Origin of the sequence: Hymenobacter tibetensis, assembly GCF_022827545.1 — a bacterium.
Lineage (GTDB): Bacteria > Bacteroidota > Bacteroidia > Cytophagales > Hymenobacteraceae > Hymenobacter > Hymenobacter tibetensis.
This window is the reverse complement of sequence record NZ_CP094672.1, coordinates 57,672-115,342: the sequence shown is the minus strand read 5'-3', so window position 1 is coordinate 115,342 and position 57,671 is coordinate 57,672. Positions and strand designations below refer to the sequence as shown.

Here is a 57,671-nt window from a genome sequence, read left to right as displayed (position 1 = left end):
AGGAGTTCCCCCAGCTTCTCCTGATTGTTCAAAACACGAGCCTTTGTTCCTGCCGTTCGCATCGAATGAATCGCTCTTGCTGGCTTGCGCCCTTCCTCGCGTATTGGCTACCTTACCAGCCTCACCCTAGTCTGTAATTCCCCCTTTTATGTATCGCCTTCACTCTCAACTGGCCGCTACGGCCTGGAGCTTTCCCCGACAGGGACTACGCCCGCCATCGAATGAAGGGCCGCGTATGGCCATTACTAGCATCATTTCGCTTACTCCAGCCCTTGGGGAAGATGTCGCTGTGAGGTCATTTGCCCTCTTTCCCTGTTCGAAAGAAGAGGTGAGGGGATAATCTAGCTTACTCTATTCTCATCACTTTGAAACAAGGAGCCTTATTTAAGGGAGTGTCCGAGAAGTTGATTTACGTTAGGTGACGATTCAAACTCTCGGTTCTGCCAGATAGCAATGCCATATAAAGGACTCGGTACAAAAGGGGGTGATAAGGTTTGTAATTCAATTTTCTGAAGTCATCTCACGCATTTCCTAAGCAATACTTGAGGCAAAGCGAGAAAGGACCACTTCCTCGCTTTAAATCACCGTCATCTTTTTGATAACCATGAAAAACCGAAAAATTTTATCCCTTGTCGTACTACTATTGGTATCAGTCAATTGTGCTTTAGGACAAGAGTTGAAACTTAATAGTCTAGAGTATTTCGAAACGCAAGGCGTCAATGTCCTGGTGTATAACAACCTTTTCAACGGAGGTTTCAACGATGAGAAGAACGCCGGGATAGAACTGATTCACCATGGCGTCAGAACAGTGCAAGGTGGCGCGGTGAGACTGTCCAACACACCAGAGCAGTGGGATCTTGTTCCTAAAATATCAGACCGAAAAGTAAACCGTGCCTCGAAAACCGTTGAGGCTGCGCTGAGGTATGAAGAGTACAATTTCGACTCGCGCGTAGTGGTTACGGCAAAAGGTAAGGGCGTTGAAATAGCCGTTTACTTGGATAAACCGGTTCCTAAAGCTCTGGAAGGAAGTGCCGGCTTTAATCTCGAGTTTTTACCTTCTCAATATTGGCAGAAGGCCTATCTGATGGATGGGCGGTACAACCGGTTCCCGCGCTATGTAGTAGGGAACAACGTTACGCGGCCGAACAGTGAAAAACCAAAGCAATACAAGGGGTACAAAACGGCCGACGACCGAGGAACTGGCCGATATATTGATCCGCTTCCTCTGGAAACCGGCCGTACGTTCTTGCTGGCACCTGACGACCCTGCACGACTGGTGAAAATCACTTCGCCGGAGGCCGATCTTATGCTTTTCGACGGGCGCATGCTGGCCCAAAATGGCTGGTTTGTAGTGCGCAGTTTGCTACCGGCAGGGAAAACAGGCAAGGTGTTGACTTGGACAATCGAACCAAACGCTATTCCTAATTGGCTACGAGAACCAAATATTGGTTTCTCTCAAGTGGGCTATCTGCCTTCGCAACCAAAAGTGGCGGTTATTGAACTCGACAAAAAAGACAAACCACAGGCAAATTCAACTTTATATAAAATCGGCGACGACGGCCAAGCTACCAAAGTATTTAGCGGCCGTATCACACCTTGGGGTAATTATTATAAATACAACTATGTGAAATTCGATTTCTCTTCTGTTAAAACTCCCGGTATATATTATATCCAGTACGGCAATGTTAAAACAAACAATTTCTTAATACAGAACAACGTCTACGACAAGATAACGGATGCCACTAGTGACGTATGGATCCCGATACACATGGATCATATGTCGGTAAATGAGGCGTACAGAATGTGGCATGGCGAGCCCTTCAAAGAAGGGTATCGCCAAGCTCCACCTAACACCGACCACTTCGACCTTCATGCGCAAGGGCCAACCACCGATACCAAATACAAAGCCCTCGAATTGATTCCTGGGTTGAACGTGGGTGGTTTCTTTGATGCGGGGGATTTTGATATTGAAACCGGGTCGAATATTAGCGTAGTGCAAAACTTCGTCCGGACGTGGGAGTCATTTAAGCCAGTACGCGACCAGACCTTTGTCGACCAGAAGCAACGCTATGTTGATCTTCACCGACCTGATGGAACGCCAGACGTCTTGCAGTTTATCGAGCACGGAACCCTGAACCTGGTAGCTCAGGCAGAGATTGTTGGCCACATGACCCAAACGCTCTCCAACTCGGTGCTTGACAATTACCACCATCTCGGTGACGCAGCTTCCTTAACAGATGGCCTTCCATATAATCCCAAACTAGGCCCTTACGAAGTAGCCAATGACGGACGATCAAGTGGCGTTAAAGATGACTTGTGGGCATTTACAAGCCGTAATCCCAGCCTCGACCTCGATGCAGCAACCATGTTTGCTGCTGCAAGCCGGGCGCTCAAGGGATACAACGATGACCTTTCAGCCAGGGCATTGAAACAGTCCAAAAGACTGTTGAAAGAATCAACCGAACTACTTGCCAGCCGGCCGCAAGATAGTTTAGGCAGGCGCGCACGAGCCGATATTGCCACGAATCTTCAGTTGTATGTCTCCACTGGTGAGAAACAATACGTTGATAGATTCCAACAATTGTTGTGGCCAGCCCTCGACCGTAATGTTAATATCTTCCTTCTGACGGCCTTAGATGCGGTACCGCATCTGGATGCAGCCTTCAAAGAAAAGCTACGGCCCTACGTTGTAAAGTACAACACGTATTTGAGCGGGCTTGAAAAGGACAACCCTTACGGCGTACCTATCGGTCTTGGCAACTGGGCGGGTAGCGGAGACGTGACGAACTTTGGTACGACCATCTGCTTTGCTAGCAAATATTTCCCCGAAATCATCGACGAGAGTCACGCATATAAGGCAGCCAACTGGTTATATGGCTGCCATCCGTACCATAATTTTTCGTTGGTGGCAACGGTGGGGGCTACTCGCCCCAAAGCAGTCTTTTACGGCAACAACCGGGCTGACTTCTCCTTTATTCCGGGCAATGTTGCGCCAGGCTTATTGTTCAGAAAACCGGACCACTTCGAAAACTATGACGACTGGCCATTTTTCTGGGGACAAAATGAGGGAACGATTGGCGGCAATACCCAATATTTAATTTTTGGCTCGGCCTTTAAAAACTTGGTGAAATAAACAGAATGTAGAGCTAGCTAGTGAGTAGCTACTGCTTGAACCTGTTCGCAGGTTAGCGCAAGGAATAAGCTCATTGATTTGATGCTTATTCCTTGCGCTTTTTTTGCGCTCTGCAAAAAGTCGAAACCGATTCTGTGAACAGTGGGTGTTGTCAAACAATCAGGTAAAACCTCCGACTCGACCGGTAAGCACTATTCGTGTGCTTCATCGTTACCAGGGATTTAAGTCCAACCCCATCTCTTGGCCGAAAGATAGGTGCCCTACGCTGGGGCTAGCTCCTCGTTGACTAGGATCTGGGAAGGATTTGTGAAGTACAACGTATCATCCTGGTGCTCGTAGGGGGGCATATTCACCTAGTGTCGGCCGCTGGTGTGCTAGACAAAAAACAGCAGATAATAATCCTTACGGTGCGGCAGCATCATGTAGGGCACGTGCATACGCTCCTTGTGCAAGCGCACCAGGTTAAACGAACGGTTGCCAGTGGCCTCGTCAGGCTGGAACTGATGAACAGGAAGGGCAAGCGGACGAGTAAGCGGATACACAACTCGAAATTACCGCTTTCGCCGGGTAGTATCTGGTGTGCGTCTCACCTAGTTAGAGTCTTCCTGCATCAACTGCTTAAACTCGTCGGTGGTTGGGTGTGAGCTCTTTCGAGTTCGATAAGGACTGATAAGATTTACTTATCGTTCCTTACATTAGCCAGACGAAAAGCAACTACTTTTCGCTCCGTTACTCCTTATATATATGGCCACCAAATCCCAACTCTCTGTTGCTTCATCGACGACGGCCGTTCAGGTACCGGCGCATCTTGTGGAGTCGACCTCACGGTATGTTGAGTCAGGGCTGCGCGGAGCAGCTAATACGGTGCGTGCTTATGCTGGCGACTGGAAGCGCTTCACTACCTGGTGCCAGTTGCATCAACTAGCGTCCTTGCCGACACCGGTGGAAGCGTTAGCAGGATTCTTAACGGAACTGGCCGACACGGGAAAAAAGTTTGCAACTATTGAACGGCATGCGGCCGCTATCAAAAAGGCGCATGAGTTGGCTGGTCTAGAATCGCCGACGGCCGATAAGAAAACCAAGGTGTTGCTTAAAGGCATTGCCCGTGAAATCAAGACGCGGCAAAAGCAGGCACCGGCGTTTACCCTCGACAACTTCAAGCGCACCATCAGAAGCATTGACGTGAGCGTGCCCGCTGGCTTGCGGAACCGAGCTTTGTTGCTGTTGGGTTTTACAGGGGCGTTTCGACGTTCGGAACTGGAAGCTCTCAACATTGAGGACCTGGCTTTTGACGAGGACGGATTGGTGGTAACCTTGCAACAAAGCAAAACCAACCAGTTGGGGCAAGCCGAGGAAAAGGCAATCTTTTACTCCCCCGATTCGGCGCTTTGCCCCATACGTTCCTTACAAGCCTGGCTCAAGGTGCTTAGTCGCACGGAAGGTCCGGTGTTCGTGTCGATGCGCAAAAACAACCAGCTGACTACGCGGCGCATGACCACGAAATACACCAACCTGATTGTGCAACAGTATTTAGGAAGTCAGTTTACGGCTCACTCCCTGCGCGCTTCGTTCGTGACGGTATCCAAGCTTAACGGCGCCGACGATAGCAAAGTGATGAACCAGACCAAGCATAAGACATCGGCCATGATTCGCCGGTATACTCGACTCGACAACGTGCGCCAGCATAATTCGGCAAAAGAACTAGGGCTGTAAAGTGTAGCCGTATTTACGCTAAGCCAATAGAGGTAGGTTGCGTGATGGTTGTGCAGATAAGTGAATGTCGGGAACCGTACTTGCCCGACGTGTTTAGGGTATGCGTGACAGGAAAAGACACGCATACGGCGTATGTTCCTATCAACCTTTTTCCCGAGGTGCATCTACAACCGCCCCGCTGGCCCAGTTTCACTTGGCAGGCAGACAAAATGCAAAACGAACTTAGCCATGAACGTTAAAGTAGCGCACTGCCTATATGGCCTTATGTTTTTAGTACTAGGCTGTCGCTCGGCCCAACTGCCCAAGGACATCACAGTGTATCAGTCGAAAGTGCTTACAATCAAGCAGGTCTCTCCGCATGTATATCAGCACGTTTCCTTGCTGCAAACCAACACATTTGGTCGAGTAGAGTGCAATGGCATTGTTGTGGTTGACGAAGGGGAAGCCATAGTATTCGATACGCCAGCAAATGATAGTTCCTCTGTTGAGCTATTGGCATTTACTGAGACCCAGCTGAAAGCGAAAGTTAAAGTGGTTGTTCCCACTCATTTTCATGCCGACTGCCTGGGAAGCTTGGCTGTGTTTCATACCAAGGGTATTCCTTCTGTGGCTCACAACCCAACCATTCAACTCGCCGCGGCAAACAAGGTGACTTTACCGCAACAAGGCTTCACGGATCGGTTGGAATTGAAGGTTGGCCGTAAAAAGGTTGTGGCTCACTTTTTAGGCGAGGGACATACCAAAGACAACATCGTAGCTTACTTTCCCGAAGAGCAAGTCCTGTTCGGAGGCTGCCTGATCAAAGAAATGGGAGCCAGCAAAGGAAACCTGGAAGATGCCAACGTTCAGGCGTGGCCGCAGACCGTAACCAAACTCAAACAGACCTACCCCAAAACCAAAGTGCTGATACCCGGCCATGGCCAAGCCGGGGGCATGGAACTGAGCGACTACACCATTCAGCTTTTCAAGTAGAAGTAGTGTGCTTCCGCAGCCATTAGGCGCTGGCTATAGCTACTCATTAGGTCATGGAAGGCAACTAGTTGCTTATCAAGCAGCAAAGCCGTTTGAAATGCCTATGGTAGAGTGTATAGGTATAAAGTCAAGTGCTTGCGGGGAGATGAGTAGCAGCTTTCAATTCAAACAGAGAAGCCTAGCCAGCCGCTGGCTGACTAGGCTTCGTTACTAACCAGCGTAGAACTGGGTGGTAGAGCAGCTTATTGCGCAGCCAGAATCTGCTGGGCAATGTCGGTGTGTTGGTCGTCGGCCTGTTTGGCTTCTTGTACCGATGCTTTCAGCTCTTGCTCAGTTTGGGTGAAACCAGCTGAAGCCGCGTACGAGGCTACCGTGCCGAAGGATGCAATCCAGTAGTGCAAAGCCAATTGACCGCTGGCAATGATGCCTAGGTCACGTACGGCATCGGTTGTAGCTTTTGCCCGAATCTGCTTGCTCACTTCATAGTGGGCTTCCAGGATTTCGTTGTTTTGTTTCTCTCCACCGCCCACTTCGGCAATTGCCCGCTCGATGCGGCTGGCCCATTCTTTGGCCGTTTGGTTGCCTTGCTCAAGCGCCTGCTTAAGGGCTGGATGCGTGGCATCGTTGAGGATTTCGTCGGTTGCTTTCGCGGCCACTTGGCTACCGGCTTGCTGCGCGGCTAAGCCATCTTGAATGAGTTGTTTGAGGTCGTTGGTATCCATGACAGAATAAACAATAGAGTGCGTAGCAAGATCTTCTCGCCTGACTAACTCAACGTCTATTTATCCATTTCGTTGAAGCTACCATGGTGTTGAGAAAACAGGGTTTTTGTTTGATACTAGGTGCTAATTATCAATATTTTACACTCGTGTGCCTTTCTTGCGAATCAGATATGCTGGTTTCACAATGGTCTGCTTTCACAGAATTAGTGCAATAACAACGCGTGTTTGAAAATACGGCTATAATTCAATTCAACGTGTAGACGTATCAGCCTCATAACCAGCTATAACCTGGTTTTTTGAATCCAAGATTCGTTACATGCCTGCCTGTTCAGGTTGCACTCCCTGCTCTCTAACTTTAACACCACCACGGCTTCGCCTCACAAACACCACCACTTGTGCCCGCCAACAACACGTAGCGTGAAACGGCTAGCAGCTCTGGCCGCTTCCCTCCTACCGGAAAAGACAACATATTGTACATTTCACTAGTGAGCTGACCTACTTCATGCCAGCCCCCTGGCTCCTTCTTGCCTGTAGGAAGCGGGAATGCAATGCACATACCTGCTTCCGCAACGCGGCGCTATGTTGATGCGACGATTGTAGTGGTATGCTTTGTGAAAGTCTTATCCTACATCTACTGCTGCACGTTGCGAATCCCGTAGACTGGGCCGGCGCTGTTGTTAGGCTTGGCTTGAAAAGTCACTTTCACGTGCTGCTTGTCTTTGGTTAGTGCTGGCGGAATGGAATACGAAATGTCGTAGAAGCGGCTCTCCTTGTACTTGTTCAAGTCTTCGGTGGCAATCTTTTCGCCATCAACCAGCACGTCGAATACGCGGCCGCGGTTGTCCATGCCCCAGTAGGTGAGCAGCAACGTGTTAGCTTTGGCGGGGGCTACTTTCAAGGTGAAAGCCATCATGCCGCCCTCGTTGACCATGCGCCACTTGCGGCCGTGCTCCTCGCCGGTTTCGGCCTTTTCACTGATGATGAAGCTATGGTCGCGTTCGGGCTGCATTTCGCCTACGCGCAATATGTCAACTGTTTGGGCTTCCAATTCCTGTTGCTTTTTACGAGCAGCTTCGTACACGCGCTGCTGAGTGGCCCACTTTTCGGGCGTGAACACATCCCAGTACACGGTGTAATATTCGTTGCCGGTTTGGTTGAAAGGAATCAGCGGAACGTCGTGAGGTACTCCCAAGCCAGCCGTTTGGAAACGGAGTTGCTTGGCATCCACCGGCTTCACCCAGTCGTTGGCGCTGTTGTTGGTTGTCACGAGGACGGGTACGCCGGTCACTGGTTCCGGTTCGGTGGTGCCTAACACGCCGGCCAGCAAGGTGGGGCCATAGAATACGGCGCGGCGGTCGGGGTTGTCAGGTAGAGCTTCGGTGTAGAAATCGGCGGGCAGGGTAAGCTCCACCCGGTCGTTGTTTTTCCACTTGCGGTCGAGCACCAAGTACCCTTCTGCATCGGGAGCTACGGCCACCGCCTTGCCGTTTACGCGTACCTGTGGGTTCTTGGTCCACTGGGGCCGGCGCAGGCGCAGCTTGAAGCTGCTGGGCTTAACGGCTGCCACCGTGAACGTGACGTGGGTGTTGGCGGGCAGCTGGCTGTCTTGGCGTAGTGTCACGCCTTTTTCCTGCCAATTCAGCTCTGAGGGCATAAATAGGTTGACATATACGCTGCCGTCCTGACCCTGGAAATAAATGTTTTCGGCATATTTCACGTGGTTTTCCATGCCGGAGCCCACGCAACAAGTGAACGTGTTGAACTCGTCGCTGTAGGTTTTGCGGCCTCCCATTCGCAGCGGCACGAAGTAGGTGGTCATACCGGTTTCGTGGTGCTGCGAGGCGAGAATGTGGTTGTAGAGGCCTCTCTCGTAGTAGTCCATAAACTTGGCTGAAGGGTGCTGGGCAAACAGATGCTGCGTCAGTTTCAGCATGTTGTAGGTGTTGCACGTTTCGGTGGTGTTTTCGCTGAGCTTGTCGTTGAGCTTGCCAGGCTCCCCCAGGTATTCGTAATTGCTGTTGCCACCGGTGGCGTAAGAGTGGTTGTCGGTTACAGTTTGCCAGAAAAACTCGGCAATGGCGGCGTCCTTTTTGTCGCCGGTCAGCTCGTAGCGGCGGGCGCTGGCAATGGCTTTCGGAATTTGGGTATTGGAGTGCTTGCCGGGCAATATATCGGTGCGGGCGGCCAGCGGGTCGAGAATGCGCTTGTCGTAGAAGCGGTACGACAAGTCAAGGTACTTCTTCTGGCCACTCAGGGCGTAGGTATTAGCTAGGGTCTCGGCCATGCCGCCGTATTCACACACCATCATCTCCTGCATCTTAGCTTCGTCGAGGCCTTTGATGGTGTTGCCGGTCCAATCGGCAATGCCTTGGTTGATGATGAGGGCCGTTTCGTTGTCGCCGTATAAGTAGGCATCAAGCAAGCCCGCCATGATTTTGTGCACCGTATACCACGGCGACCAAGCTCCGTTCAGGTCGAAGCCACGGGAGCGGATATTGCCGCTCGCCACTTCTGCCCACAACTGGTCTTCTTTGGGAATGGCACCCACGTAGCCGGTTTTGCGGGCCTTCTGGCACTCGTCGAGTTGCGCTACCATGTAGTCTACCCGCCGTTTGAACTCGATGTTACCGGTGGAAGCATAAGCCAACGCGCACGCCGACAGGTAATGCCCCAGCGTGTGCCCGGCCAGCCCCGTCGATTCCCAACCTCCATAGCGCTTGCCTTTGGCTTGTAGGCCGCTGTGTTCCCGGAAATCGGCTAGTAACCGGTCGGGCTCTATCTTGAGCAGGTACTTGGTATCCGCTTGCTCGGCTACTTTGAACGGGCTATCGAGCAGCTTCACCTGCTGCAACTCGAAGGCATAGGCTTGCAGCGGTGTTTTGGGGTGCACCTTCATCCGTGCATCGTGGGGAGTAGGCAGGTAAGTCTGAGCGTGAGCAGCACTACCCAAAGCACCAAGCAACACGGGCAGCAACCAAGAGTGTTTCAACAAAGTCATAGCGGAAGAAGACAGGAACGAGACGTAGAATAGAATCGGAAAGGTAGGTCGGCGTTGTACAAGCCATAGCGCCTAGCAGCACCATTTGGCTTCGTCGGTAGCCATCTAGTAAGAAGGTTTTGCCTAGCTACTTCACCGTCCGCCAGTTGGCAAGGAAATCAAGCTGGTGAAATTTCACCTTAAAGCCAATTTCAAATGGCAATTCATCCTATGAGCCTATTTCTATGCCACTCAACTTAAGCAGCTGTGGCATGATCGGGGTGATGTTAGCAAGCCAGTAAGTACTGCTGCGACACATCTTCATTGCTTGCATCAGCACTACTGCTATACAACTTCCACAGTAGTTGCCCGCATCCTCGACTACGTGCTTCACTGCTTCTACTACCCCCTCCTCCCCTACCCGCTTAGTGGCAGCTGCTTTTAACCTAGCAGTAGAACATTCCTCAACGCATTCTTAACCAAGGTCTTTGTAAATCATTAGCGTATTGCGCCGGCTGGTTCTGCCAAGCATCCTAGTGCAACACAGTAATATGATATTACATAGTTTACTGGTATTACTCAGTAACACCGGTAAACTATGTAATATCATGTTACGCGGTAATACTATAAACATTGATGTATGCAGGAACACAAGTAACATCAGGTTCATTGATAACTTCCGTAACCTTCGTAATATTGAGCATGGCTAAAATTATCGCACTCACCAACCAAAAAGGTGGAGTTGGTAAGACCACCTCCACCGTAAATATTGGCGCCGGCCTTGCTCGGGCAGGCCACAAAGTGGTTATGATCGACTTAGATCCGCAAATCAACCTGACCCGGGGTTTGCGAGTTGATCATTCCGAGAACAACATCTATGGTGCCTTGCTAGGTGAATACCAATTTCGGGCTCAGCCCCTGCGCGAGAACCTTGCCGTCGTTCCCGGAGCCCCTGCCCTTTCCAGCTTCGACAAAGTCAAAGGCGATGAGCTGGATCGAGAGTTCATTCTTAAAGACATCATCACTCCAATCCGCAGCAAATGCGACTTTATCCTGCTGGATTGTCCGCCGGCGCTCGGCCTGGTTACTCTTAACGCTTATGCCTGTGCTGATTCTTTGCTGATTCCGTTGGAAGCGCAGCTTTACGCCACTGACGGCCTGGAAAAGGTGCTCGAACTAGTGAGCCGGGTGCAGCGCCGCCTGAATCCAGAATTGAAAATTGATGGCATTTTCTTCACTCGATTCGATGGACGCAAAATTCTTCGCCGCGAAACGGCCGAAACGATACGGGAGAAGTACCCAGAGTTGGTTTTGCAAAGTTTTATTCGCGAAACCATTGGTCTAGGCGAGGCGCCACACTTAGGGCAAGACATCTTCACCTATGCACCCAACAGCTCTGGGGCCCAGGACTACCGTCAGCTTATCGAAGAAATTCTCACTCGCTAATCTCCTACCCATGGCTAAGTCATTCAAACAGCTTTCCACTGATACTACTCAGTCTGCGAAGCCCACTTCCGAAAAAGATATTCTCGATTTTTTGGAGCAGGATTGGTTGACACCTGCCTCTCCAGCAGCACCAACCAGCCAAGCGGCTACCAGTGAAAGCCAGGAGAAGATCAGTAAGTCTGGTCAACGGAAAACAAGCAACAATACAGGTAAGCCCAGCAACCTAAGTAATACGAATAACACGAGTAACACAAGTAACTCTACGGCGGATGTGCCTCGGCAATCATCTGAGGCTGAAGAGATACATGGCAAAGGTCAACGAAGAGTAGACGCTAAGGAAGGCAAGCCCAACTCGGCGAAAAAAGCTTCGGTTGATAAACCAATAGCTGCAGTTACCGATGTTGTAGATGCTACTGAGGTTACTACTGTTACTAATGTTACTCCTGAACATGATGTTGATGTTCGGCAGACTTTTGTGTTAAGTCAACAGTATCTAGAAGGCTTGAAAAACTATGTGCACACCAAGCGTATGAGTGGGCAATACGACTTCACGCAGAAGCAAGCGCTACATCAGGCCCTAGACTTGCTGTTTGCAACTGCCCAGATAGAAGAGCGGCCATTACAGATTCGGCAAAAAGAGGAAGTGCGGCGCCAGCAGATTCGCAAAGGCAAACTCAAGTAGAATAGGGGACGCATTATGACTGTATGCTAGCTAAGTGGTACACTCAGTACCGTAGCAGTTCGACGCGAGCAGGGTGGGGGAGAAGGCCAGCCAGCAGACAACCTTTTGCTACACGTATCATCTTCTGCCTACCGGCCACCCTGCACCAGCGTAACTCAGGCTGCTTACCGCTTTTTACTTGGCAAGTAATGCGGCCACCTACGCTCCCAGCGCAACAGCCGATTAGGTTCTTCCCCACTCTTGCAGACGGCGCTATTTCACCTTTACTCCGGGCGCCACGGGCACAGTCTCGACTAGGTCAAGGGATTTCACCATTTTCGCGGTGCCGGTCTTGTACGCAAGAAAATAGGGTGTTTTCAAATGTGCCTGGTAAGCTGCCTCGCTCGCATAGATTTCCAGAATCGTGATGTGCGTGGGGTCGTTCTTTTCTGCTACGGCGTACAAAGTGAGCACGCCGGGCTCGACGCGCAAGGGCGTTTCGATGCCTACTTTCAGCGCTGCTTTATAGTTCTCTAGTTGAGTTGGGTAGATTTCGAGTTTGGCTAACCGCACAAGCTGTTTGTTGGTCAGGGCCACAGCACTACTGCCCGTTACGAGAGTAAGTATCCCAACGGTAAGAAAGAGGAACAGGCTCCAGAGGCCTGTATGGGGTTTTAGGATTCTCATACTGGGGTAGTAATACTTGGTGTGTTACTGAATACAGTTACCAAGATGGTACCGCTAGCACTTGCTTCTTCAGGTGGCAAAGTGTGCCTCTACAACAGAAATTAAAGCCAGACTATCCGTCTATCAGCAACGAAACGAGTTCGAGCTAGTAATGTGAAGGTATAGCTGGTATTCCGGTTGAATCCACTTCGGGCGAAACACCGATACTTCTTAGCTCTTGTTTCGTGCTTGTGTCAAAAGTACATCGAGCACTTAAAATCTAGAAAGTCAAGCATAAAAAAGTATAAAAATCCGCGTTTTTGAAGCGCTAATAGACTTTTTTGGACCTTTAACGTTGCTGTTTTCTGCTACAAAAAAGACGTTTAAAAAAAATGCAACTAGTCTTTTTTTTTATACTAACCTTATAAGAGTATTATAGGGGCTGTATCTATCTGATTGTGAGAGAGTAGGAAGGACCATCTGCTACAAAAAAGACGTTTGCTGCTACAAAAAAGACGTGGTACTGCTACACAAAAGCCGTATTGCTGCTACACAAAAGCCGTTATCCGCCTCTATCTGCTACAAAAAAGACGTTGCCCTAACAACCACAAAACATGCACCCTAAAGGTATCTGCTACAAAAAAGACGTTCTATTTCTTGACATGATATCCTTACTTTCGGCTTTATCTGCTACAAGAAAGACGTTTCATTCACAGCTATCTGCTACAAAAAAGACGTTGCTTTTTCTCATCTGCTACAAAAAAGACGCTACCCTTCTATGGACATAATCCCTCCTGAAAAGCGAGTTGCGCAGCATAATGCGCTCATCAACGCTCGTTTTAGCTTCGTGCCGTTGCAGATGCGTCTGTTTGTAGCCCTGCTCTCGCGCATAGATTTCGATGACGTAGATTTCAAGGAACACTTTATTCCGCTTGAAGAGTTGGTTTTTGACCGACGAGGAGGCTCAGCCTACGAGCAAGTGGACGAGATGTGTAAGGGCTTGACCTCCTTTACATTATACATAGAGGAGCTAGAAGAGAAAACCCGCAAGCGCCGCCGTAAGCCCAGCTATACCTACATTCCGTTGATGGCAGAAGCCGGCTACCGCGCCGACTTAGGAGGTGTTGTGGCCAGCTTCAACCCGAAGATTATGCCTTACCTGTTGCAGTTGCGGGAAAGTGGCAACTTCACCACGGCCGATATTCAGCAGGTTCTCAAACTTAAGAGTCCCCAATCACTGCGAATCTATTGGTTGTTAAAGGAGTACGCTGGCTTTGGACGCCGTACGATTAGCGTAGAAGATTTACGTTTCATCTTGGGTATTGAAGAGCACGAATATCCTCGGTTCTCCAACTTCAAAGCCCGCGTATTGGACAAAGCCCAGAGTGAAATAGCTGAAACTGATATTCCTTTCACCTATGAGTTGGAGCGGGAAGGCAAGACCGTGGCCCGGATCAAGTTTTTGTTCGAGCAATTAGCTGCATCTGCTACAAAAAAGACGTTGCCAGGAGCAGCAGAATGGTCCGAGGCCTTGCTCCAAATCGGGGTGAGCCAGCGCAGCATCACTACCATTGCCCATCAACTGGAAAACGACGAATACGATGTAGGCTACATCGCCTTCGTCGTTCGGATTGTGGAAACTCAGTTTCGGAAAGGTAAAATCAAAAAGCCAGCTGGTGCTATCTACAAAGCGCTGGTAGAGAAATACTTGCTGGAAGATTATATAGCCACTACTAAGCCCCGCCAACGCCCTAAGAAAGAACTGGCCCCCGCCAGCGAAAACCACCCAACGGCCGCCTTCAAACTCAGTGAAGTGCAGCAGATGTACGACAACCCTGGCCCTTACGCTCAGCGGCAGAAGCGGGCGGCTACCTTCGACGAGCATCTTCAACAAGTGTATTTCAAGGATGGCTTTGTGGTCGAAGAACGGGAAGGAGAAGCCTGGCTCGTCAAGCAAGCGTAGCACCATCCCAGTTCAACCATCCGCTGTGGCTTTAAGTGATAAAGGCACGCGCTGAGTACAAGGTCCTAAAAACAAGAGGCGCAACCATACTGAAGCAAGAGGTGCTAGTATAATCGGGAACTCGTGAAACAATCTCTCTACACTCGTTCAATGATAACGGCGTATCCCTGGCCGACACCGATGCACATCGTCACGAGGGCGTAGCGTTTTTGTTGCTTATGCAGCTCCAAGACGGCCGTATTCAGGATGCGGGCCCCACTCATGCCGAGAGGATGTCCCAAGGCAATAGCGCCGCCATTGGGGTTGATGCGCGGGTCGTTGTCCTCTAGGCCTAAGCCTCGCACGCAGGCTAAAGCTTGGGCCGCAAACGCCTCGTTGAACTCAATCAAGTCGATGTCGTGGAGCGTCAGGCCAGCTTTCTTCAAAGCCAGCTGGCTGGCTGGCACCGGCCCAATGCCCATGATGCGCGGTTCTACGCCAGCCACGCCCATAGCCACAAACCGGGCCCGTGGCGTGAGGTTGTGGTGTTTGAGGCCTTCCTCGGAAGCTAACAGCAAGGCCGCTGCCCCATCGTTGAGGCCCGAGGAATTGCCAGCTGTGACTGTACCGGTTTTGCGGAAGGCGGGCCGCAACGCTGCCAGCCCCTCCAGGGTGGTGTTGGCCTTGATGAACTCGTCTTGTGCAAACAGTACCGACTCGCCTTTACGCTGCAGAATTGGAACGGGCACAATTTCCTCGGCAAAACGGCCCGAGTCGCGGGCACGGGCAGCACGCTGGTGGGAGTCGTAGGCAAACTGGTCTTGGTCGGCACGGCTGATCTGGTCACGCTCGGCTAAATTTTCGGCGGTTTCGCCCATGGCGTCAGTACCGTACAGCTCTTCCATCCGAGGGTTGATGAAGCGCCAGCCGAAACTGGAATCAGCCATCTGTGAGTCGCGGCCAAAAGCGGTACTGGCCTTGGACACAACGAAGGGGCCACGGGTCATGTTTTCTACGCCCCCAGCCACAAATAAGTCGCCGTCGTTGCACTGAATGGCGCGGGCCGCGGCCATGCTCGCCGACAGGCCCGAGGCGCAAAGGCGGTTCACGGTTTCGCCGGGCACCGTGTAGGGTAAGCCCGCCAGCAGCAGGGCCATACGAGCCACGTTGCGGTTGTCTTCGCCGGCTTGGTTGGCGCAGCCGAGCAACACGTCGGCAACACCGGCGGGGTCGGCGGTGGGATTGCGCCGTAGGAGTTCGCGGATAACCAGCGCCGCCATATCATCAGGGCGTACGGTGGCTAAGGTGCCACCAAAGTTGCCGATCGGGGTGCGGATACCGTCAACGATAAATGCGTCTTTCATTGAATTCCTACGTGTTTTCTTGGTTTAGTAAGTTAGTTTTTGGGTTGCTCTTCAGTGGGCTTGCCTCCGCTTTTGAGCTTTTTCATAAACTCGCTGAAGGCCGGGCGCATCTCTGCAAATAGCGCATGGTCGCGGTTGTTGAGCATCACTTCACTGAACAGCTTCAGCCCAATGGCAAATTCGGTGGCCTGGCTGGGCTTAGCAAATAGGTTGCGCGCTTGCAACCGTTCAATAATCTGAAAAATGTCGTCGTGGTTATCGAATTCCACCTCCAGCGGTGGGTGAGTAGGTTGGTCGGTAGCGGCAGGGGCCATGTGTTCGAGGCGCAGGCGGTAGTGGTGGGCGCGTTTAGCCATGGGTGGTTTTAGTAGGGTGGTAGGTGGCCTTCGGCAAGCACGGGCGGACCGTAAGAACCACTCAACCCCCAATAATCAACAATTAATCGAAACACGTTCCCGTTGCTTCTCTTCGAACCAGGGATTGGCTTGCACCCGCACGTCTTCCAAAACAATGCGTGGCAGCCATTCAACGAGAGCTAGCAAGCCAGCTAGTTGGGTCGCCGTGGGCTCCGCTGCACGTCTTTACTGCCCCATTAGGTTTGCCACACAGCCGTTAGACGGGCATACACCTGTTCCTCGCCCAAAGGTCTGGTTTCCATCTGCTTCACTATCGAGGGGTTTACCTTTCCCATTGCCATAGGTGACGCGTAGCGTACAAACCGAAGCATCTACAGCGACAGTCTATAACAGCTTGAAAGTAAAGAGCCCCTCAACGGAGGGGCTTTTTACTTCTCAGTGTCGCTTTGGTGCTATTGGGCAGGCAGCAAGTAGCTCACTTGCGCCTGCAGGCTTCGGTTCCGGGCGTGCTGCACTCGTTCTGGCCCATAAATGGCATCAACTACTACGGATGGCTGGCGTAACTTGGTAAGGCCTGCTGCATAGCGGACTTCCACCTGCCACCGGGCCCCGATTTCGCGCCCTATCCCGAGCACATAGCCTGCTTCACCGCGATTGTAATCCTGCTTGTTGCGCACGGTTCTAGCCGCCCCATCTGGCAAGACAGGATCAACCGGTCCAACAACCACGTTGACCTGGTCGCGGATGGTGCGCTTCTCTGCAACAAGGTAGCTGAGCTGCGGACCGGCTACGGCAAACCAGGCCCCTTGGTGTGGCCGGACAAGCAACGCCAAGCTGCCGTAGTGCAAGCGGCTGCGCACGGTGCGGATATAGTCGATGGTGGTGAAGGTTACGCCCTCGGCGCGGTTGCTGTATCGCAGTTCGGAACCCCGCTGTTCATACAGCAATTCAGACTGCAAATCTACGTGCTGGTTCAAGGGCCGCTGTAGGAGCAACCCTCCTGTGGCACCAAACTGGTAGTCGGAGCGTGGGAGCGACGCGCCAGCGTACGTGCTAGCGTTTAGGCCTGCTTTGATGCCCAGGCGTGGGTGCTGCGCTGAGAGGGAGCCCGTCGTCAGCAAGACAAACGAGAAAAGGGCAATTGGGCGACGCATTTGGAAGGAAGCTATAGCGGAAAACAAACGCAACAGAGGCCTTGCGGTAGCAAGCAGATTGTACTGCCGCTACCGCAAGGCGTGAGCTCTAACAAATGGAATGGTATAGGCTTAGTGCTTCAACAGGCGTACCCGGCTGCTGCCCTGTGGCGAATTCATCAGGAAGAAGTAGCTGCCAACGGCCAGTTTTTCCATGGGAATAGTGGCCGAGGTGGCTCCCACTTTGGCTTGGCCCTGCCATACCGAGCGGCCTAGCGCGTCCCGGAGTTCGAGGCTGGTTGCCTCACGCAAGGCACTAAATTCGGCTAGCACAGTACCCGTTGTGGGGACGGGGCCCACTTTCAGGGTTGGGTCGGCGTTCTTTTTAACGGCTAGAATTTGGTCGTTGAGAACGAAAGCGAAGTCAACTGTCACGTCTGGAGCTGTGTCTGGGTTGCCACCGTCTATCACCGCCGTGTAGGCATCCGAAGTAGGATTGAACTGCAACGCATTGGCCCCCAGCGTTTGCCGAAGCCCCGGAACGGTAACGGGCACGTAGAAGTGCGTCAGCGTACCCGAGGTAGTTGAGGTCCATTCCACCCAGTACGTACCAGGGCCGAGCGTTAAGGCCGGCGCAATAGCTGCCTTCACTTGCCAAATACGTCGCGTTACGCCTGGTACACTAGGCGTGGGGTAAAGAGAATTGAAGATCCGATAACTTTTGGCGTCGGTGGCAGTCTGCAAACGGTTGGTGGTCAAGTCGCCAAACACGACGGTTGAGCCAGCTGCGCCGGGCCGACCTCTCCAAACGCGAACGTAGAGCTCCGTAAAGGGCGAGGTTGTGCCCGTGTAGCCGCTCTGATATGCGAACACCGAAACATCACGCAGCGTCAGCGACTGACCAGATGCTACGGTGAAGTCATCGGCCAGTGTAAAGCCCGATGCTTTGGTGGCCGTGTAGCCGGCATTCGTATTTGAGGCTGTGGTTACGCCGGCATCGTTTTGCACCTCGCTCCACGTGTAGCCGGCGGGAGCCGCTGCCCCGCTTTTAGAGGTCGCGCCAGTGGTAAAGTTCCCGTTGTTGTAGGTCTGGGCCTGGAGTGGAGCGGTACCGACAACACCAAGCAGGAACAGGAGGGGGGGTAAGAGTGTTTTCATAAGTTATTGGTTGTGAGTAGTGTGAGCTGTAAGGAAAAGAACAACGACTGCATATCCAAACAAAAAATCACAATAAATCCATAACAGATTATTCACCAGTAACCCGCATCGTTCAGTTAGGCGGTCTGTTGGCACACACTTGCCACCCGACAAAAGACAAACTGTAGGCTCTTCGAAGCACTATGGGCGCCCATTGCAAGCAGGCATAATGCAGGGCCAATTTCTCCCGGCAACCTGAAGCCGACGGCCCATCTTGGCCTCAGAAACAAAGCACCTAACTCCAGTTGGAAAGTTATTAGGAGCGTGTACATACGCTTGCTGTTCAAGCTTTGGGGGGTGGTCTAGACGCAGTGCCGCCCGCTGGCGGGGGCCAGCGGGCGGACGGTACGGGGACGGCAGTCGGGACGGGCGCTAGTTGAGCACGGCGGTCTGCGACTTGAGGATCTGCCGGGCCACGGCCAGGTTGGTGTCGCGCGCGTTGACGGCCAGGTAGATGAACTTGTCGCCCGTGGGCGAGAGCTTGATCACGTGCAGCTGGTCGGTGAGCGTGAGCAGGATGTCCTGCACGGTTTGGTTGAGCTTGAGGGCCTGGATGGCTTTGAGCTTCTGCTTGACCACTTCCGTGTTGTAGGCGGCGGCCGTGTCGATGTCGAAGTCGGCGATGTTGGAGTGCGAGGCCAGGGCCATGCCGGTTTCGGTTTCAACGACGGCCACGGCTAGCAGCGTGGGCAGAGCGTCGAGGATGTCTTTGACGGCTTGTTTGGGGGAGGACATAAGGCGAAGAGGAAAAGAGAGGAAAGTAAGAAAGAAGAAAACAGAGAACCAGCAGAACAGACGCAGTAAGGAGTAACCTGCCGAAGCCCGGGGCCCGGTGCGCGAACGGCGAGGGCGGTGGGGCGGGGCGGGCTGCACTTTACGAAGGCGAAGTACGGGTGCGGGAGGTATGCAGTGGCAAAGTTTTAGACGAAAGCAATACTATGCCCTCTGAATGCGGGCAAATTGCGGCTCAGGCACGCGCCCCGTACAACGCATAGCACGGCGCAGCACAGCCCCGCCCCGCCAGCACCAGGCTGGCCCGACACCTTCGTAAGATTATCTAAAACAGGATTAAAGTCAGGTAGGTCGGCACAGCTCTAGCGCATAGCAGGCTAGCTGGTTTCAACACCGCTAATGAGGACTATCTTAAGAGCTATTTGCTAGCTCAATCCTGGGGTTTAGCGAGGAAGAAAGTCTTTTTCAAAGGACGGGCGAGAGCCGGCTTTTGCTTCTGCATAAAGGCTGCCTACATGGTAACACTTCAACTAGGAGAGAGCACCTCACAACAGGCATACTTTTCCTTGCCAAGAAGTATCCTAGCGCCCTAGAAAACAGAAAGGCAAGGCGTACGCCTTGCCTGAATGATAAATCAAACAGTTGAAAATTCGGCTACTCATCCAGTCCTCAAAGCTGTAATCAGATTTGCTGGAGTTAAGGCCGAAATATTACTGCTAATCTTCCGTGGCTTAGCCACGCTGCATATGGTGGCTGCTTATGGGTAAGTAGATAATTCCACCTAGAAGCCAGGGAAGCTGTTTAACAAGCGTGCCTCCACGCAACACGGCATAATACGCAAGGCGACTTCCTAAGTGAAGTGGCTGTCAGTTCGCTTCGCCTGCTCAGTTCTCGACAAACCATCTGTTCCAGCCTCAGAAGGGTCTGACGTTGGGGTGAACCCCTACCAGAATCTGTTGGTACACACCACTTGGGTCTTTTTCTTTAAACGCAACCCGAGTAACACCTCATGGCTGCCCCCATGGTAGCCGGCTAACTCAGACAAACCGACATCGTAGGAATAGCCCAACGTTAGCTGCTCGTAGCTGAGGCCTACCATCCCCACGAACGAGTCGAAAGCCCGCCAAGACACGCCCGCCCACAACAGGTCCTGGTACTTAAGCTTGGCGTTGAGGTCAAGGGAAAGGGGGGCCGGATTGACGGCTTTAACCAGTACCGATGGAACCAATGACCAGTCGTCGCTGAGCGGCAACCGCACCCCGGCCGTAGCGAAGTAGTGCCGCTTCAGGGAGTTGCCGGCTCCCGCGTTCAGCGAGTTGGGGCCGTAGGAAAAGTCGAGTTTGTTGGCTAGCAACTGCGCCCCCGACACCCCCGCGTAGAACTTGGAGCTATACACCCACAAGCCTACCGAGGCATCAAACACCCGTGAGGCGTCGCTGGCAGCTACAGTTGTGGGGTCGAAGAACTGGAGTTGCTGTCCATCAACGGCAAACTGCTGCATACCCGCCGACACGCCCAGTGACGCCCGTAAGTCAGGTGCTAACACCATGTTGTAGGCATAGGAAACGTAGGCTCCCTTCCGGCTCGTGGGGCCGGTTACGTCATTGTAGACGAGGGCTCCCAACGCGTGAAACGGCCGGCGCCGGTCGCGGATGGTGCGCTTGCTGGTGGTGCGCCACTTGCCCAGCGAGGAACTGATGCTGGCGTAGTAGGTTTTGGGTGCTCCTTCCAGGCCAGCCCATTGGGTGCGGTAGCTGAACTTAACATCGATGTAATCCTCTACGCCGGTTGCGCCAGGATTTAGGATGTAATTGTTGTTCATGTACTGGCTGTACTGTGCCTGCTGTTGGGCTAAAACTGGTGCCGCAGCCAGCAGCAGCAGTGGAAGCAGCAGTATAGGTAAAGCTTTTTTCATAACAGGAATGGCCTTGGCGGCCGTCTAAGTAGGGAGGCAATGGGCCCGCTGCGACAACGCAGCAGGCCATTTGATTAATAGAGAACCGTGAGTGACCCGCTGTAGGATCTGCCCAACGGGCCCTTCGTGACGACAACGTAGTAGTAAGTGCCGACCGGAGCGGGCTGCCCATTGATGTCGCCGCGCCACTCATTGGCTCGGCTGTAGTTGTTGGCCGAGAATACCTTGTTGCCCCAGCGGTTGAACACGGTCACGGTGTTGTCGGGGAATTGCTCGATGAACTCGATCTGCCAGGTGTCGTCGCGGCCGTCGCCGTTGGGCGTGAAGGCATTGGGTATGCGAATGGGGGGGCGTACCGTCACCGTCACTTGGTCGGAGTCGGCACAGCCTCCTTCCCCGGCCGAGAGAGTGTAGGTGGTGGTTACGGTAGGTGATACCAGCAGTTGCAGCCGCTCGTTGCCGGGAATAGGCTGCCCCGATGTTGTGGTCCACCGTACGGGGTACGTGCCATCGGCGCGGCCTTCCAACGTCACGGAGGTGCCGGCCAGAATTTCTTTATCGGGGCCAGCATCTACGTCAACCGGCGGCTGAATCCGTACTGCCACGCCATTGGAAACAGCGGTAGCGGGCTGTGCGCAAACGTTGGTGGTGCGCAAACGCAATGTCACGGTCTGGCCTTCGCGCAACGTTGTGCTGGTAAAGACCGGACCGGTAGCTCCCGCCACATCGTTGCCGTTGACTTGCCACTGGTATGCAGGCGCCGGACCCGCTTCCGTTACACCAGTAAGGCTGAAGGTAAGCGGAGCTCCCAAGCAAACTGGTCCGCCGGGCTGCACCGCAATAGTAAGGGTAGGCGCTGGCACCGGTGTGCGCGTCACCGTCACCGTGGCCGAAGCTGGGCCTGTGCTGCATAGCCCGGCGGTCGGCGTCACCTCAACGCGCACTTGGTCGCCGGAAACTAGCGTACTGCTGGTGAACGTAGGGCCGCTGGCCACGGCCACGTTGTTGACGAGCCAGCGGAAAGTGGGAGCGGCACCCACGTTGGTAGGCACGGCCGTAAAGGTCAGGGCAGTACCAGGGCATTCCACGGGTGGAGCCGCCAAGGTTACGGTAGGAGTCACGACGGGCTGCACCCGTACCGGTACCACGTTTGATACTCCTGTTGAGCAAGTGCCCGTACCCGAAGTGACGCGGCGGCGGAAGTACGTAGTGACGGTAAGTGCGCCGGGCGCAAACGTTGGGTCAGTGGCACCCGCTATAGCGGTCCAGTTCGCGTTATCGGTGGAAGATTCCCACTGGTAAACAAAGGTGCCGGTACCGCCGCTGGCTCCACCACCGCTCAGTGGCGTAGGGGTGGCCCCCGCGCAAATGTCTTGCTCGGCCGTGATGCTACCCACAACAAGCTCAGGCAATACAGTCAGAACAACGGAAGGCGAATACTCGGGTCCGCATTCTCCTGAACTCACCCGGCGGCGGAAATAGGTGGTAGTGGTAAGTGGGCCGGGCGCATAGTCAGCGCCGGTGGCGCCGGTAATAATCACCCAGCCGGCATTGTTGCCCGACGACTCCCACTGGTAGCTGTAGTTGCCCGTGCCGCCACCAGCCCCCACAGTGCTCGTGAGCGCGCTAGGAGCAACACCACGACATACAGTTTGATCGGCAGCAATAGTGCCAGCAGTCAAAGGAGGGGCTACGGTAATGGTAACAACGTTGGACACAGCGGGGGCGCAGGTTCCGGCTGTTACCTGGCGCCGGTAATATCTAGTGGCCAAAGCTGGGCCAAGCGTCAGGGTTTCACCCGTGGCACCCCCAATAGCGGCCCAAGTGGTGTTGTCCGCAGACGATTCCCACTGGTAGCTAAAAGTACCCGTGCCACCCGTGGCCGGGGCCGTGCTCGTTAGCGGACTAGGCGTGGCACCAGGACACAATGCTTGGTTGGCAGCGATACTGCCAGCCGTCAGGGCAGGCAATACGGTCACAGTTACAGCAGAGGTGTATACCGGTCCGCACGACCCGGAAGTTGTTTGCCGGCGGAAGGAAGTGGTGACAGGGAGTGGGCCCGGCGCAAAGGTTTCGGTTGTGGCCCCTGCTACCGCAGTCCACGTGACGTTGTCGGTCGACGACTCCCACTGGTAGGCAAAGGTGCCCGTGCCGCCCGTAGCTGGGGCCGTGCTCGTCAGCGGCGCGACGGGGCCGCCAGCACATACAATTTGGTCGGCGGCAATGCTACCTGCAACCAAGGTTGGCAGCACCGTTAGGACAACGGTGGGTGAATACAGCGGCCCGCACGGTCCCGAAGTTACGACGCGGCGGAAATAGGTGGTAGCCGAGAGTGGACCGGGTGCGTAGGTTGACCCCGTGGCCCCCGTTATAACTGCCCAGTTCGCATTGTTCAGTGATGACTCCCACTGATACGTAATGGTGCCGGTACCACCTGTGGCTGGGGCCGTGCTGGTCAGCGGAGAAGGAGTAGCACCAGGGCACAATGTTTGGTCGGTGCCGATGCTGCCCGCTACTAGGGCGGGGGTTACAGTGACAGTGATGACGTTGGACAGCACCGAAGCACAGGCGCCGCTCGAACTCGCTTGCCGCCGGAAATAGGTGGTGGTAGTAAGCGGTCCTGATCCATAAGCAGGCCCAATAGCTCCAACTATAGGCGTCCAGGTTGCATTGTCTGTCGACAACTCCCACTGGTAGACGATGTTGCTCGTGCCGCTAGCTTCACTGGTACTGGTGAAGGGGGCAGGAGCACTGCCAGCGCATATAGCTTGATCGGTAGCAATGCTGCCGGCCGCTAAGGCTGGTAGTACCGTTATCGTAACTAGATTAGATGGCGTGATGGCGCATTCTCCTGAACTCACCTGGCGCCGGAAGAAGGTGGTAGTGGTAAGCGGGCCGGGTGCCAACGTTTCGCCCGTAGCCCCGGCAATGATCGTCCAGTTGGCGTTATTCAACGACGATTCCCACTGATAAACAAAGGTGCCGGTGCCGCCCGTAGCCGGGGCGGTGCTGGTTAGGGGCGCAACCGGGCTGCCAGCGCACACGGTTTGGTCGGCGGCAATGCTGCCCGCAACCAAAGCCGGCTGCACAGTGATGGTAACGACGTTGGACAACGCTGGAGCGCAGGAACTGCCCGAGCTAGCTTGGCGCCGGAAATAGGTAGTGGCCGTAAGTGCGCCGGACGCGTAGGTTGGCCCAGTGGCACCCACTATAGCAGTCCAGGTTACATTATCTGTGGAGGTCTCCCACTGGTACACGATGGTGCTCGTGCCGCCCGTGGCCGGTGTTTCGCTGGTGAACGAGGCGGGGGCGCCGCCAGCGCAGAGCGTTTGGTCGGCAGCAATGCGGCCCGCGGCCAAAGCCGGTAGTACCGTTATCGTGACGGTGCCAGATACCCTGTTGCAGGGGCCCGAAGTTACTTGCCGGCGGAAGGAGGTGGTGACAGGGAGTGGGCCCGGTGCAAGGGTTTCGGTTGTGGCCCCTGCTACCGCAGTCCACGTGACGTTGTCGGTCGACGATTCCCACTGGTAGGCAAAGGTGCCCGTGCCGCCTGTGGGCGCCGCGGTACTGGTGAGCGGGGCGGGCGTGCTGCCCACGCATACCGTCTGGTCAGCGGCGATGCTGCCGGCCGCTAATGCCGGGAGAACGGTGATGGCTACCGAAGCAGTGAAGGTGGGGGTACAATAAGGGCCCGATAGATTCGGCAGCAGCAACTGCACGCGCCGACGGAAATAGGTCGTGCCGGCTGGCAGCGAATTTGGGGGCGTGTAGGTGGGGCCAGTAGCTCCACTAATGGCGGTGAAATTGGTATTATCCGTCGACGATTCCCACTGGTAGGTGAGCGGCAAACTGGCGTCGCTGGAAGCGTCGACAGTGCTGGTAAGCGTAGCCGGCGCCGTGCCAGCGCACACCGTCTGAGGCGCCGAAATGCTACCCGGTACGGGCAAATCAGGCACCTGGATACCACCCGAGCTTTCGCGGCAAAAACATTCCGTCTCAATGCGCAACGTCACCGTGTAGTTGCCGGGCGTAGCGTAGGTATGAGTGATGACTGAATCCGTTGCAGAACGTGTTGTTCTAGTGCCGTCGCCAAAAGTCCAAGTATAGATTTTCCCGAAAAAGCTAATGGGAGGGGCCGTGAAAGTGATTTGCCGACAACCCGTTATGTCAAAGCTAGGCCCCACGCGCAACAGCGAGCTTTGGTTGAAGTTGACCAGGCCCAGGCCACTTAGGCGGCCTCCGCGCAACTGCAGACTATCGTCGGCATAGCGGATCTTGGCCCCCAGCGAGTCCGGGAAAGGGATGAAACCCAGCGCAGGCTGGTTGTCGCGGGCCACGTAAATCTTGCCATCAGGCGCGGCCTGCATCGAGCCCAGGTCGGCTGGGGTCTTGAGTGGAATGTCCTGCCTGGTAACCGGCCCGGTGCCGCTGATATTGAATTGCAGCAGCTTGGCCGGGTTGCGCACCGTGGCGTAGAGGTATCTACCAGGCGAAAAACTTACCCCGTAGTATTTCCCTGCGCCGCTGTCCACGATGAACGGAACCTGCGGGTTGACGCTCACCCTTCCTGTGTTGGTATTAAACCCAAACAGTTCGACGGTGCTGCTGCTGTCGCCTACCGCTTCGCTGTAGCGGGCCAGGGCCAAACGTTGGCCATCAGGCGTTACCTTCATCTGTCCGCGGTAGCCCTGGGTGTTCGTTGGGCTTAGCGCGTGCACCGAACCCACCGTTGAGACAACGGGCGCATCGATGAGAACCGGACCTATATAGTTGACTGCTGGTCGCACGCGGTAGGCCAGAAAGGCGTCGCCCCGGTTGTCATTGCCCAACTTCGCATCGCCCCAGCCGTGCGTGATAACCCAGATGTCGCAGCCGTTTTTATGGAATACGCCCGTTATTTTCTCTGCCGTGCCGCGGGCGAGGGGTGTGTTTTTGGTGGCGGCTATGACGGTGCCTGGCCCACCACCTGCGGGAATCTCTATTTCCGAGTAGCTCAGGCCTACGGTGCTATTCAGGGTGAAAAGCAGGTAGCGCGTCGGTTGGCCCGCCGAAGGTATACCCGGCATCCTGATGGGCAAGGGGCCGTCGGTGGTGAAGCGGTTGCCCGCTAGCCCCGTGCCGTTGGTCATCACGGTGCCGTCGCCATTCCACACGGTTTCGCCATTGCTATAAAAGAGAATTGCCCCGTTTCTATCCGACATTACCCCCGAGCCGGCGGGGGCGTCCATCGCCCCATTGGTAAGCACCTTCGGCAAGGAGTCAGCTGAGGCCTGGTTGAAGTCAAGCCCCGCTTTAAAGCCGAAGTACCACGTGTTGGCGAACTTCTCATCAGCCGCGCACTCTGGAGGCGTAGTTCCTTGCGCAAACACGGTGGTGGTCGTGCCGCTCAGCAACAGAAATAGCAGCATCAGCAGCCAATTGACAGACAAGCGCGCCTGCCTAGCCGGGGACCGACTACCAGCGCGAATCAACTGGTTGGGATTGGCAAGAATTCGAGTGGTATGTAAAGCAGGGAACGGTAGCTCTGCGGGCATAGTGGGGCGGGTAAGTGGGCGGACAGGTAAGCAGGCACTTGCAAAAGAAAGTGCCACTCGCCGCCCTTAAAGAACGGAGCCCAATGGCCAGTTATTGCTAAAAAAAGCGTTGGCAATCGGCTTCAGTAAAACTACGCACTGCCAGCCAGCTTTGTACAAGCCAATACCTGAATAGTGCCGAAAGCCAGCGTTAACCTCGCGCCTTTCCTCGCTTTGTTCGCTGAAGCCATACGTAGCGCCTACCCGCCCGCCGCCCATGCCACCTCAGCGCAACTGACCAGCCAATACGAACTCGATTCTTCCCCGACAACCTTGGTATTTCTGATGCGCAGAGGTAACCAATCTGTAAGCCTCGCCACAACACATGTCGGCCACTGCTCAGTTGCACGGCTCGGCAGTAATACCATGCGCTTGACCCCGCTACATCTATTGCCTTCGTGCACTTTCCTAGGAATGATAAATGCACCAGGGAGGGCCATGCAGTAACTGCACAACACATGCTATGCGGAAGCGGCAGGCACGATGCTGGGCCCATGCCAAGGCTAGTGCTGGTAGCATTCTACGTTAAGTAGATCTGTGTTCTTCCTAGGAGCTTTTTGCGCAGGTTAAGCGTTCGGCAGCCGTACCGTGTAGTCCCTATATTTTGTCATGATGCACCATACATGGCTGGCCAACGAACGCCAGTTTTTGGTAGATTATTCGTTTGCTGCCTTTGAACGGCAAGGTGGCGTCATAACACCTAGTATGCGACAACTGTATGCCCGCTATGTGCGCGGGGAGTTGTCTTTGACTGGCCTACTTAATGAAGTAGAAGCCAGAGCCGAGCAGGTGAAAGTGCAGGCAGCGCATGTTTTCCTTTTTCTATAGCGGGAGTCTGCTTTCGCGGCCTAGCTGCTGAGGGTACCTAGCTTTGAGGTGGTCTAAACGCAGTGCCGCCCGCTGGCGGGGGCCAGCGGGCGGACGGTACGGGGACGGCAGTCGGGACGGGCGCTAGTTGAGCACGGCGGTCTGCGACTTGAGGATCTGCCGGGCCACGGCCAGGTTGGTGTCGCGCGCGTTGACGGCCAGGTAGATGAACTTGTCGCCCGTGGGCGAGAGCTTGATCACGTGCAGCTGGTCGGTGAGCGTGAGCAGGATGTCCTGCACGGTTTGGTTGAGCTTGAGGGCCTGGATGGCTTTGAGCTTCTGCTTGACCACTTCCGTGTTGTAGGCGGCGGCCGTGTCGATGTCGAAGTCGGCGATGTTGGAGTGCGAGGCCAGGGCCATGCCGGTTTCGGTTTCAACGACGGCCACGGCTAGCAGCGTGGGCAGAGCGTCGAGGATGTCTTTGACGGCTTGTTTGGGGGAGGACATAAGGCGAAGAGGAAAAGAGAGGAAAGTAAGAAAGAAGAAAACAGAGAAAACCAGAGGAGAGCGAACGAGAACGCAGGATAGACGCCGTAAGGATGAAGCTGCCGAAGCCGGGGGCCCCGGTGCGCGAACGGCGGGGGCGGTGGGGCGGGACGGGCTGCACTTTACGAAGGCGAAGTACGGGTGTGGGAGGTATGCGGTGGCAAAGTTTTAGACGAAAGCAATACTGTGCCCTCTGAATGCGGGCAAATTGCGGCTCAGGCACGCGCATCGCACAACGCAGCACAGCACCAGGCTGGCTTGCCACCTCCGTAGCAACTGCTGCCGCCACCATTGGACCGCCCGAGATAGGACTAGGTAGGTCGGCACGGCCTCGGCGTACAGCAGGCCGGCTGGCTCCCGTACTGATGTTGCTGTCAGCTGCCAGGGTTTTCTCCTTTTCAGGCGTAGCTGGTTGGCGTTTCTGTACTGTTGTTAGGTGCAGTTTCTCGACTTTGCTATATAGCTTCCGTGTATATTTCCGTCTATCCCGGCGAATTCGTTTCTATCTATGCTTCAGCCTACTAGTGCCCCTGTAGTGCGCCCTGCTCGCGTCCAGGCAATCGACATCGTGCGCGGTTTGGTGATGGTCGTCATGGCTCTCGACCACGTGCGGGACTTTTGGAGCTACACGCCTTTCAAGCCCGACGACCTGACCCAGACTACAACCCTATTTTTCTTCACGCGCTGGATCACTCATTTCTGCGCCCCCACATTCGTTTTTCTCTCAGGTGTAAGCATCTGGCTAACTCAGCAGCGGCGTGGTAGTCGCGGGGCCATGAGCCGCTTTTTGCTCACGCGTGGGCTGTGGTTGATTGGACTGGAACTAGTGGTCTTTAGCGGCGTGCTCCAATGGGGTTACGGCATGCTGCTATTGCTGATTCTTTGGGCAATAGGTGGGAGTATGGTGCTGCTGTCCGGGTTGCTGTGGCTGCCGCGCCCTATACTAATTGGGTTGGCTGCCCTCATTCTGCTGGGCCACGATGCGCTGCCGTTTCTGCAGCCCGTTACGGCCGCTAACGTGGGGTGGGCCCTGCTGCATAACAGCCCTTTCGGGCTGCCGCTGCCTGGCGGGCCATTGCTGCTGGTAGCTTATTCCCTAGGGCCGTGGCTGGGTGTGCTGCTGGCTGGCTACCTCGTTGGCCCCTGGTTTCAACTGCCGCTACTTGAGCGCACCCGACGGCTACGCTTGGCAGGTGTGGCATTGCTGGTGCTGTTTGTAGGGCTACGTGCTACTAACTGGTACGGCGACCCGCAGCCCTGGGCCGCGCAACCACGGGGCGGCTTGTACACGGTGCTCTCGTTTCTGAACGTAAGCAAGTACCCGCCCTCCCTGCTATTCTGCTGTTTGACGCTGGGCGCGGCGCTGTTGCTACTTAGTGTGGCCGAAGAATTAACCCACCGCCCGGCCCGCTGGCTGCGCACCTACGGGCAGGTGCCATTTTTCTTCTACTTGCTACATCTACTGCTGATCAGCGGCGCCGCTTGGGTCTGGACGCGCCTCGCCTTTGGGTACCCAGTTAACCTCTCGTTCACGCCCGCGCTGGAGTGGCCTCCAACGTATCATTTTAGTTTAGTTCGCTGCTACTCGGTGTGGGTAGCGGTGGTGCTGGTTCTGTACTGGCCTTGCCGCTGGTATCAGGCCTACAAGCAACGCCACACGTACTGGTGGCTCTCCTACCTCTAGCCATGAGGTTAGTAGTTGATGAGCACGCGCTGTAGTTCCGTGGAAGTCATGCGGTTGCTGATCCAGCCTATGTGGTGTAATTGAACACTCCGGCGGGTCTTCCTTCATGGCGTAGGAACACGTTAGCTCGCTGCTAATAAGTAAGCGTAGCCTTGGTTATAACCCGCATGCCGATGATGCTTTGGAAATGTAGTATCAGTCAGCTCAATGAACAGCTAGCGCGTAAGAGTTCACCCCAACGCTGGCATTCAGGTAGCACTTGCCTGCATGGCTGTGCCTATTCTGTATGGCGGGTATGGAACAGATTATGGGCGTAGCTGAACTGGCGTAGGCTAGAGTCGTGTTAGGTGGTACTACTTGAAGCCAGGTAATCAACTAGTTCCTCATATTCTTTCTGCTCTACCTATGAAACAGCGCCTGATCTATCTTTTTGGTGGTTCGCTTGCCCTCCTCGCTTGTTCCCGCGACAAAGAGGACGCACCCGCCATTGTCACGACCTCGCCGGTGGAAACCAACGCCCCCAATACCGCTTATCAGCCGGCTTTCGCGGGGCAAACCCGAGTGGGCGGGGTCACGACGGCCGCCACCAGCTACCAGGCCACGGTCATTACATCCTCGTTAACCAACCCGTGGGGCATCACCAGCTTGCCCGACGGCCGATTGCTGGTAACCGAGAAAGCTGGCCGCTTGCGCATTGTTACGCCTGCCGGCGCGGTCAGTGCCCCTATCACGGGAATCCCGGCGGTTAATCCGGCTGGGCAAGGAGGGCTGTTGGGCCTGTGCCTCGACCCGGATTTCGCCACCAACCGGCTCGTGTACTGGTCGTTTTCGGAAGCTCGGCCTGATGGCAATCTGACCGCCATCGGCAAAGGACGCCTAGCCAACAACGAACAAACTATCGAGGGAGCCACTGTTATCTACCGGGCCCTGCCCGCGTACGCCGGTACGCTGCACTACGGGGGCCGGGTGGTATTCGACCGTACGGGCAACCTGCTGGCCAGCACGGGCGAGCGTTCCGATTTAGCTACCCGGCCTCAGGCGCAAGTGGTAGCGTCGGGTCTGGGTAAGATTGTCCGCATCACCAAGGACGGGCAGCCCGCGCCTGGTAATCCGGTGGTTGGGCAAGCGGGCGGGCGTCCCGAACTATATTCCATCGGGCACCGCAACCCCCAAGGATTAGCAGTGCATCCAGTAACCGGCGACGTATGGCAAAGTGAGCACGGCCCCCGTGGAGGCGACGAGCTTAACCGCCTGCAAGCCGGCGCCAACTATGGCTGGCCCACCATCACGTATGGCATCGAATATGGAGGAGAACCCGTGGGCAGTGGCATCCAGCAACAGCAGGGCTTGGAGCAGCCTGCGTACTATTGGGACCCAGTGGTGTCGCCCAGCGGCATGACTTTTTACAGCAGTGACCGGATTGCCGGCTGGCGTAATAATCTGTTTATCGGGGCGCTCAGCGGCACGCACCTTGTCCGCTTGGTTATCGACAACAACCGGGTGGTAGGCGAAGAACGGCTACTGGCCAGCGAAGGGCAGCGCTTCCGCGATGTTACCCAAGGTAGCGACGGCGCCCTGTACGCCATTACCGATCAGGGCCGATTGTATCGAATAGACCGACCATAACCTTCGTACTATCTTAAGTGCCGAGACAGCCGGGAATCTAGGCCTACGCGCCGATGAACCTAGATTGCTACCGCAGTAGCGTGTCGTCTGGTAGTTGAGGTAGCCTGCTACTACCCTGGCTCGAACGCTACATCAGCGTCCGAGCCAGGGTATGCTTTTTTCCTGTCGCCCCAAAAGGCCCGTACAAGGCAAACAGTTACCGAAGCAGGTGGTCTTACCGCAGCGGGCGGAAGAAGGTGCGGATAGATTCGGCCAATGCTGTGGGCTCTTCCAGAGCTGGGAAATGCCCACCAGCCGGGACTTCAATCCACTGCTGCACGTTGTAGAAGCGCTCGGCAAAGGAGCGGGGTGCCCGTAGCAAATCTTGGGCAAAAGTGGTGAAGCCGGTCGGCACCTCGATTTTGGGCGCCCCTAAGCCCTGGGGCACCTGGTCTCCTTGGTAGTACGGAGCGAAAGAGGAGCCAATGGTGTCAGTGGCCCAGTACAGAGTTAAGTTTGTTAGTAGCTCTTCCTTGCTGAAGCGAGTTTCAAGATTACCGTCACAGTCGCTCCACGCCCGAAACTTGTCTAGCAGCCAAGCGGCTAGGCCGGCCGGCGAGTCCCGCAGGCCGGGCACCAGCGTATTAGGTTCGTTGGCTTGCAGGGTGGCGTAGGTGGCGTGTTGTGCCAGCCAGTGCTGACTAGCCGTGAGGTACTGCTGTTCTTCAGTGGAAGGGTCAGTAGGTGGTACGAACAGCCGGGTGAAAGGTACACCCGTCAGGTGCATGCCGCTCAGGCTGGAAGCATAGTCTAGGGCCAGCCGCTCAGTCACGAGGCTGCCTACGTCGCTGCCGTGGGCTCCGTAGCGAGTATAGCCGAGCGTAGTAGTCATCAGTTGCTGCAGCCGGCTCGCCGAATGGCCCGCAAACGAGCCAGTAGGCGGCAGCGGAGTTGAAAAGCCGAAACCCGGCAAGTCGGGTACTACCACGTCGAAGGCGTCTTCAGCCCGCCCGCCGTGAGCTGCAGGGTCGGTAAGGAGCGGAATCAACTTTAGAAATTGCCAGGACGAATCCGGCCAGCCGTGGCTCAGCAGCAGTGGCAACGGCCGCGGGCCCCGCCCTCGCTCATGAATAAAGTGGAGCGCTGTGCCCTCTATCATGGTATGAAACCGAGCAACTTGGTTGAGTTGAGCTTCCTGCTGCCGCCAGTCGAAATCGTGCTGCCAGTAGGTGAGTAACTCGCGCAGGTAGGCGGGGCTGGTGCCCTGCTGCCAGTCCGCACGGGTGGGTTCAGCGGGCCAGCGAGTGTGCGCCAGACGAGCGCGCAGGTCGTCGAGAATGGATTGGGGGATGTTTACCTGGAAGGGCTGCATGCGGGAAATAAGAAGAGAGTGAAACAAGCGTTTGTCGTTTGACCCTGCAAAATTTCCAGCCGTTTATGACAGCTCTATGTCAGCTTCTCGGGTGGGGTACCAAAAAAATCGTGCGCCCGTTGCGCCCACTCCCGTAGATGCTCCCGCAAGGCCAGCGGCTCCACCACCGTCACCGCCCCTGCGTGCGGCAGTAGCCAGGCGGCTAAGTACGGAAAGGAGCCGATAAACAAAGTCATTTCCAGGCTGCCATCGGGAAGCTGCTGCTCGTGAGCCCACCCATATTGGTACTTGGTAGCATGCAGTTGCTGAACCAGCGCGGGCAGCACCGCCGCGGGCTGGTAGCGAAGCACGACCTTTTCAGTGGGTCGCCGGTTGGCTGCTTCCGCCCAGTACTGCTGCAAGGTTTCGGGGCGGGCAGCAAACACTTCTTCCCGCAACTCCAACTGCTGGATACGATCGAGGCGGAAGTCGCGGAAGGAGTGCCGTAGCCGGCAATATGCCACCACGTGCCACTGCTGGCTTAAGTACAACCCAATTGGCTCGATGTCGCGGGACGAAGGGGCCGCTGCCTCCAGGGCTTGGTAGTGCAGCCGTACCAGCCGGCGCGAAGCTGTTGCCGTTACGAGCTGCTGATAGATGGTCGAGCCGGCTGGCTGTTCGCGCGGAGTCAACACTTGAATGTGCGGCGCCAGAGTGGCGAGGTGGTCACGGTCGGGGCGGCGGAGCACAGCCCGCAACTTGTCCATGGCTGCCTCGCTCAGGCGGGCGGTGGGAGCGTCGGTCAGCTGGGCTGCTAGCTTTTCAGCAGTCAAAAGGGCCGTGGCCTCTTCCCGCGTAAACATAACCGGGGGCAGGCGGTAGCCCTCCACCAAGGAATAGCCCACGGCGTGCTCACTGAGCAGTGGTACGCCCGCTTCTTCCAGGGTGTGCAAGTCGCGGTAGACAGTCCGCAGGCTTACCCCAAACTGCTGGGCCAGGGCCGGGCCACTTACCAGGCGTTTGGCCTGCAACTGAAGCAGAATAGCCATAATCCGGTCAAACCTATTCATATTTATCAAGCAAGTAAAGTCTGCGCGCTACCCGCCACCATCGGCCAGCTAGGGATAGAACCAGACGGCCCAAATTACCTAGCTTTTCCTACACAAGCCCTGACTATGTATCCGTGAGAGCCCCCACGAAGCCAGGCGGCCCCTGCTACAAACTAGCTGCGGCTGGCAAGCCGAGTAGCATTCAGACCACTTGAAGGCAGCTCCCACGTTCGCACGTGCTCGTCTCAAGCAGCCAACGTGGCGAAACCCCACACGGTAGGGGAGTGGCACCGCGTGGGTTTCGCTTTTACCAAGGGCAGCTGGCTGGGGCAGGAAAGTATTCTTCGCTGATGAATTTCCCGGTTGGCCCATCCGGCCCAAGTAGCGCGTACTGCACAATGCGCTGCCCGGCCTCTGCTGCTGTGCTGGTGCCCTGGTAGCCCGTGAAGTCGGTTTTGGTGTAGCCTGGGCACACCGCATTGACTTTGAACGGGGTGTCGCGCAGGGAGTGGGCTAGATGGATGGTGTACATATTCAAAGCCGCTTTCGACGACTGGTACACGGGGTACCGGGTGGCCAACTGCTCGTTGTTCAGGTCGGCGTACATCGTTAGGGAAGCCATGGCGGTGCTCACGTTGACGATGCGCGGCTGCAAAGATTTTTCCAAGAGGTCGATGAACGCCTGCGTGACCCCAGCCACGCCAAATACGTTGGTTTCAAACACGTCCCGAAATTGCTCGAGCGTGGCGTGCAAGGCAGGCTGAGACAGTCCGCTAGAGATACCGGCGTTGTTAACCAGTACATCCAGAACCGACGTTTTTTCACCAATTGCCGCCCGGGCTGCCCGAATGGAGGCAGGGCTAGTGACATCTAATGGCACGGCTTCCAGGTTTGTCAGCCCAAGAGCGTTGAGTTGTTGTACTGCGGCTTGTCCGCTTTCAAGGTTGCGGCTGCCGAGATACACGAAATAACCGTGCTGAGCGAGCTGTTTGGCGACTTCCAGGCCGATGCCCTTGTTGGCGCCGGTTACTACTGCTGATTTCATGGGTGTTGCTTGAACTAGGTAAGAAAATAAGTTGGCTGAATTCTTCTAACCGGACAATTTGGGCAAGGGCATAGCCTTGCCAGTCAAGGACTTGCTGGTGCCTTAGAGCAGTTATTAAGAATAGTGGGAGCTGGCTGATCCGAGTGTACCGGCAGGGCTTCCGTAGAGGAGGCCCCCAATACGCCCGCAGCCTAACGGCTTAGTCTTAGTGCGCTACTAGCCTGCGGTGCCGGGTGCCCTTTTGCCTGTGGTTACGAAACCCTGGCTTGCCGAAGGGTGGCTGGTTGCTCTGGTGGTTTGCCGTTTCGGGTGGGTGCTGGTTGGTGGCCGTTTGCTTGCCCGAGCAAGGCGGTCGGGGGGTAGCCGAAGTGCTTTTTGAATGCGTACGAGAAGTGCGCCAGATTCTCGAAGCCTACTTCCAGGTACAGCTCCACGGGTTTTCTGCTTTTTTCGGTGAGCTGATAATGGGCCAACTCCAACCTTTTCTGGGTGAGCCAGCGCTGGGGGCTCAGGTGAAAAGCTTTCTGAAAGTCGCGCTTAAAGGTGGTCAGGCTACGGCCGGTCAGATAGCCAAACGTGGTCAACGACATATTGAACCGATAATTCGCTTCCATAAATTCGACCAGGTTGATTTTTCCAGGCTCAAAGAAGTTGGCTAGCACTCCGTCACTACGCGGGTCGAGGGTGCGCAGAATTTCCATTGCCTCGGCTACCTTAACGGCCAGCAGCTTTTCCGATACGGGGTGTTGCAGCTCCAGATAAGGCAGCAGAGACGCGAAGAGGCTTTGCAGGAGCGGACTTTTCGAAAACAGCAGCAGGCCGCTGGCAGCCGGGCGGGCAGGAACGGGTACATTCTCAGCATAGTAGGCCCGCACGAGGGCTGTGGGCAACTTCAGGACCACTGCTTGATAGGCGGCGCCTTCCTTCGGATACTTAATCAGCGTGGCGGGCTGATTTCTAGGCAACAGCACCGTCTCACCCGCTGCGCAATAGTACGTGCGGTCAGCTTGCACTACTTTTAGCTCGCCCGCCAGCACCCCCACCAGAACGTGGTCCTCGTAGGTTTTCTCTCCGCCGTAGCGCTGGTCGCCACTACAAACCACCACCATCTCTGCGTTGCGGTTTAGCTGCTTAAGGGCCATAGAGGAATGTGCTTAAAGGCTTGCGGGAAGTGCTGCTCGACTCTACAAAGGTAGGTGGCCTAAAACCGAAGCACTTTGTTGAGAAGGCCAAAGATGCTTTACTCAGCGGCCCACCTGACCAGTACAATATGTGCTAGTTAGCAGGCACTATGTTGTCTGGGCTAAGAGCCAGCCTAAGGTTCTGACACAAAACTCCAAATCAGTGGAACGCCTTCACCCCCGCACGTGTAGGCTGCCGCCCCGGTTAACGCTTAGCGGTGAATGACCGTCGAAAGGCCAAGGGGGTGGTGTTGGTTTTGGCTTTAAACAATTGACTGAACGATTGGGCATGCTCGAACCCCAGTTCGTACGCAATTTCGCCAACCGACAAACTGGTGACCGTCAGGCGCTCCTTGGCGCGCTCAATCAGCCGGTGATGGATATGCTGTTGAGCGTTCTGCCCGGTTAGGGACCGTAGCATATCACTGAGGTAGCTTGAACTCAGATGCACCTGGTCCGCCAGGTACTGCACGGTTGGCAAACCTTGCACGAGCGGTTTCTGGGCCTCAAAGTACGCGTCCAGCAGCTCATCGACCTGCTGAAGCAGCATCCGGTTTGCTGGGCGCCGGGTCAGGAACTGCCGCTGATAAAAGCGCTGGGCGTAGGTGAGCAGCAACTCGAGCTGAGCCAGGAGCACTTCTTGGCTAAGGTCATCAAGGCGGCTGCCGAGTTCTTCCTCCATGCTGCCAAACAGCGCCATCAGGGTAGCTTTTTCCTTGTCGGAAAGGTGCAGGGCCTCGTTGGTGGCGTACGAAAAGAAACCATGCTGCTTGATGGTTTTCGCCAGCGGGTAGCCCAACAGAAAGTCTGGGTGGACCAACAACACAACGCCCCCCTGACAGCCCGCATCCTGCGCACTGCCCAACACCTGGTTCGGGGCCGCCAGCAGCAGGCTGCCTTCTGTGAAGTCGTAGTGGCCTTGACCGTACGCTAGCTGGCCCGCGCCCCCGGTTTTGAGCGCAATCTTGTAGAAGCTCAGCACGTGTGGGCCGTGGGCTGATGCGCCCTGTACTGGGTAGGCCGTGGCATCGAGCAAGCTGATGAGCGGGTGCTGCGGCTGCGGTAGCCCTAGCGCCTGGTGTGCCTCGGTCAGGGAGTTAAACCGCTGTGGACTCGTTTCTGATTTTTTCATACGGGTAGCCGAAAGCCACCAACAACGAGAGGACAAGCCTTGCGTTGTTGGTGGCCGCACGGGTAAGATACTAGGTAGCGAGTGTTTACGCGTTGAGTAGCCGGCCAGCATCCCTGTGAAAGAAGTGGGAGTAACCGGCCGGCTGCCTAATGAGGCGTGTTGGAAGTACCCTGTGCCGCATCCGATATAGGAGCCCACTGCTCCCAGGTGGCGAGGCGCTCGGCGTAGGTGGCCCGCACCCACGGCAGATTTTGGCTGCCCAAGAAAATGCGGAGCGGTGGTTCCGGTGCATCTACAACGGCGAATAGGGCGGCGGAAGTGGCCAGCGGATCACCGCCTTCACTGCTTTGGAGGCGCTCCATAAAGTGGGTCCGGAAATCGGCGTAGACGTCTAAACTAGGAGCGAATTTCAACGACTGGGCACTGCCGAATTCGGTGGCGTATGCTCCCGGCTCCACCAGCGTGACGTGCAGGCCAAACGGCTTGATTTCCATGGCCAGACTCTCATGAATTGCCTCAAAGGCCCACTTCGAAGAGCAGTAGTAGCCAATCAGCGGCAAACTCACCAGACCTAACCCACTCGAAATACCAATGATGTGCCCACTACCTTGGGCGCGTAGCAACGGTAGTGCGGCCTGGATGACGGCCAGCGTGCCGAAGATGTTAGTCTCGTACAGCGCCCGTACGTCCGCCGCGCTGGCTTCTTCAATGGTGCCAACCAGCGAGTAGCCGGCATTGTTGAGCACCACATCGAGCCGCCCGAAATGTGCGTGCGCTTGCGTAATAGCTGCCGCTACTTGGTCTGGCTGAGTGACGTCCATCGCCAACCTTAACACGTTGTCACCGTGGGCGGCCTGAAGGTCGGCTAGGCTATCCAGTGTACGAGCCGTTGCGGCCACTTTGTCGCCTCGTTGGAGGGCAGCCTCGGTCCAGATGCGGCCAAAGCCACGTGAGGCTCCCGTAATAAACCATACTTTGCCCGGCGTAGTAACCGTGCCAGTGTCTGCTGCATGTTGTTGTGCCATGAGATACTTAGTTGCGTTGGTAACGCTGCAAAGTTTGCCGGCAGTTGCAGTGAAGATTGTAGGCTAACTGGGGAATTACGTAGGCAAAACGAGGCTGCCAAGTGGCCGTAGCATCTTGTGTGGGTATGTAGTGTCAGCGAAGTGTAGGCCAAGGCGGGTAAGAGCTAGTTCCTGACAAGCGATGTTTGATAGGGCTATCGACACTTAATTGGAGCTATACTAGTAACATCAGTAACATCAGTAACATTTCCTTTGCATGTCGGTCGTATAGTATGAACTGACGCATTGCTTCGGTATGGAATATTGCTGATAGCTAAGTGGTTAGAAGCAAATATTTTGTAATGTCACTCAGTTATACAATAGGAGCCAATAATCTTAAGTCCTCGCGTAGTTGCGCCCACTGCCAAGCTTTTTCACGCTCCATTGTAGCAACAGCTTGCGTTGTTGGTACGGCCAAACAGGCTGCTTTCACTGCATATTCCCCGGCATGTCGGGCGTGCGTGTACATATGGGCAACAGCAGCGGCTTGTCCGGTTGCTCGGGCCGCCGCTACTGCCGCCAGATTTACTGCTTGCCGGGCAGCCGCATGCGCCGCAAACGCAGCAGCCCGACACTCCATCATGGTGCGTTCACCTCGTACCCACTCGCGTAGAGTTTGTAGCGCTAGGCTGGGGCGGTTGTCCGCAGGCTGGTTCACTTCAAATAGAGGTAGTGTACGCTCGGCACACGTGGCAGCCCAGAGAGCCAGGGCGCGGTGCACTTCCAAGTCGGGGTTACGGAATTTCTTTTCACTGTTCTTCATGCCTACTTACAGGCTACCCGGAAGGAGAAGGGGGCACTACTCGCTTTCGTAGTAAGGTAACGAGGCGTTTTCTCTTCGTAGTGCCTGGAAATAGCTCGTTGCTGCTGCATCCCTTCCTGAAATATAGGTACCCTTTAACGCTCTTCCAACGGTAGAATATCCTTCCACGCCAAGCGGCCAGTTCCCTACTTTCGGGAGACTGGCCGCTTTCATTGCTTGTTTGTTTGACTACGCGGGGCGTACTGGCCTGCGCACCACATATTCTTTATAGCCTAGCATCCTTGCTGTTTCCAACCATGGGCCGGGTCGATTGGCTCAAGACGTTTATCAGCAAGTTGCCGCCCATAAAGGTGCTTGAAAGCCCTAGCCACAGTGGCTAGCACTAACCCCGTCAACGAATTAGCCCGCCGTAGCAAACGGGATGCCGGTCAGTTCTTCGGTTAATTGCCACAGCCGTTTGGCAGCGGCAGCGTCCACAGCATAAGCCATTACGCCTCCCGAGTGTATTCCTTCCGCAAACCCCTGTTCAGACGACAAGCTAGCAATATCTCCGTCCTCGCAATACACTCCCCCAATGTTGTTTAGCAGCGGGCTCGTAGCGCACCAAATGGTGGTAGCGGCGCCTTGGGGAATGGTTTTTAGGGAAGCGACAACCTCCTGAACAACCTGTCCTTGCGCGTCATAAAAGCCGAATTGCTGTAGTATCGCCAACGGGGCTTCCCGGAGTAGCTCTGTGCCCCAAATATTGCCGGGGTGCACTGCGTAGGCCCGTACGCCAAACGCCTTGGCTTGATTATCTAATTCCAGCGCAAACAGGTTCAGTGCAGTTTTGGATTGCCCATACGCTTGCATGGTTTCGTACTCCCGGTGCTCGAAATTAGGGTCCTCGAAGTGGAATGGCGCGAACTGGTGCCCTAGCGAGGATACGTTAACTACTCGGGCGCCAGCTGCTTGTTTCAATGCGCCCCACAGTCTGGCAGTTAGTTGAAAGGGCGCTATATAGTTCGTGGCCAATTGCGATTCTATTCCCTGGCTGTTTCGGCGCAAGGGCACGAACATGATGCCCGCATTGTGAATAAGCAGGTGCAGTGGTCGGCCCGAAGTTAAGAACGTGGCCGCGAAGGCGTCAACAGAAGCAGGATCCAGTAAATCCATTTCCATTAATTCCACATTGGCCACGCCGGCCAGATTCTCAGTTGCCTTGCCTAGGCTTCTGGCGGGCACAATGACGGTGGCTCCCGCGGCAGCCAGGGTTTTGGTGGTTTCCAGGCCAATGCCCGTGTACCCGCCCGTCACGATGGCCACCTTTCCGGTTAAGTCCACCCCTTCAATTACCTCACTAGCCGTGGAGCTGGCGTTGAATCCTGAACCAATGGGCGCTTGTAAGGCGCCGTTGTTATTATTCTGTTGCATTGCTACTGTGTTTTTCCTTGGGAAATGTTGCTTGCACACATCCTGGCTTTCTTGCGCTACAATGCGCTTGCCAGGTAAGAGTCTTGGGCCAACCAGTCGTGGGTAGGCACCTCAAGTGCTTAGCCCACAACCGATTGGTTATGCTTATTTCATTAAACTGATAGTGGTCATCCCGCCATCGGCCAGAAGTTCTGTTCCGACGATAAACGAGGAGTCGTCGGAGGCTAGGAAAACAACTGCTTTTCCTATCTCGGAGGGTAAGCCCAATCGGCCCATAGGAATCAGGTCTTTCCACACTTGCTTAACCTGTTCTAGGTGCTGCTGCGGTACCAGTTTGCCGAAAACCGGGGTGTCAATAGAGCCCGGCGACAAGGTGTTAACCCTGATTTTCCGCTCCAATAAATCAAGCGACAAGCCTTTGGCTAAAGAGATAACTGCTGCTTTCGCCGCGGCGTAGATCGTCATGCCGGGGGCGGCCCGGTGGGCAGCACTGGAGCCAATAAGAATGATGGAAGCGCCGTCGTTGAGGTAGGGAAGGGCTTTTTGAACGGTGAAATAGGAGCTCTTCAAATTCAAGTCCATGTACTGGTCGTAGTTGTCTTCCGTCACGTCCGCAATGGCGGCCATGGGGCTACCATCCACGACACCGCCAGCGTTGACCACCAGGATATCAATCTGGCCGAACCGCTCGGAAGTGTCCTTGAAAACCCGTTCCAGATCTTCCATCTGGGTTACGTCGCCTTGGAGGCCGATAAAGCCGGGGCCAAGTTCCTGCACGGATGCATCGAGCGTGGCCTGATTTCTTCCGGTGATGGTACCGACGGCACCTTCGTTTTTAAGCGCTTCGGCAATGCCAAAGCCAATGCCACTATTACCGCCCGTTACGACGGCGACCTTATTCTTGAGCTTGCTCATATGTCAGTTTCCTGTGATTGTGAGCTGCAAAGCTAGAACCAATAGGTTACTTTTAGAAACATTATAACTAAAAGTAACAGTAACTTTCAAGTAACCAAGTAACCTATGCCATACCACCTATGTATGTTCGGCACGGCGAATTTCACTCTCAATCAACTGCTACCCATCGAGCCTGCGCTGCTTACCAACGGCCCCGTTGGCAGCGTCTTTCCGCTGGGCGTGAAATTTCGTCGAGTCAGTATTCCTAGCAAAACGTAGCGTTGGCATGAAGCAGACGATAAGTAGGATACCCAGCCAGCCTACAACAACGTGCGGCATGCACCGCTTGAACTCGCCCGTAGCGTCTTTGCACGCTGCTGAATGAAAGTGGGAGAACATTCTGGCAAGCCCTGCTGCTTGACTCGCTCTGGGGGTGTTATAGTCCGTAGATGCCACCGGAAACGGATAGTTTCTCCCCGGTAATCCACGCAGCATCATTTGAAGCCAGGAAGACGGCTACTTTGGCAACGTCCGCGGGCTGGCCCGTGCGGCCAAGTGGTGTATTCGCCACTAGTTTGGCTTCGAATTCGCTGCCAATAAAGCCCCCACTCCGCGACCCTTCCGTTTCCACGACGCCGGGCAGGATAGAATTGATGCGAATGTTTCGGCCGCTGAATTCCTTCGACAAGGCTATGGTTATGGCATCCAAGGCGGCTTTGGAAGCCGAGTACACAGCTCCGGTGGGAAGTGGCGTTTTGCTGACCTCGGAACTGATGTTGATGATGTTGCCACCGTCCGGACCAAACAGTTTAACTGCGGCCTGGATAGCAAGCAACGAGCCCAATACATTGAGGTTGAAATGCTGATGGAATGAGTCTGCCGAGACTTCCTCCACTGGCGCATACTGGTAAATGCCCGCGTTGTTGACCAATATATCCAGGGTGCCGAACGCTTGCTTGGTTTCAGCGAACAGCCTAGTGATATCAGCTTCATTCGACATATCGGCTTGCACTGCAATAGCGGTGCCGCCGTTGGCCGTGATGGCCTCTACCACGTTGTCTGCTCCGGCTTTGCTGGAAGCATAGTTTACCACCACTTTAGCACCTTCGGCAGCGAAATATGTGGCAATAGCAGCGCCTATGCCTTTGGAGGCCCCCGTCACGATGGCCACTTTGTTCTGTAGTTTGCTCACTTTTCAGTTCGGTTAAAGTTTGAACTGCAAAGCTAGATTCACTGAGTTTATTTGGGTAACTTTGTATAGAAAAGTAACAGTAACTCCGAGGTAACCTAGTAACATATGGCGTGCCAACCCCCTCGCATCGACGAACACAAAAAGGAAATGCGGGCCGTTCAAGACTCAATGGACGTGCTCAGCGGCAAATGGAAGATTGCCATCATCTCTTCTATCTGCTACTACAACAAACGACGGTTCTCCGATATCTTGAACGACGTCGTGGGCATCTCCAACAAGATGCTGAGTAAGGAATTGAAAGAGTTGGAAGTCAACCAGCTAATCAAACGGACCGTGTTGGAAACCCAGCCTATAACAGTGCAGTATGAGCTTACCGCGCACGGCAAAACCTTGCAAACCATCATCAACAACTTGACAGAATGGGGAATAGCTCACCACCAAAAGATATTCGGCAAATAGCTTTTTGCCTTCTTCTCTAAGCATGGCCAGGCCGCACCAATTGGCCGGCCGTTACATACTGTTGCGTGTGGCTGGTAAACTAGGCAGAGCAGATGGGTTGTGGTGGGGGAAGCTCTGAGGGGGGCAAGCGCCAACGAGGTGGTAGGCGTAAGCAAGCACTGGATGTAGTATTTTCTCATCAACCAGTAGGTTATGTGGCCACCTGCTAGCTTGCAGGCCCAATTCTGTACCAGCGCCAACTCATGTTGAAAAAGCTATTACTCCTGATGGCCGCGGTGCTCGTGCTGCCGCTAACCGGAGCCCACCACGCATCTCCGTCCAGCCTGCCGCCGTTAGATGACTTGAAGATTGTGTTCTTTGGCTCGTCCGTGCCCTTCGGACAGGGCGCTGCCCAAAAATATGGCTACCCGAGCCGCTATAGTGCGCTGCTGACCCAGCGGGCGGCCACCAAGCAGGGCGCACCCTGGACGACGGCCAACATCTCGGTTCCGGGCGACAACACCGTGAAAGTGCTGGCGCGGTGGCACCGCGACTTGCTGCCACAGGGTGGGCGCTATGTGGTGTACGCCTTGGCGCTGGGCAATGAAGGGATCCATGGCGGTGGCCAAGCAAAGTTCGACCAGTTCAAGGCCAACATGCAGGTGCTTATCCAACAAGCGCGGGCACAAGGCTTGGTGCCGGTGGTCACGAACAGCTACACTCGCAACGACTACAACGCCGAGGACTACGCCTACATCCGGCAGATGAACCTGCTGCTGCACACCTGGGCCGTGCCCACCGTAAACCTGCTGGGGGCCGTAGACGACGGACAAGGGCATTGGGCCGAAGGCTATTACGACGACGCCCTGCACCCCAACGACCGGGGCCACGCCGAGCTAGCCTACGCCTGGGTGCCGTCGTTGTTTGATGCGGTGCGGGCGGGCAAGCCGCTGCCGCGCCGACAAACCACTTCAGGTGTTCAGTTACCCCGGCGAGCGAGCCAGGCGCTGCGCTTCGTGCCCGAGGCGCTGGTGCATCCGTTCACTCAGGTTATCAGCTTTCGCGCCACGGCCCCTGGCTGTCTGCTGACGTTGCAGGACAGTCTCGGAACGGGGCGCTTGGACATTGGAGCTGACGGGCAGTTAACGTATTCCTCGGCTCAAACTGGCCGCTTGGCCAGTGCCGGTAGCGTTCAGGACAACCGCTGGCACCAGGTAGTGCTGACTCATTATTTTGCGCGAGGCGAAACGTTCTTGTACCTCGACAGCCACTTAGTGGGGCGCCTGCGCGAGCAACTCCACCCGCGCCAAGTCACGCTTGGTGGTCGTGCTGCCCCGCCTCGCGTGCGGTACCGCAATTGGCTGTTCTATCGGGCGGGCATGAACGACGACGAGGTGAAGGCGTTAGCTGCTGATTCGCTGCTGAAGTCAAGCCTGGAGTTGTATGCGCCACTCGACGGCCGCCGGGGCACAACCGATTTGCTCGTCAACTTAGCCCAGAGCACAAACAGCATTGTGCGCGTGGAAGGGCGTTAACCCCGGTAAGTGCCAGATGCTTGAACTGTAGAGCAACCTTAGTTGTCTGTGGTTGGCAGTGCTCACGCGAAAGAACTCCGCATGTGCGTCATGACTTCTTGCAACCCTTGCGCGATGCTCGTTACCAAGGTAGCTAAAGGTGCTTCCTGAAACTCACCCTGCCACTCATCTAGTTCACTCACGTAGGGCATCAAATGCCAGACGTGCAAGTGAGCTAAACTTGGCTTGAGCGTGTGAGCTGCACTTTTCAACTGGGTTACACACCGCTCTCGTAGTCCCTGCTTAAGTGCTTGTAGCAGTTCCTCGCCGCTTTCAACAAAGGTTTCTAGCATAAGCGTTACGAAAGAAAGGTCTCCTTGGCCTACCTGTAATAGCTCGTCTATCTCATAAAGCGCACTCACGGAGGTAGGAGCTTTTACTGGCTCGATAGGGGGCGCAAGCGCCGCTATGCGAGGAGTAATCCACTCACTTACCACCTGCAACAATTCGGCTTCCTTGAATGGCTTGGTGAGATAAGCATTCATGCCAGCCGCCAAGCATTTTTCCCGCTCGCCTTTAATGGCATTAGCGGTGAGGGCGATGATAGGGGTATCGAGGTGCAGTTGTTGGCGCAGGGCGTCGGTAGCGGCGTAGCCGTCGAGCACTGGCATTTGAATGTCCATCAAAATAACATCGAATGGCTGCTCCTGAGCCAACGCCACGGCTTGCGCGCCGTGTTCGGCTTCGGTCACTTGCACGTGGGCGTGCTGCAAGAAAGTTTTGGCAATCTGCCGGTTGAAGTGGTTGTCTTCCACCAGTAGCACGTGCTTGTACCGTAGCTCTTGGTAGAGAGAGCTGTCGGCTGGCAGCAGTGCCTGGGGCAGCAAATCGGTGGCTGTGCCTACTGGCAAGCGCAGGGTGAACTGCACCTCAGTTCCGTGCTGCTTTTGGCTGGTTACTTGTAGCTCACTGTCCATGAGCTTGACCAGGTTGCGGCAGATTGATAAGCCCAAGCCCGTGCCGCCAAACTTGCGAGTCACGGACGCGTCCTCTTGGCTGAACTCTTGGAAGATGCGCGCCAGAAAAGCAGAATCGATGCCAACCCCCGTATCCGTCACTTGGAATCGTATTTCCGCAGTGCCCTCATCAGTACTGGTAACATCGCACGAAACCACTACCTGCCCTTTTTCTGTGAACTTGATGGCGTTGCCGGTCAGGTTCAAGAGCACTTGCACAATGCGGTGGGGGTCGCCTAGCAGCACGGCTGGCAGTTGCGAAGGGCTCTGCGTACGCAAGGTGAGACCTGCTTCGGCAGCTTTGTAGTGCAGCGTCTGTTCCACTTGCTGTAGCAGCTGCGCCGGGGAGAAGCCAACTTGCTCGAGCACCATTTTGCCGGCTTCCAGCTTCGAAAGGTCCAGAATGTCGTTGATGATAACCAGTAAGTTTTCCGCCGAAGTGCTGATTGCCTGCTGGTAGCTGTTCTGGGTGGGTGTGAGCGGCGTTTTGGCCAGCAACTGGCTCATACCCAAAATGGCGTTCATGGGCGTCCGAATTTCATGGCTCATATTGGCCAGGAAAATCTCGCGGGCCCGCACCGCTGATTCGGCCGCCAGCTTGGCGTGGCGCAAGGCTTGTTCGGTAACCACCCGGTCGGTGACATCCAACCCGTACCCTATAACCAGGTGCAAAGAGCCGTCGGGGTGGAACACTGGCTGCAAGCACCGGTACTGATGCCGAGTTCCTTCGGGGCGGAAGAAGGTTTCCTCATACGTTACCAGGCGGCGTTCGCGCACAGCTTGCTCCAGCCGAGCGTGCCGCTCCTCGGCCATGGCCAGCGGCCGCTTGTTGCGGGCGAAGTACGCAAAGTTGTCTTTGCCAATCACCCACTTACGCACAGCCGGATCTTTTATACCACTGGCATTGACATACAGATAACGGAACTGGTCGTCGAAGATGCCAACGTCACAGGGTAGCTGATCCAAGGCATACTCGTAGAACGTCTGCTGGTCGGTGAGCTGTTTTTCAGCCTGCCGACGCTCGGTGATATCGAGGCCTACGGCCACCACCGAACGCAAAGAGCCATCGGCGGCATACACGGGCCGATAGTGCTGCTGCGTATGCTGTGTCTTGCCGTCGGCGGTTGTGTGCGTTTCCTCCCACAAAACGGCGATACGCGTTTCTAGCGCCTGCTCGAAATAGCGTTGGCGTTGCTCGGCCTGCTGCGTAGGAAGCGGCTGATTTGGGGGACACGCAGCCTGATTCAGTTCACTCCCACACTCCCATAAGGCAGAAGCTGCAACACGACGAGCGTTGGTGAAGCGGCAACTGTGCTCGGCATCGAAAACGGCAAGCTCAATAGGTAGCTCCTGCAGGATGGCTTGGTAGAACTCCTGTTGCGCATCGTGCTGGCTTCCACTGTGGCGCTGCGCAGGTTGTGTGAGCGGTTGGAAATACTGCACGTGTCCCAAGGACCCATCCCCGAGCACCCAATAGTTCCACTCCATCATGTCACCGGCTGCCAGTGCTATTTCTTGCTGGTATCGACTTTGCGTGCCTGCTTGTAGGGCGTGCGCTTGCGAAAGGAACGCCGCCGAATCCTGGAACCGGTGCTGCAAAATTAACGCCGAATCTGCAGCCGGTTTGTCGGCTGTTGTTGTTTGAAGCCAATCGTGGCCGGAAGGATTGGCGGCTACAACACCACCTTCCTTGGTAGTAACAACCACGTGGCCCGGTAGGGCCTCCACCAAGCTAGTAAAGCGAGCCTCCTGAAACTGAGCCTGTGCTTGGGCTTCCAGTAGGGCTTGCTGTAGCGCAGCTAAACGTTCTTCGGCCCATACGCGCCACATCCGCTCGTCGGTGGGGCAAGAAGAAAGACAATCGCCAGTAAGAGATGACGCGACAGCGACAGCCATGCAACTAATAAGTATAAAGTGTATAGTTCACAAATATAAGCAAAGTGATATTGGTAATTAACAATAACATAATGTGTTGAACATCAAACTATTGAGTCATAATCAGTATGATTAATCTAATAAAAAATTTATAAAACACAGGTATGTCATGCTTGTTAAAGAACAATTAAGAAGTAAGTAGTTGGAAAGACTTGTAGCTGACTTCCTGATTGGTAGATATCGACATAGCAGGTAGTGGACCAGCCATAATCTGCTATTTAATTGCCTAGACGTATGCCTCCGTAGCACTGCCGGAACCTGCGTTTATGCTGCTAGGGTAGCGTTCTGTATGGTAAAGACGTTACTCACTTCAACTACCTGTTCCTAACAGATGATGCCATTGGCCTGCTTGGCTAGCCGCTGTAACGCCTGCAACTAACTTTTTGCGTCCTAGTCTTTGTGTTGCCTGAATGCTTGAACGGAAAGCGGGACTCGCTTGCTATCATCGTCTTAAACAAACAATCGTTTCACCTGCACAGTTACTCCTACGCTACCAGCCGCCTCACCATGTCCCAGAGCTCCTTTTTCTTTCACTCCTTGAATAGAGGTATAGGAGCCGAAGACGTCTACCACACGCATCCGGCTTGTCAGATTGCGCAGACCATTCCGTTGGCCCTACGCATACCGGGCAACCCTCACCAGTGGCCGGAGTGCTCGTGTTGCGCAGTGCATCATAACCACCAATCTACGTCCCGTCCGGCGCACACGCTTCGAGTCGCCTCGCCACCTGAGCCGGCGTGAACTGTCTGGCAGCGCGCCAGGTCCGGTTGACAGAATGTAGGTTGGTCTAGACTAGCTCCTTCAACTGTAAGGGTAGTGGATTGCCACTCAAACGCGCACTGAACCTAAAACGAGGGTCCTCGAAGCTAACTGCCTACCTCTGCTGCAGTTCAGCCGCCGAGCGTGCGGTACAAGTCGATGAACAGTAGAAATTGCTCGCGCCGGGTGCCGTTGAGGTTGAGTTACGCTTCGCCACACTGGCCGAACCATCTTTCTTCTATGCGAAAAGAGGCTAGGTCGTATTCCTAATATGTCTGATGTTCGGTTGCTTTCTCAACGAGCAAGGCTCCAATAAGCCAGGGCTTTTCTTGTCTGGATGCCACACGGTGTTGGCGCCTGTAGGTAACAACCGGCGAGAACTGTAGCGCCTGTTAAAGCCCCAGCCCGTCACGTACCAAGTACCTGTTCCGGGACTAGGGGAGATGCCCAGTTCACCTGTGTACCCCACTTCTGAAGTGGTCTTCTCAACAAACAAATCAGGCCTTCTAAACAAAGTCAGCCATTGCCGCACCCTCGACCTTTGTCTCAACGAAACCACTTAACTACTTGGTCATGAGACAAGCTATTCTTCCAGGAGCGCGCCAGCAGGCACTCGGCACCGGCTTCAACGCCACCACTACCGCCACCGACGTCATCAGCGGCATCGACCTGACTGGCAAAATTGCCATTGTAACCGGGGGCAACGCGGGCATCGGGCTGGAAACCACCCGGGTGCTGGCTGCCGCCGGCGCCACGGTCATTGTGCCGGCCCGCGACACAGAAAAGGCCAAGCACAACCTGCAAGGCATTGCCAATGTGGAGCTAGACACGATGGACTTGCTGGACCCCCGTTCGATTGATGCCTTTGCCGAACGATTTCTGGCTTCCGGCCGGCCTCTGCACATGCTGATCAACAACGCCGGCATTATGTGGGTACCCTTGCGCCGCGACCACCGCGGCATCGAGTCGCAGTTGGCCACCAACTACTTGGGGCAGTTCCAATTGGTGGCGCGCCTGTGGCCGGCCCTCAAACAAGCGCAGGGCGCGCGGGTCGTCAACGTGTCGTCGTTTGGGCATCAGATGGCGCCTTTCCACTTCGAGGACCCCAACTTTCAGCACCGCGAATACCACACGCTGCAAGGCTACGGGCAATCCAAGACCGCCAGCAACCTGTTCACCGTGGCGCTGGACCAGCGTGGCCAGGCCGTCAACGTCCGCGCCTACGCCGTACACCCCGGCTCCATCAACGGCACCGAGCTGGGGCGCGAAGCACCCCTCGAGTTGTTCCAGCAAATGGGGTTTTGTGATGCCCAGGGCAACATCCTGCCCGAAGTGGCAGCCACGCTGAAAACCATCCCCCAAGGCGCGGCCACAACGGTGTGGTGTGCTACCAGCCCCTTGCTGAACACCCTTGGCGGAGTGTACTGCGAAGATGCCGATGTAGCCGAACTAGACGAGGGACAAATCGAGCACCGCCCCGACGACCCGTCTACGGCCCGAGGGGTGCAGCCTTATTCGCTGGACGAGGCCAATGCCCAGCGGCTATGGACGCTGAGCGAGGAACTCACGGGTATTTCCTTTCCTGCCAGCTAAGGCGGTATTGCATGACGCATGACTGCGCTTCGGTGATTTTCCGCGTCCTCCGCGGCCATTTCTGCTCTTGTGCGTCGGTGTATGGCGCTAGCAAAGCAGCCGCTACCGTAGTGGTGAAATAGGGGCTTTCTAGCTTGCGACGCGTAAAAGCAGAAGGCACATGGTAGGCCCCGGCATGGCTAGCCACCACCATTATGCGCCAAATCAACTGGAATCAAAACCTAGAAACGCCGCGGTTAAGCAGCATACTGTTGGCAAGCACAGACCAGCCGGAAGGACAGTGAAGCGTGTTGCCTTTTTGCTCAACGAAGACGCAACTTTAGTACAGGTGTCGCACTGCTGATTAACGGTAGTCAATCAAGATAGTGTTTAAATTGGCCGGAGCCTGGCTTGGCTGCAAACGCCCTACGTGCCCGGAGCAGGGCGGTAGTTCTCCGGCCGCAATCGAATTGCAAGCTGCTGGTGCATTGGTTCGCCCGCTGCTTGGTAATCCGCCGAAACTCAACCCGGTGACACTGCACCATGAAACACGAATCAACTTACCTGACCCCGGAAATCAAGCTCTCTTGCTATGAAGACCACTTCTTTAAATCAGATGTGGTATTCGAACACCACATGCTCATCTGGTTTATCTCCGGGCGTACCAAGATTGTGCAGGCCGAAGGTGTGCACCACTTCCAAACCGGCGACATTTTCCTGATTCCGCGAAATCAGCCGGCCACTATTCTCAATTACCCCAAAGACGGCTTGCCCCACAAAACCGTGGTTATGACCCTGACCACCGACAGGTTACGCAATTTTTACAGTCGCTTGGCCGTGAAAGCAGGTAGTGGGCCCGTCGCCAAAATCCGCAGCTTTCGGCGGCATCCGCTCCTGGAAAGTTGCCTGGCTTCGCTGGTGCCCTACTTTGCGGTGGAAGGGCCTTTCCCGCCGGAACTAGCTGCCCTGAAGATTACGGAGGCCATCAGCATCTTGCGTACCCTGGAGCCGGATCTGGACAGCCTGCTCGCCAATTTTGATGATCCTCATAAAGTTGACCTTATCAGCTTCATGGAAAAGAATTACATGTTCAACATGCCAGCCGAAACCTTCGGCCAGCTCACCGGCCGCAGCCTGACCACGTTTAAGCGGGACTTTAAAAAAGCATTCGACACCACCCCGCAACGCTGGCTCACGCACAAGCGGTTGGAGTTGGCGCACTACCAGCTAACTGAGCAACGCAAGAAACCAACGGACGTGTGCTACGAAACGGGCTTTGAAAACCTTTCGCATTTTTCGCACGCCTTCAAAAAGCAGTTCGGCTATTCTCCCTCACAACTGGCAGCATCCTGAGGATTTCCTCACGGAAACGCAGGCACTTCGGGTTGGGTCGGTCAGTTAACTCGGCTATACAGCCTTGCCTGTTCTGCTGTCGGGCCTTTGGTAGAAAGCAGAACCATTACGCTTAGTTTAGGTGCGCTCGAAAACGACAAGGCGCTTAGGCTGGCGGCATGAAGTAACAGCATAAAGCAAACGCACTTTATATAACACTTACCGCATGTACGTTAAAAAGAATTATAGCCTCACGGAAACAGCTTTCTTTAACTCAGGCAAGCACTTGGCTTGGCTTGTGCCCTATACGCTGCTTATTGCGGTGCTCTACCGGTACACCGCGTTGCACCAGTTCAGTATTCCTTGGCTGCCACTTTCCTTGATTGGCACGGCCGTCACGTTTTACGTGGGCTTCAAAAACAACCAAGCATATGACCGCCTCTGGGAAGCCCGAACCGTGTGGGGCGGTATCGTGAATAGTTCGCGCACCTGGGGCTCCAACGTCAACGCGTTTGTGGTATCGGCGGCAGAAGGCACCACCCCTGCAGAAGCACTAACCGAGGCCAAACGGGTGATAATCTACCGGCAAATTGCGTGGCTCTACCTGCTACGGCGGCAACTGCTGGAACCCACCACGTGGGAGCACGTCAGCCAGCCTGGTTTTTACGGGCAGGATGCCCAGCAAAAGCTGCAAAAAATTGGGCTGGGGCTGTTTGGGGAAGACATCACCAACAACCGGGTGCAACGGTATCTGTCGCCGGCAGAGCAGGAAGCGCTGCCCACCTATAAGAATGCGGCCGCTCAGCTCATCGACAAACAGTCCCAACACCTGGCGCGCCTACGCAAAGCCGGCCACCTCGGCGACGTCGAGCACATTGCTTTGCAGAGTATTCTCAACGATTTCTATGAGCACCAGGGCAAAGCCGAGCGGATCAAAAAAACGCCCTTTCCGCGTCAGTTTGCCAGCGTTGGCTTTATGATGGTTTGCATCTTCATTGCTATGCTCCCGTTTGGGTTTTTCTCGGAATTCATCAAAATGGGCGACAATGGCATCTGGGTGGCCGTGCCCTTTGTAGTGCTGATTAGCTGGGTGTACGTGGTGATGGAGCTGGTTGGCGACTACTCGGAAAACCCGTTCGAAGGACTCTCCAACGACGTGCCCATGCTGGCCTTGAGCCGCAGTATCGAAATCGACTTGCTGCAGCAGCTAGGCGAAACGGACCTGCCTAGCCCCATTCAACCCGTTAAGCACGTGCTATTGTAAGCAGGTTGCGCAGCTTTCAGCTTCCAGTACGGCTACGTTCGTACTGGAGCTTGGCCGTGTTCAACGGGTTAGCTGACAGCGGCCAGATGATAGGAAACCAAGTCGTCGATGGGCGCGCGGATGATTTTGCCGACTGCCATGCCGTGCGCAGTGGCTACCTGGGTTAGTGCATCGCGGAAGCTATACCCCACCGACCCCACGCAGTTGAAGGTATAGGCCTGGTAAGCGGGATACTGAGTGATGATATTTCGGAAAAACAGGTCGAATGCTTCCGCTACCAGTTGCTGGCAATAGGTTGCGCTGCTGTGGTCGTAGGCGAACTTGGCGAAGCTGGCCACGAAGCGGTTCGGAAAAGGGTGGTTATAGAGCCGATCCATAATTGCCTCGCGCTCCATGTTGTACGTCGTACGAAATTCCCCTTCCAGGCGGGCGGGCATCTGCCCGCGCAAGTAGTCGCGCAGCAACGCTTTGCCAAGGAAAGCGCCGCTGCCTTCGTCGCCCAAAAAATAGCCCAGCGAGTCTACGTTGTGCGTAATGCGCGCTCCATCGTACACGCACGAGTTGGTGCCCGTGCCTAGAATAGCCGCAAACCCCGGCTCTTGTCCCAACAAGGCCCGCGCTGCCGCTAGCAAGTCGTGGCCCACAAACACGCGGGCTTGCGTGAACACCGCCTGCATAGCATTCACCACCGTCGCGACTTGTAGCGCCGACACCACGCTAGCACCGTAGTAGTGCACTTCCGTTATGGCAGCCGTGGCCAGGGTTGTGGGTAAGTTTTGCTGCAACGAGGCGATAATACCCAGCGTGTCAATGAATTCTGGGTTGTAGCCTTCCGTGTGGAAGAAGGAGCGAGACGTGTGAGCTTCCACTACGCACCATGTGGTCTTGGTAGAGCCGCCATCAGCTATCAGAATCATAGAACAACGGTAAGATAAAGGGGATGGACGCCACCTGGGCGGGCTTAACGAAGTAGCTGCTTTCCTAGCTCCTAACTCTAGACTAGCAGTTGAGCGCTTACAGTGGTGAGACAAATAAAAAGAATTTATTTTCGTTTTGTTATGAAACGAACATTTTTAATGTCAATATTTGCAAACACAGCTGCTCACCACTTCTCGTGATAGGAGTAGCTAGTGCAAACCCTTGGCCGATACCTCACGTGTAGCGGTGCAAAAGCTCCTACCAGCAGATGGGGTCAGTGAACCCAGCCCCGGAAGCTTAGCCTTGTTACACATAGGGCAGTACCACCCTTTTGTCTTACCTCCCAACCACTGGCCCTATGCGCTCCTCCAACTACGACAAGTTTCCCTTCGTGCTGGTAGCGGCAGAGGCTGATGCTTGCCAAATCGGGTGGCCTGCCATTGTGGGAGCGTTGCAAAAAGCGCTGCAAGCAGCACCGACTGTCCCCACCCACCCACTGGTACTAGCCGTGGAATGCTACCCCGGCACCAACCTAAAGCAGCTACAGCAAGAACTAACGCAAGCCTTGCAGCCAGCCCTGTGCCTAGTAGCCGACGACTTGTACCAGCTTCCTGCTGAAATTGACGCGCTAGTGGCCGGCCCGCTCACCGACGACCCCGTGTTTGGCCGGCTCAACGGGCTGACCGTTGCCGATTTTTTCAACCCGCAGCAACTCCAACAAGCGCAAGAAACACTGGCTGTGGCTGCGGGTAAGTTGGTGGTGATAGTGGGCACCGGGGCCACCTTAGTGCATCCAACTCCTGCCGTGGTAGTGTACGCCGACTTGGCTCGTTGGGAAATCCAGCTGCGGCAGCGGCGCAACGAAATTGCCAACTTAGGCAGTACCAACTTCGGTGAGAAGGCCAGCCTGAAGTACAAGCGCGCTTTTTTTGTGGATTGGCGAGCCGCCGACCGCTTGAAAAAGCAGGTGCTGCCCCGCGCCGACTTCCTGCTCGATACCAACGGCCCTGCTGCCCCCAAACTTGTCCGCGGGGCCGACCTGCGGGCCGGGCTGGCGGCGGCCGTGCGGCGCCCGTTCCGGGTGGTGCCCTTTTTCGACCCCGGCCCCTGGGGTGGGCAATGGCTGCGCGAAGTCTGTGACTTGCCCGAGGGCCCAGCGAACTACGCCTGGGGCTTCGACTGCGTGCCCGAAGAAAACTCGCTGCTACTGGGTTTTGGCGAGGCACGCGTGGAAATTCCGAGCATCAACTTGGTTTTTGCGCATCCTCGCGAGTTACTAGGGGAGGCGGTGCACGGGCGGTTCGGGACCGAGTTTCCTATCCGTTTCGACTTTCTTGATACCATGGGCGGCGGCAACCTTTCGCTGCAAGTGCACCCACTCACCGAGTACGCGCAAGACAAGTTTGGCCTGGCTTACACGCAAGACGAGAGCTACTACATGCTGGACGCCAAACCAGACGCGGTGGTGTATCTGGGCCTGAAGGAAAAAGTGGATTTCCCGACTATGCTGGAGGAGTTACAGCGCGCTCAGCAAGACAATGCCGTTCCTTTTCCTGCGGCCAAGTACGTCAACGAGTTTCCGGCGCGCCCACACGACCACTTTCTGATTCCGGCCGGTACCATTCACTGCTCGGGGGCCAATGCCATGGTGCTGGAAATTTCAGCTACCCCTTACATTTTCACCTTCAAGCTCTGGGATTGGGCGCGTCTTGGGCTCGACGGCCGGCCCCGGCCCATCCACCTCGAGCACGGCGCGGCCAACATCGTGCCCGACCGCACCACCGCTTGGGTAACGCAGCACCTCGTCAACCAAGTGGAACCCGTGGGCAGTGGCCCCGGCTGGCGCGAAGAGCGCACGGGGTTACACGAGCGGGAATTTATCGAGACGCGCCGCCACTGGTTTACGGACGTGGTGCCGCATCATACGCACGGCGGCGTGCAGGTGCTCAACCTGGTGCAGGGCACGGAAGCCCTCGTTGAAAGCCCAAACGGTGCTTTCGAGCCTTTTGTGGTGCATTATGCGGAAACGTTTATTGTGCCGGCGGCGGTAGGCGCCTACACCATTCGGCCCCACGGTTCGGCGGTCGGTACGGAGTGCGCCACTATGAAAGCGTACGTGCGCACCTAGTCGTAGAACAGCCAGGCCACAGGTAGGTGGCTAACTTCACTTGGAAAGCCACTTGTAAACCCGCTCAACCCAATGTCTGATTTCCTAACTCCCGACAACGCCGCGGCGGTCCGCGCCCAAACCATTGTGGAAAAGCTGTTGCACACCGGCACTGTGGCTGTTGAGGAACTGGCCACGTTGTTTGGCGTATCGGTGGTGACTGTGCGGCGCGACTTAATGGAGCTAGAGCAGCAGGGCCGCTTACGGCGCACGCACGGCGGCGCCGTACCCCGCGAACCGCTACTCTACGAGCCCTTTCGGTATAATTCCAGTTTTCACGACCAGATAGACCGCAACCTAGCCGAGAAGCGCCGCATCGGGCTGGCCGCCGCGGCGCTCATCCAATCCGGCGAAACCATATCCCTCACGGCCGGCACCACCACCACGCAAGTCACGCGTAGCCTCCGCTCGGAAGCCAACGTGACGGTTGTCACCAACACCGTGAACGTGGCCATGGAACTAAGCCACCGCCACGATGTGCGCGTGTTCGTGACGGGGGGCTTTCTGACGGGCGGCTGGTTTTCGCTGGTAGGGCCCGCCACCACGCAGGCGCTCAGCCAGTTCTTTGTAGATAAGGTCTTTATCGGCGTCAATGGCATCGACGCCCAGAAGGGCCTGACCTCCCTGCACCCCGAGGAAGCCGCTGTAATTCAAGTGATGATACGCCAGGCCAAGCGCCGCATTGTAGTGGCCGACTATACCAAGCTCGGCACAGTTGCTACCTCGCTTATCTGCCCCACCACCGAAGTGCATCAGCTCATCACCGACACCGGCGCCACCGAAGAGCAAGTAGCTCCCTTTCGCCAGCTCGGAATAGACGTGTTGCTGGTGTGATACCTGGCGGCGCGAATCCCCAATTGCTTGGCTTGCCTCCAGCCAGGGAAGGATAGGTGTGCCTTGAGAGTAGGCGGGCCCGTCAGAAGATACCCTGCTTTTATACTTGATTCTTACCGCTCTTACTACCTCGTACTATGCCTCCGCACGCTTCCCCGAGTCCCATCCCGCGCGAACCTAGTGCTGGACCGCACACCCCCGATGCCAACTCAACCGGCAAGGCGGGCTATGTTTACTTGATTGCGGTTGTGGCGGCGCTGGGCGGGCTGCTTTTCGGTTTCGACACGGCCATTATCAACGGCGCCTTGATCTTTCTGAAAAAGGATTTCAACTTAACTGATTCGCAAACCGAGTTGGCCGCCAGCAGCATCTTGTTTGGAGCGGTGGCTGGTGCTGCCCTCGCCGGCTGGCTCACCGACCGATACGGGCGCCGCCGGTTGCTGTTTGGGGCGGCGGCGCTGTTCACGCTTTCGGCGCTGGCCGCGGCGGTGCCGCGCACGCTCACCGAGTTTGTGGTGGCGCGGCTAGCAGGTGGCTTGGCTATCGGGGTGGCTTCGTTGCTGGTGCCGCTCTACATCGCCGAAATTGCCCCGGCTCGCATTCGCGGGCAGTTAGTGACTCTCAACCAATTGGCCATCGTCACGGGTATTCTTTTGGCTTACGTTGCTAGCTATTACCTGGCCGATCTGGGCGTGGCGTCGTGGCGGTGGATGTTTGCGTCGGCAGCCTTGCCTTCGGTGCTCTTCATGGTCACGCTGCTGCTAGTGCCCGAAAGTCCGCGCTGGCTGCTAGGCCGGGGGCGTGACGCTGAGGCGCTGGGTACGCTCACCCGCCTCAACGGCCCCGTGGCCGCCGCCACCGAAGCCGCCGAAATTCAGGCTGCCCTGGTAGCCGAGCGCGGCGAAGAAGCCAACTTATACCAGCCGCGCCTGCGCCAACCGTTGCGTATCGCGGTGGTACTGGCGGTGTTGCAGCAGATTACGGGCATCAATACCATCCTGTACTACGGCTCGATCATTTTCACCGAGCATAGTGGGCAAAGTGCTGCGTCGGCTATTGGCGCCAACGCCCTCATCGGGGGCATCAACTTCGCGGGCACTATTGTGGCGCTGTTCATCATCGACCGGGTAGGACGTAAGCCGTTGTTGCTTGTGGCTTCGGGAGGCATGGCGCTGGCGCTGGGCGCGCTGGTGGTGGCGTTGCAACTGCACGCGCCGGGGCCATGGTTGCTGGGGCTTATCATGCTGTACGTGGCCTGTTTCGCGGTGGGGCTAGGACCGGGCGTGTGGGTTGTGATTACCGAGATTTTCCCGAATGCGGTGCGCGGGCGGGCCGCCTCGCTGGCCACGGTTGCGCTCTGGATAGCCTGCACCTTCATCTCGTTCACTTTCCTGTCGTTGGTGAAAGCCGCCGGACTAAGCGGCGCGTTTGGGCTTTACGCGGTGCTTTCGGCTCTCACCTTTGGGTTTGTGTGGCGGGCCGTACCCGAAACAAAAGGTCGAACCTTGGAAGAAATCGAGCGGAGCTGGCAGTAGCCAATCAGCGTCTACTTACGGATTGTGCTAGGGCACTGTATCACTTAAAATCGTTTTATGAAGCTGACTTTCACTGCCAGCGTTTTGCCCCTGGTACTGCTTCTGGCAGTGGGCGAGTCTCGTGCGCAAAGCGTGCTGAAGTACGTGAACCCCAACATC

At 55.6% G+C, this 57,671-nt stretch carries 43 protein-coding genes (1 of these 43 only partly in view); 19 read left to right on the top strand and 24 right to left on the bottom strand.

Annotated features, from left to right (window positions below; all coding sequences use genetic code 11):
* The first annotated feature begins 604 nt into the window (after positions 1–604).
* Positions 605–3,133: a cellulase N-terminal Ig-like domain-containing protein gene (locus MTX78_RS24445; RefSeq protein ID WP_243803337.1), complete on the top strand. Its 2,529-nt coding sequence runs from the start codon at positions 605–607 to the stop codon at positions 3,131–3,133.
* Between the two features lie 374 nt (positions 3,134–3,507).
* Here MTX78_RS24445 and MTX78_RS24440 read toward each other — a convergent pair whose 3' ends face one another.
* Complete coding sequence (locus MTX78_RS24440; RefSeq protein WP_243803335.1) at positions 3,508–3,675, bottom strand: hypothetical protein; 168 nt, start codon at positions 3,673–3,675, stop codon at positions 3,508–3,510.
* 202 nt (positions 3,676–3,877) lie between these two features.
* Between MTX78_RS24440 and MTX78_RS24435 the strand changes: the two genes are divergently transcribed.
* Complete coding sequence (locus tag MTX78_RS24435; protein ID WP_243803333.1) at positions 3,878–4,846, top strand: tyrosine-type recombinase/integrase; 969 nt, start codon at positions 3,878–3,880, stop codon at positions 4,844–4,846.
* A gap of 228 nt (positions 4,847–5,074) precedes the next feature.
* Positions 5,075–5,818 carry a subclass B1 metallo-beta-lactamase gene (bla, locus tag MTX78_RS24430; RefSeq protein WP_394805623.1) on the top strand — a complete coding sequence of 248 codons (744 nt, stop codon included), beginning with the start codon at positions 5,075–5,077 and terminating at the stop codon, positions 5,816–5,818.
* A 242-nt stretch (positions 5,819–6,060) separates the two neighbouring features.
* Here bla and MTX78_RS24425 read toward each other — a convergent pair whose 3' ends face one another.
* Both MTX78_RS24425 and MTX78_RS24420 read right to left on the bottom strand, forming a co-directional pair.
* Entirely contained in the window at positions 6,061–6,540 is a 480-nt protein-coding gene (locus MTX78_RS24425; RefSeq protein WP_243803330.1) for a DUF892 family protein, read from the bottom strand.
* Positions 6,541–7,171: 631 nt separating this feature from the next.
* On the bottom strand, positions 7,172–9,538 hold the full coding sequence (locus MTX78_RS24420) for a glycoside hydrolase family 127 protein (protein WP_243803328.1): 2,367 nt from the start codon (positions 9,536–9,538) through the stop codon (positions 7,172–7,174).
* A gap of 681 nt (positions 9,539–10,219) precedes the next feature.
* On the opposite strand from MTX78_RS24420, the gene MTX78_RS24415 reads away from it, so the two are divergent.
* A complete protein-coding gene (locus tag MTX78_RS24415) occupies positions 10,220–10,963 on the top strand; it encodes a ParA family protein (protein ID WP_243803326.1) in 744 nt (247 codons plus the stop codon).
* A gap of 10 nt (positions 10,964–10,973) precedes the next feature.
* On the top strand, positions 10,974–11,645 hold the full coding sequence (locus MTX78_RS24410) for a hypothetical protein (RefSeq protein ID WP_243803324.1): 672 nt from the start codon (positions 10,974–10,976) through the stop codon (positions 11,643–11,645).
* 252 nt (positions 11,646–11,897) lie between these two features.
* Here MTX78_RS24410 and MTX78_RS24405 read toward each other — a convergent pair whose 3' ends face one another.
* Positions 11,898–12,311, bottom strand: a complete 414-nt coding sequence (locus tag MTX78_RS24405) for a putative quinol monooxygenase (RefSeq protein ID WP_243803323.1) — start codon at positions 12,309–12,311, stop codon at positions 11,898–11,900.
* Positions 12,312–13,068: 757 nt separating this feature from the next.
* On the opposite strand from MTX78_RS24405, the gene MTX78_RS24400 reads away from it, so the two are divergent.
* Positions 13,069–14,253, top strand: coding sequence for a replication initiation protein (locus MTX78_RS24400; RefSeq protein ID WP_243803321.1), 1,185 nt, complete (start codon positions 13,069–13,071; stop codon positions 14,251–14,253).
* 137 nt (positions 14,254–14,390) lie between these two features.
* Here MTX78_RS24400 and pcaF read toward each other — a convergent pair whose 3' ends face one another.
* The 7 genes from pcaF to MTX78_RS24365 form a co-directional block, all read right to left on the bottom strand.
* Positions 14,391–15,596, bottom strand: coding sequence for a 3-oxoadipyl-CoA thiolase (pcaF, locus tag MTX78_RS24395; protein ID WP_243803319.1), 1,206 nt, complete (start codon positions 15,594–15,596; stop codon positions 14,391–14,393).
* Between the two features lie 32 nt (positions 15,597–15,628).
* Complete coding sequence (locus MTX78_RS24390) at positions 15,629–15,952, bottom strand: DUF3861 domain-containing protein (protein WP_243803317.1); 324 nt, start codon at positions 15,950–15,952, stop codon at positions 15,629–15,631.
* A gap of 452 nt (positions 15,953–16,404) precedes the next feature.
* Positions 16,405–17,106, bottom strand: coding sequence for a porin family protein (locus tag MTX78_RS24385; RefSeq protein ID WP_243803316.1), 702 nt, complete (start codon positions 17,104–17,106; stop codon positions 16,405–16,407).
* Between the two features lie 111 nt (positions 17,107–17,217).
* Entirely contained in the window at positions 17,218–18,243 is a 1,026-nt protein-coding gene (locus MTX78_RS24380; protein WP_243803314.1) for a T9SS type A sorting domain-containing protein, read from the bottom strand.
* A gap of 411 nt (positions 18,244–18,654) precedes the next feature.
* Positions 18,655–19,017: a hypothetical protein gene (locus MTX78_RS24375; protein WP_243803306.1), complete on the bottom strand. Its 363-nt coding sequence runs from the start codon at positions 19,015–19,017 to the stop codon at positions 18,655–18,657.
* Between the two features lie 940 nt (positions 19,018–19,957).
* Positions 19,958–20,929, bottom strand: a complete 972-nt coding sequence (locus MTX78_RS24370; RefSeq protein ID WP_243803312.1) for a PorP/SprF family type IX secretion system membrane protein — start codon at positions 20,927–20,929, stop codon at positions 19,958–19,960.
* A gap of 74 nt (positions 20,930–21,003) precedes the next feature.
* Positions 21,004–26,463, bottom strand: coding sequence for a T9SS type B sorting domain-containing protein (locus tag MTX78_RS24365; RefSeq protein ID WP_243803310.1), 5,460 nt, complete (start codon positions 26,461–26,463; stop codon positions 21,004–21,006).
* Between the two features lie 648 nt (positions 26,464–27,111).
* Between MTX78_RS24365 and MTX78_RS24360 the strand changes: the two genes are divergently transcribed.
* A complete protein-coding gene (locus tag MTX78_RS24360; protein ID WP_243803308.1) occupies positions 27,112–27,330 on the top strand; it encodes an antitoxin VbhA family protein in 219 nt (72 codons plus the stop codon).
* Between the two features lie 123 nt (positions 27,331–27,453).
* Here the strand turns inward: MTX78_RS24360 and MTX78_RS24355 are convergent, their stop codons facing one another.
* Positions 27,454–27,816, bottom strand: coding sequence for a hypothetical protein (locus MTX78_RS24355; RefSeq protein WP_243803306.1), 363 nt, complete (start codon positions 27,814–27,816; stop codon positions 27,454–27,456).
* 547 nt (positions 27,817–28,363) lie between these two features.
* Here MTX78_RS24355 and MTX78_RS24350 point away from each other — a divergent pair.
* On the top strand, positions 28,364–29,539 hold the full coding sequence (locus MTX78_RS24350) for a DUF1624 domain-containing protein (protein ID WP_243803305.1): 1,176 nt from the start codon (positions 28,364–28,366) through the stop codon (positions 29,537–29,539).
* Between the two features lie 405 nt (positions 29,540–29,944).
* Entirely contained in the window at positions 29,945–31,165 is a 1,221-nt protein-coding gene (locus tag MTX78_RS24345) for a PQQ-dependent sugar dehydrogenase (protein WP_243803303.1), read from the top strand.
* A 214-nt stretch (positions 31,166–31,379) separates the two neighbouring features.
* Here the strand turns inward: MTX78_RS24345 and MTX78_RS24340 are convergent, their stop codons facing one another.
* The 9 genes from MTX78_RS24340 to MTX78_RS24300 all read right to left on the bottom strand — a co-directional run bounded on the left by MTX78_RS24340 (position 31,380) and on the right by MTX78_RS24300 (position 41,057).
* Positions 31,380–32,516 carry an epoxide hydrolase family protein gene (locus MTX78_RS24340; protein WP_243803301.1) on the bottom strand — a complete coding sequence of 379 codons (1,137 nt, stop codon included), beginning with the start codon at positions 32,514–32,516 and terminating at the stop codon, positions 31,380–31,382.
* Positions 32,517–32,590: 74 nt separating this feature from the next.
* Complete coding sequence (locus MTX78_RS24335) at positions 32,591–33,565, bottom strand: helix-turn-helix transcriptional regulator (protein ID WP_243803300.1); 975 nt, start codon at positions 33,563–33,565, stop codon at positions 32,591–32,593.
* 286 nt (positions 33,566–33,851) lie between these two features.
* Positions 33,852–34,589, bottom strand: a complete 738-nt coding sequence (locus MTX78_RS24330) for an SDR family oxidoreductase (RefSeq protein WP_243803298.1) — start codon at positions 34,587–34,589, stop codon at positions 33,852–33,854.
* A gap of 251 nt (positions 34,590–34,840) precedes the next feature.
* Positions 34,841–35,731: a helix-turn-helix domain-containing protein gene (locus MTX78_RS24325; RefSeq protein WP_243803297.1), complete on the bottom strand. Its 891-nt coding sequence runs from the start codon at positions 35,729–35,731 to the stop codon at positions 34,841–34,843.
* A 244-nt stretch (positions 35,732–35,975) separates the two neighbouring features.
* A complete protein-coding gene (locus tag MTX78_RS24320; RefSeq protein WP_243803295.1) occupies positions 35,976–36,902 on the bottom strand; it encodes a helix-turn-helix domain-containing protein in 927 nt (308 codons plus the stop codon).
* Between the two features lie 146 nt (positions 36,903–37,048).
* Positions 37,049–37,927, bottom strand: a complete 879-nt coding sequence (locus MTX78_RS24315; protein WP_243803294.1) for an SDR family NAD(P)-dependent oxidoreductase — start codon at positions 37,925–37,927, stop codon at positions 37,049–37,051.
* A 352-nt stretch (positions 37,928–38,279) separates the two neighbouring features.
* Positions 38,280–38,729 carry a putative immunity protein gene (locus tag MTX78_RS24310; RefSeq protein WP_243803292.1) on the bottom strand — a complete coding sequence of 150 codons (450 nt, stop codon included), beginning with the start codon at positions 38,727–38,729 and terminating at the stop codon, positions 38,280–38,282.
* Between the two features lie 399 nt (positions 38,730–39,128).
* Positions 39,129–40,142, bottom strand: a complete 1,014-nt coding sequence (locus tag MTX78_RS24305; protein WP_243803291.1) for an SDR family NAD(P)-dependent oxidoreductase — start codon at positions 40,140–40,142, stop codon at positions 39,129–39,131.
* Between the two features lie 144 nt (positions 40,143–40,286).
* A complete protein-coding gene (locus tag MTX78_RS24300; protein ID WP_243803289.1) occupies positions 40,287–41,057 on the bottom strand; it encodes a glucose 1-dehydrogenase in 771 nt (256 codons plus the stop codon).
* 105 nt (positions 41,058–41,162) lie between these two features.
* Between MTX78_RS24300 and MTX78_RS24295 the strand changes: the two genes are divergently transcribed.
* Entirely contained in the window at positions 41,163–41,315 is a 153-nt protein-coding gene (locus tag MTX78_RS24295) for a hypothetical protein (RefSeq protein ID WP_243803287.1), read from the top strand.
* 157 nt (positions 41,316–41,472) lie between these two features.
* Here MTX78_RS24295 and MTX78_RS24290 read toward each other — a convergent pair whose 3' ends face one another.
* Positions 41,473–42,228, bottom strand: a complete 756-nt coding sequence (locus MTX78_RS24290; RefSeq protein ID WP_243803285.1) for an SDR family NAD(P)-dependent oxidoreductase — start codon at positions 42,226–42,228, stop codon at positions 41,473–41,475.
* A gap of 105 nt (positions 42,229–42,333) precedes the next feature.
* Here MTX78_RS24290 and MTX78_RS24285 point away from each other — a divergent pair, with 105 nt between their 5' ends.
* Both MTX78_RS24285 and MTX78_RS24280 read left to right on the top strand, forming a co-directional pair.
* Positions 42,334–42,687 (top strand): winged helix-turn-helix transcriptional regulator, encoded by a 354-nt coding sequence (locus tag MTX78_RS24285; RefSeq protein WP_243803284.1) that lies wholly within the window; start codon positions 42,334–42,336, stop codon positions 42,685–42,687.
* Between the two features lie 242 nt (positions 42,688–42,929).
* Positions 42,930–44,201 (top strand): SGNH/GDSL hydrolase family protein, encoded by a 1,272-nt coding sequence (locus MTX78_RS24280; protein ID WP_243803282.1) that lies wholly within the window; start codon positions 42,930–42,932, stop codon positions 44,199–44,201.
* 62 nt (positions 44,202–44,263) lie between these two features.
* On the opposite strand, the gene MTX78_RS24275 is transcribed toward MTX78_RS24280, so the two are convergent.
* Positions 44,264–47,092: a hybrid sensor histidine kinase/response regulator gene (locus MTX78_RS24275; RefSeq protein ID WP_243803280.1), complete on the bottom strand. Its 2,829-nt coding sequence runs from the start codon at positions 47,090–47,092 to the stop codon at positions 44,264–44,266.
* A 1,371-nt stretch (positions 47,093–48,463) separates the two neighbouring features.
* On the opposite strand from MTX78_RS24275, the gene MTX78_RS24270 reads away from it, so the two are divergent.
* The 3 genes from MTX78_RS24270 to MTX78_RS24260 all read left to right on the top strand — a co-directional run bounded on the left by MTX78_RS24270 (position 48,464) and on the right by MTX78_RS24260 (position 52,058).
* Positions 48,464–49,483 (top strand): SDR family NAD(P)-dependent oxidoreductase, encoded by a 1,020-nt coding sequence (locus tag MTX78_RS24270; protein ID WP_243803278.1) that lies wholly within the window; start codon positions 48,464–48,466, stop codon positions 49,481–49,483.
* Between the two features lie 522 nt (positions 49,484–50,005).
* Positions 50,006–50,815 carry a helix-turn-helix domain-containing protein gene (locus tag MTX78_RS24265; RefSeq protein ID WP_243803276.1) on the top strand — a complete coding sequence of 270 codons (810 nt, stop codon included), beginning with the start codon at positions 50,006–50,008 and terminating at the stop codon, positions 50,813–50,815.
* 205 nt (positions 50,816–51,020) lie between these two features.
* Positions 51,021–52,058, top strand: a complete 1,038-nt coding sequence (locus MTX78_RS24260; protein ID WP_243803274.1) for a bestrophin family protein — start codon at positions 51,021–51,023, stop codon at positions 52,056–52,058.
* Positions 52,059–52,126: 68 nt separating this feature from the next.
* Here MTX78_RS24260 and MTX78_RS24255 read toward each other — a convergent pair whose 3' ends face one another.
* A complete protein-coding gene (locus tag MTX78_RS24255) occupies positions 52,127–52,975 on the bottom strand; it encodes an N-acetylglucosamine kinase (protein ID WP_243803272.1) in 849 nt (282 codons plus the stop codon).
* A 359-nt stretch (positions 52,976–53,334) separates the two neighbouring features.
* On the opposite strand from MTX78_RS24255, the gene MTX78_RS24250 reads away from it, so the two are divergent.
* From MTX78_RS24250 to MTX78_RS24235, 4 genes are all read left to right on the top strand, one after another.
* Positions 53,335–55,104 (top strand): class I mannose-6-phosphate isomerase, encoded by a 1,770-nt coding sequence (locus tag MTX78_RS24250; RefSeq protein WP_243803271.1) that lies wholly within the window; start codon positions 53,335–53,337, stop codon positions 55,102–55,104.
* A 72-nt stretch (positions 55,105–55,176) separates the two neighbouring features.
* The gene (locus MTX78_RS24245; protein WP_243803408.1) at positions 55,177–55,977 is read left to right on the top strand and encodes a DeoR/GlpR family DNA-binding transcription regulator; all 801 of its coding nucleotides are present in this window, start codon (positions 55,177–55,179) and stop codon (positions 55,975–55,977) included.
* Positions 55,978–56,114: 137 nt separating this feature from the next.
* Positions 56,115–57,512, top strand: a complete 1,398-nt coding sequence (locus MTX78_RS24240) for a sugar porter family MFS transporter (protein WP_243803407.1) — start codon at positions 56,115–56,117, stop codon at positions 57,510–57,512.
* Positions 57,513–57,569: 57 nt separating this feature from the next.
* Positions 57,570–57,671 carry the 5' portion of a GH92 family glycosyl hydrolase gene (locus MTX78_RS24235; protein WP_243803406.1) on the top strand. The gene runs 2,274 nt beyond the window's last position, so only the first 102 of its 2,376 coding nucleotides appear in the window; its start codon is at positions 57,570–57,572; the stop codon falls past the right edge of the window.

Coding starts and splice junctions, on each gene's coding strand:
- MTX78_RS24445 (WP_243803337.1), top strand. CDS start 605: ATGAAAAACCGAAAAATTTTATCCCTTGTCGTACTACTATTGGTATCA.
- MTX78_RS24435 (WP_243803333.1), top strand. CDS start 3,878: ATGGCCACCAAATCCCAACTCTCTGTTGCTTCATCGACGACGGCCGTT.
- bla (WP_394805623.1), top strand. CDS start 5,075: ATGAACGTTAAAGTAGCGCACTGCCTATATGGCCTTATGTTTTTAGTA.
- MTX78_RS24425 (WP_243803330.1), bottom strand. CDS start 6,540: ATGGATACCAACGACCTCAAACAACTCATTCAAGATGGCTTAGCCGCG.
- MTX78_RS24420 (WP_243803328.1), bottom strand. CDS start 9,538: ATGACTTTGTTGAAACACTCTTGGTTGCTGCCCGTGTTGCTTGGTGCT.
- MTX78_RS24415 (WP_243803326.1), top strand. CDS start 10,220: ATGGCTAAAATTATCGCACTCACCAACCAAAAAGGTGGAGTTGGTAAG.
- MTX78_RS24410 (WP_243803324.1), top strand. CDS start 10,974: ATGGCTAAGTCATTCAAACAGCTTTCCACTGATACTACTCAGTCTGCG.
- MTX78_RS24405 (WP_243803323.1), bottom strand. CDS start 12,311: ATGAGAATCCTAAAACCCCATACAGGCCTCTGGAGCCTGTTCCTCTTT.
- MTX78_RS24400 (WP_243803321.1), top strand. CDS start 13,069: ATGGACATAATCCCTCCTGAAAAGCGAGTTGCGCAGCATAATGCGCTC.
- pcaF (WP_243803319.1), bottom strand. CDS start 15,596: ATGAAAGACGCATTTATCGTTGACGGTATCCGCACCCCGATCGGCAAC.
- MTX78_RS24390 (WP_243803317.1), bottom strand. CDS start 15,952: ATGGCTAAACGCGCCCACCACTACCGCCTGCGCCTCGAACACATGGCC.
- MTX78_RS24385 (WP_243803316.1), bottom strand. CDS start 17,106: ATGCGTCGCCCAATTGCCCTTTTCTCGTTTGTCTTGCTGACGACGGGC.
- MTX78_RS24380 (WP_243803314.1), bottom strand. CDS start 18,243: ATGAAAACACTCTTACCCCCCCTCCTGTTCCTGCTTGGTGTTGTCGGT.
- MTX78_RS24375 (WP_243803306.1), bottom strand. CDS start 19,017: ATGTCCTCCCCCAAACAAGCCGTCAAAGACATCCTCGACGCTCTGCCC.
- MTX78_RS24370 (WP_243803312.1), bottom strand. CDS start 20,929: ATGAAAAAAGCTTTACCTATACTGCTGCTTCCACTGCTGCTGCTGGCT.
- MTX78_RS24365 (WP_243803310.1), bottom strand. CDS start 26,463: ATGCCCGCAGAGCTACCGTTCCCTGCTTTACATACCACTCGAATTCTT.
- MTX78_RS24360 (WP_243803308.1), top strand. CDS start 27,112: ATGATGCACCATACATGGCTGGCCAACGAACGCCAGTTTTTGGTAGAT.
- MTX78_RS24355 (WP_243803306.1), bottom strand. CDS start 27,816: ATGTCCTCCCCCAAACAAGCCGTCAAAGACATCCTCGACGCTCTGCCC.
- MTX78_RS24350 (WP_243803305.1), top strand. CDS start 28,364: ATGCTTCAGCCTACTAGTGCCCCTGTAGTGCGCCCTGCTCGCGTCCAG.
- MTX78_RS24345 (WP_243803303.1), top strand. CDS start 29,945: ATGAAACAGCGCCTGATCTATCTTTTTGGTGGTTCGCTTGCCCTCCTC.
- MTX78_RS24340 (WP_243803301.1), bottom strand. CDS start 32,516: ATGCAGCCCTTCCAGGTAAACATCCCCCAATCCATTCTCGACGACCTG.
- MTX78_RS24335 (WP_243803300.1), bottom strand. CDS start 33,565: ATGAATAGGTTTGACCGGATTATGGCTATTCTGCTTCAGTTGCAGGCC.
- MTX78_RS24330 (WP_243803298.1), bottom strand. CDS start 34,589: ATGAAATCAGCAGTAGTAACCGGCGCCAACAAGGGCATCGGCCTGGAA.
- MTX78_RS24325 (WP_243803297.1), bottom strand. CDS start 35,731: ATGGCCCTTAAGCAGCTAAACCGCAACGCAGAGATGGTGGTGGTTTGT.
- MTX78_RS24320 (WP_243803295.1), bottom strand. CDS start 36,902: ATGAAAAAATCAGAAACGAGTCCACAGCGGTTTAACTCCCTGACCGAG.
- MTX78_RS24315 (WP_243803294.1), bottom strand. CDS start 37,927: ATGGCACAACAACATGCAGCAGACACTGGCACGGTTACTACGCCGGGC.
- MTX78_RS24310 (WP_243803292.1), bottom strand. CDS start 38,729: ATGAAGAACAGTGAAAAGAAATTCCGTAACCCCGACTTGGAAGTGCAC.
- MTX78_RS24305 (WP_243803291.1), bottom strand. CDS start 40,142: ATGCAACAGAATAATAACAACGGCGCCTTACAAGCGCCCATTGGTTCA.
- MTX78_RS24300 (WP_243803289.1), bottom strand. CDS start 41,057: ATGAGCAAGCTCAAGAATAAGGTCGCCGTCGTAACGGGCGGTAATAGT.
- MTX78_RS24295 (WP_243803287.1), top strand. CDS start 41,163: ATGCCATACCACCTATGTATGTTCGGCACGGCGAATTTCACTCTCAAT.
- MTX78_RS24285 (WP_243803284.1), top strand. CDS start 42,334: ATGGCGTGCCAACCCCCTCGCATCGACGAACACAAAAAGGAAATGCGG.
- MTX78_RS24280 (WP_243803282.1), top strand. CDS start 42,930: ATGTTGAAAAAGCTATTACTCCTGATGGCCGCGGTGCTCGTGCTGCCG.
- MTX78_RS24275 (WP_243803280.1), bottom strand. CDS start 47,092: ATGGCTGTCGCTGTCGCGTCATCTCTTACTGGCGATTGTCTTTCTTCT.
- MTX78_RS24270 (WP_243803278.1), top strand. CDS start 48,464: ATGAGACAAGCTATTCTTCCAGGAGCGCGCCAGCAGGCACTCGGCACC.
- MTX78_RS24265 (WP_243803276.1), top strand. CDS start 50,006: ATGAAACACGAATCAACTTACCTGACCCCGGAAATCAAGCTCTCTTGC.
- MTX78_RS24260 (WP_243803274.1), top strand. CDS start 51,021: ATGTACGTTAAAAAGAATTATAGCCTCACGGAAACAGCTTTCTTTAAC.
- MTX78_RS24255 (WP_243803272.1), bottom strand. CDS start 52,975: ATGATTCTGATAGCTGATGGCGGCTCTACCAAGACCACATGGTGCGTA.
- MTX78_RS24250 (WP_243803271.1), top strand. CDS start 53,335: ATGCGCTCCTCCAACTACGACAAGTTTCCCTTCGTGCTGGTAGCGGCA.
- MTX78_RS24245 (WP_243803408.1), top strand. CDS start 55,177: ATGTCTGATTTCCTAACTCCCGACAACGCCGCGGCGGTCCGCGCCCAA.
- MTX78_RS24240 (WP_243803407.1), top strand. CDS start 56,115: ATGCCTCCGCACGCTTCCCCGAGTCCCATCCCGCGCGAACCTAGTGCT.